This window comes from Anaerorudis cellulosivorans (assembly GCF_025943985.1).
GTDB classification, from domain to species: Bacteria; Bacteroidota; Bacteroidia; order Bacteroidales; family Dysgonomonadaceae; genus Anaerorudis; species Anaerorudis cellulosivorans.
In genome coordinates this window covers 57672-115342 of record NZ_JAPCWE010000009.1, presented here as the reverse complement: position 1 = coordinate 115342, position 57671 = coordinate 57672, and the positions used below count along the sequence as shown (strand labels likewise).

Annotated in this window: 43 protein-coding genes (2 of these 43 cut by a window edge); 12 read left to right on the top strand and 31 right to left on the bottom strand. The window is 40.4% G+C overall.

Annotation, left to right across the window (positions count from 1 at the left end; translation table 11 throughout):
• The 18 genes from corA to OLM34_RS06745 form a co-directional block, all read right to left on the bottom strand.
• Window positions 1-225: the 5' end (the start) of a magnesium/cobalt transporter CorA gene (gene corA, locus OLM34_RS06830; RefSeq protein ID WP_264406146.1), read on the bottom strand. The gene continues 840 nt to the left of window position 1, outside the view; only the first 225 of its 1065 coding nucleotides appear in the window; it begins with the start codon at window positions 223-225; its stop codon lies off the left edge, out of view.
• Between the two features lie 132 nt (window positions 226-357).
• The gene (gene scpA / locus OLM34_RS06825; protein ID WP_264406144.1) at window positions 358-2508 is read right to left on the bottom strand and encodes a methylmalonyl-CoA mutase; all 2151 of its coding nucleotides are present in this window, start codon (window positions 2506-2508) and stop codon (window positions 358-360) included.
• Between the two features lie 113 nt (window positions 2509-2621).
• Window positions 2622-3236 carry a CPBP family intramembrane glutamic endopeptidase gene (locus OLM34_RS06820; RefSeq protein ID WP_264406142.1) on the bottom strand — a complete coding sequence of 205 codons (615 nt, stop codon included), beginning with the start codon at window positions 3234-3236 and terminating at the stop codon, window positions 2622-2624.
• On the bottom strand, window positions 3233-4141 hold the full coding sequence (locus OLM34_RS06815) for a prenyltransferase (protein WP_264406139.1): 909 nt from the start codon (window positions 4139-4141) through the stop codon (window positions 3233-3235). The genes OLM34_RS06820 and OLM34_RS06815 overlap by 4 nt, the downstream gene beginning before the upstream one ends.
• Window positions 4142-4144: 3 nt before the next feature.
• Complete coding sequence (locus OLM34_RS06810; protein WP_264406138.1) at window positions 4145-6043, bottom strand: methylmalonyl-CoA mutase family protein; 1899 nt, start codon at window positions 6041-6043, stop codon at window positions 4145-4147.
• A gap of 269 nt (window positions 6044-6312) precedes the next feature.
• Window positions 6313-7086, bottom strand: a complete 774-nt coding sequence (locus OLM34_RS06805) for a creatininase family protein (RefSeq protein WP_264406137.1) — start codon at window positions 7084-7086, stop codon at window positions 6313-6315.
• A 5-nt stretch (window positions 7087-7091) separates the two neighbouring features.
• Complete coding sequence (locus tag OLM34_RS06800) at window positions 7092-7997, bottom strand: helix-turn-helix domain-containing protein (RefSeq protein WP_264406135.1); 906 nt, start codon at window positions 7995-7997, stop codon at window positions 7092-7094.
• A 38-nt stretch (window positions 7998-8035) separates the two neighbouring features.
• Entirely contained in the window at window positions 8036-11341 is a 3306-nt protein-coding gene (carB, locus tag OLM34_RS06795; RefSeq protein ID WP_264406133.1) for a carbamoyl-phosphate synthase (glutamine-hydrolyzing) large subunit, read from the bottom strand.
• 66 nt (window positions 11342-11407) lie between these two features.
• Window positions 11408-12478 carry a glutamine-hydrolyzing carbamoyl-phosphate synthase small subunit gene (gene carA, locus OLM34_RS06790; RefSeq protein WP_264406131.1) on the bottom strand — a complete coding sequence of 357 codons (1071 nt, stop codon included), beginning with the start codon at window positions 12476-12478 and terminating at the stop codon, window positions 11408-11410.
• A gap of 84 nt (window positions 12479-12562) precedes the next feature.
• Window positions 12563-13255, bottom strand: a complete 693-nt coding sequence (locus OLM34_RS06785; protein ID WP_264406161.1) for an NUDIX hydrolase — start codon at window positions 13253-13255, stop codon at window positions 12563-12565.
• Between the two features lie 86 nt (window positions 13256-13341).
• Window positions 13342-14490, bottom strand: a complete 1149-nt coding sequence (galK, locus tag OLM34_RS06780) for a galactokinase (protein WP_264406129.1) — start codon at window positions 14488-14490, stop codon at window positions 13342-13344.
• A 74-nt stretch (window positions 14491-14564) separates the two neighbouring features.
• Window positions 14565-15878: an MFS transporter gene (locus OLM34_RS06775; protein ID WP_264406127.1), complete on the bottom strand. Its 1314-nt coding sequence runs from the start codon at window positions 15876-15878 to the stop codon at window positions 14565-14567.
• A gap of 57 nt (window positions 15879-15935) precedes the next feature.
• A complete protein-coding gene (locus tag OLM34_RS06770; protein ID WP_264406125.1) occupies window positions 15936-17015 on the bottom strand; it encodes an aldose epimerase family protein in 1080 nt (359 codons plus the stop codon).
• A 204-nt stretch (window positions 17016-17219) separates the two neighbouring features.
• Window positions 17220-18512 carry a hemolysin family protein gene (locus OLM34_RS06765; RefSeq protein WP_264406123.1) on the bottom strand — a complete coding sequence of 431 codons (1293 nt, stop codon included), beginning with the start codon at window positions 18510-18512 and terminating at the stop codon, window positions 17220-17222.
• A gap of 52 nt (window positions 18513-18564) precedes the next feature.
• Window positions 18565-19467 (bottom strand): nucleotidyltransferase family protein, encoded by a 903-nt coding sequence (locus OLM34_RS06760; protein WP_264406122.1) that lies wholly within the window; start codon window positions 19465-19467, stop codon window positions 18565-18567.
• A 104-nt stretch (window positions 19468-19571) separates the two neighbouring features.
• Window positions 19572-20240 carry an RluA family pseudouridine synthase gene (locus OLM34_RS06755; RefSeq protein WP_264406120.1) on the bottom strand — a complete coding sequence of 223 codons (669 nt, stop codon included), beginning with the start codon at window positions 20238-20240 and terminating at the stop codon, window positions 19572-19574.
• Between the two features lie 74 nt (window positions 20241-20314).
• Window positions 20315-21061, bottom strand: a complete 747-nt coding sequence (gene fabG, locus OLM34_RS06750; RefSeq protein ID WP_264406118.1) for a 3-oxoacyl-[acyl-carrier-protein] reductase — start codon at window positions 21059-21061, stop codon at window positions 20315-20317.
• A gap of 32 nt (window positions 21062-21093) precedes the next feature.
• Window positions 21094-21678, bottom strand: a complete 585-nt coding sequence (locus tag OLM34_RS06745) for a TetR/AcrR family transcriptional regulator (protein ID WP_264406117.1) — start codon at window positions 21676-21678, stop codon at window positions 21094-21096.
• A 512-nt stretch (window positions 21679-22190) separates the two neighbouring features.
• Between OLM34_RS06745 and OLM34_RS06740 the strand changes: the two genes are divergently transcribed.
• The 6 genes from OLM34_RS06740 (at window position 22191) to OLM34_RS06715 (ending at window position 30745) form a co-directional block, all read left to right on the top strand.
• Window positions 22191-23546, top strand: coding sequence for a TrpB-like pyridoxal phosphate-dependent enzyme (locus tag OLM34_RS06740; protein ID WP_264406115.1), 1356 nt, complete (start codon window positions 22191-22193; stop codon window positions 23544-23546).
• A 374-nt stretch (window positions 23547-23920) separates the two neighbouring features.
• Complete coding sequence (locus OLM34_RS06735) at window positions 23921-24469, top strand: chromate transporter (RefSeq protein WP_264406114.1); 549 nt, start codon at window positions 23921-23923, stop codon at window positions 24467-24469.
• 2 nt (window positions 24470-24471) lie between these two features.
• The gene (locus tag OLM34_RS06730) at window positions 24472-25032 is read left to right on the top strand and encodes a chromate transporter (protein WP_264406113.1); all 561 of its coding nucleotides are present in this window, start codon (window positions 24472-24474) and stop codon (window positions 25030-25032) included.
• 192 nt (window positions 25033-25224) lie between these two features.
• Entirely contained in the window at window positions 25225-27507 is a 2283-nt protein-coding gene (locus tag OLM34_RS06725) for an NADP-dependent malic enzyme (protein ID WP_264406112.1), read from the top strand.
• A 101-nt stretch (window positions 27508-27608) separates the two neighbouring features.
• Entirely contained in the window at window positions 27609-28316 is a 708-nt protein-coding gene (locus tag OLM34_RS06720; RefSeq protein WP_264406110.1) for a protein-L-isoaspartate(D-aspartate) O-methyltransferase, read from the top strand.
• A 47-nt stretch (window positions 28317-28363) separates the two neighbouring features.
• Window positions 28364-30745 carry a spermidine synthase family protein gene (locus tag OLM34_RS06715; protein WP_264406108.1) on the top strand — a complete coding sequence of 794 codons (2382 nt, stop codon included), beginning with the start codon at window positions 28364-28366 and terminating at the stop codon, window positions 30743-30745.
• Between the two features lie 39 nt (window positions 30746-30784).
• On the opposite strand, the gene topA is transcribed toward OLM34_RS06715, so the two are convergent.
• The 6 genes from topA to OLM34_RS06685 form a co-directional block, all read right to left on the bottom strand.
• Window positions 30785-33127 carry a type I DNA topoisomerase gene (topA, locus tag OLM34_RS06710; protein WP_264406106.1) on the bottom strand — a complete coding sequence of 781 codons (2343 nt, stop codon included), beginning with the start codon at window positions 33125-33127 and terminating at the stop codon, window positions 30785-30787.
• Window positions 33128-33270: 143 nt separating this feature from the next.
• On the bottom strand, window positions 33271-34449 hold the full coding sequence (locus tag OLM34_RS06705) for a TolC family protein (RefSeq protein WP_264406104.1): 1179 nt from the start codon (window positions 34447-34449) through the stop codon (window positions 33271-33273).
• Window positions 34446-37559 (bottom strand): efflux RND transporter permease subunit, encoded by a 3114-nt coding sequence (locus OLM34_RS06700; protein WP_264406103.1) that lies wholly within the window; start codon window positions 37557-37559, stop codon window positions 34446-34448. Before OLM34_RS06700 ends, OLM34_RS06705 begins: the two co-directional genes overlap by 4 nt.
• Window positions 37560-37574: 15 nt before the next feature.
• Window positions 37575-38720, bottom strand: coding sequence for an efflux RND transporter periplasmic adaptor subunit (locus OLM34_RS06695; RefSeq protein WP_264406100.1), 1146 nt, complete (start codon window positions 38718-38720; stop codon window positions 37575-37577).
• A 155-nt stretch (window positions 38721-38875) separates the two neighbouring features.
• Entirely contained in the window at window positions 38876-39331 is a 456-nt protein-coding gene (locus OLM34_RS06690; RefSeq protein ID WP_264406099.1) for a hypothetical protein, read from the bottom strand.
• A gap of 58 nt (window positions 39332-39389) precedes the next feature.
• Complete coding sequence (locus OLM34_RS06685; protein WP_264406160.1) at window positions 39390-39992, bottom strand: IMPACT family protein; 603 nt, start codon at window positions 39990-39992, stop codon at window positions 39390-39392.
• 287 nt (window positions 39993-40279) lie between these two features.
• Here OLM34_RS06685 and OLM34_RS06680 point away from each other — a divergent pair, with 287 nt between their 5' ends.
• The 6 genes from OLM34_RS06680 to OLM34_RS06655 are packed head-to-tail and all read left to right on the top strand — an operon-like array spanning window position 40280 to window position 47802.
• Window positions 40280-41086 (top strand): 3-keto-disaccharide hydrolase, encoded by an 807-nt coding sequence (locus OLM34_RS06680; RefSeq protein ID WP_264406098.1) that lies wholly within the window; start codon window positions 40280-40282, stop codon window positions 41084-41086.
• Window positions 41083-42510 carry a tetratricopeptide repeat protein gene (locus OLM34_RS06675; RefSeq protein WP_264406096.1) on the top strand — a complete coding sequence of 476 codons (1428 nt, stop codon included), beginning with the start codon at window positions 41083-41085 and terminating at the stop codon, window positions 42508-42510. The genes OLM34_RS06680 and OLM34_RS06675 overlap by 4 nt, the downstream gene beginning before the upstream one ends.
• A 22-nt stretch (window positions 42511-42532) precedes the next feature.
• A complete protein-coding gene (locus tag OLM34_RS06670) occupies window positions 42533-43030 on the top strand; it encodes an NfeD family protein (protein ID WP_264406095.1) in 498 nt (165 codons plus the stop codon).
• A 36-nt stretch (window positions 43031-43066) separates the two neighbouring features.
• Window positions 43067-44056, top strand: coding sequence for a flotillin-like protein FloA (gene floA / locus OLM34_RS06665; RefSeq protein WP_264406094.1), 990 nt, complete (start codon window positions 43067-43069; stop codon window positions 44054-44056).
• Window positions 44057-44085: 29 nt separating this feature from the next.
• Entirely contained in the window at window positions 44086-44952 is an 867-nt protein-coding gene (locus OLM34_RS06660) for a nucleoside phosphorylase (protein WP_264406092.1), read from the top strand.
• A 51-nt stretch (window positions 44953-45003) separates the two neighbouring features.
• Window positions 45004-47802 carry a M16 family metallopeptidase gene (locus OLM34_RS06655; RefSeq protein WP_264406090.1) on the top strand — a complete coding sequence of 933 codons (2799 nt, stop codon included), beginning with the start codon at window positions 45004-45006 and terminating at the stop codon, window positions 47800-47802.
• A gap of 9 nt (window positions 47803-47811) precedes the next feature.
• Here OLM34_RS06655 and OLM34_RS06650 read toward each other — a convergent pair whose 3' ends face one another.
• From OLM34_RS06650 to OLM34_RS06620, 7 genes are all read right to left on the bottom strand, one after another.
• Window positions 47812-50280 carry a bifunctional UDP-N-acetylmuramoyl-tripeptide:D-alanyl-D-alanine ligase/alanine racemase gene (locus OLM34_RS06650; protein WP_264406089.1) on the bottom strand — a complete coding sequence of 823 codons (2469 nt, stop codon included), beginning with the start codon at window positions 50278-50280 and terminating at the stop codon, window positions 47812-47814.
• Between the two features lie 8 nt (window positions 50281-50288).
• A complete protein-coding gene (locus OLM34_RS06645) occupies window positions 50289-51281 on the bottom strand; it encodes a GSCFA domain-containing protein (protein ID WP_264406087.1) in 993 nt (330 codons plus the stop codon).
• A gap of 318 nt (window positions 51282-51599) precedes the next feature.
• Complete coding sequence (locus tag OLM34_RS06640; RefSeq protein ID WP_264406086.1) at window positions 51600-52793, bottom strand: class I SAM-dependent rRNA methyltransferase; 1194 nt, start codon at window positions 52791-52793, stop codon at window positions 51600-51602.
• Window positions 52783-53367, bottom strand: coding sequence for a 3'-5' exonuclease (locus OLM34_RS06635; RefSeq protein WP_264406085.1), 585 nt, complete (start codon window positions 53365-53367; stop codon window positions 52783-52785). Before OLM34_RS06635 ends, OLM34_RS06640 begins: the two co-directional genes overlap by 11 nt.
• Window positions 53358-53939, bottom strand: a complete 582-nt coding sequence (locus OLM34_RS06630; protein WP_264406084.1) for a DUF5063 domain-containing protein — start codon at window positions 53937-53939, stop codon at window positions 53358-53360. Before OLM34_RS06630 ends, OLM34_RS06635 begins: the two co-directional genes overlap by 10 nt.
• A 159-nt stretch (window positions 53940-54098) precedes the next feature.
• Window positions 54099-56663 carry an alpha-glucan family phosphorylase gene (gene glgP / locus OLM34_RS06625; RefSeq protein ID WP_264406083.1) on the bottom strand — a complete coding sequence of 855 codons (2565 nt, stop codon included), beginning with the start codon at window positions 56661-56663 and terminating at the stop codon, window positions 54099-54101.
• Window positions 56664-56747: 84 nt separating this feature from the next.
• Window positions 56748-57671: the 3' portion of a glycogen/starch synthase gene (locus OLM34_RS06620; protein ID WP_413777202.1), read on the bottom strand. The gene runs 759 nt beyond the window's last position; the window shows 924 of its 1683 coding nt (coding positions 760-1683); its start codon lies beyond the right edge, outside the window — the gene reads right to left on this strand; its stop codon occupies window positions 56748-56750.

Genomic DNA, 57671 nt, shown 5'->3' with positions numbered 1-57671 from the left:
CAATGCTGCATTATGCAATCCATCAATATTCAGCCATGTGATAGCTTCAGAATCGCTGTAAAAACGCAATTCTTCGGCTGACTTAATTTCCACCTCTTTCACATTATCCGCATCAAAACTGATGATATTCATAAAGATCTTATCGGTTTTTTTCTCACCGCGAAATTTCAATTCGTATGGCGACAAACCAATATCTTCTTTTCGTTTTACAGGGATGTAAGTCATAAAAATCAGATTTTATGGTGACAGAATACAAATATAAACAACGTAAAGATAATTCTCTTTTATGAAAGAAAAAACCGCCTTCGTTCAAATTACGAAGGCGGTTGTTCTGCACTAGGGATGAATAATTGTCCTTTAATTCTCATCCAACAAAAGATGCATAATATCGCAAGCAGACTTTGAAACCGGAGATCCGGGTCCAAAAATCGCCGCAACACCTGCTTTATACAAAAAATCGTAATCCTGAGGAGGAATAACTCCACCGGCAATTACAATAATATCGGGACGACCAAGTTTTTTCAATTCTTCGATTACCTGAGGAATTAACGTTTTATGTCCTCCGGCTAACGACGAAACACCCAAGACGTGAACATCATTTTCCACAGCCTGTCGTGCAGCCTCTTCCGGGGTTTGAAACAACGGTCCCATATCAACATCAAATCCACAATCGGCATAACCGGTTGCTACCACCTTAGCACCACGATCATGACCATCCTGCCCCATTTTTGCTATCATGATTCTTGGCCTGCGACCTTCTTTTTTCGCAAATTTATCTGTGAGCGCACGTGCCTTCTCAAGCCATGCATCTCCTTTTGCTTCTGATGAGTACACTCCTGAAATTGTTCTTATTACTGCGTTATAACGACCTACGACTTTTTCACAAGCATACGATATTTCGCCCAAGGTAGCGCGAACACGTGCTGCTTCAATCGATAATTCCAATAAATTTCCTTCTTTGGTTTCCACACATTTGGTAATAGCATCCAAGGCTTTCTTAACCGCTTCATTATCACGGGTAGCTCTCAGACGGTTCAATCGCTCAATCTGCTGCTTACGTACTTCGGTATTATCTACCTCCAAAATATCAATAGGTTCTTCATGTTCAAGACAATACACATTGACCCCAATGATTTTTTGAATACCTGAATCGATCCGAGCCTGCATCCGTGCAGCTGCTTCCTCTATGCGCATTTTGGGAATACCCGTTTCTATGGCTTTAGCCATACCTCCCAGTTTTTCAATCTCTTGAATAAGATCCCATGCTCTATGGGCCAATTCATCGGTAAGCGTCTCCACATAATAAGACCCTGCCCATGGATCGATTTCTTTTGTAATGTAAGTTTCATCTTGCAAATATATCTGCGTGTTACGTGCAATACGAGCCGAAAAATCCGTTGGCAATGCAATTGCTTCATCCAAGGCATTCGTGTGAAGCGACTGTGTATGACCCAACGCAGCAGCCATTGCCTCAATGCACGTACGTCCTACATTATTGTATGGATCCTGAGCCGTAAGCGACCAACCGGAAGTCTGACAGTGAGTTCTCAATGCCATAGATTTAGGATTCTTTGCACCAAAACTTTTTACAATTTTAGCCCACAGCATTCGTGCCGCACGCATTTTGGCAATTTCCATAAAATGATTCATCCCTATTCCCCAAAAAAAGGAAAGCCGCGGTGCAAATGCATCAATATTGATTCCGGCATTGATACCCGTACGTAAATATTCCATACCATCAGCCAACGTATAAGCCAACTCAATATCGGCTGTTGCTCCTGCCTCCTGCATATGATAACCCGATATCGATATGGAATTAAATTTAGGCATTTTTTGGGAAGTATAAGCAAAAATATCGGCAATAATCCTCATCGAAAAATCGGGGGGATAAATATATGTGTTGCGCACCATAAATTCTTTCAAAATATCATTTTGAATAGTTCCGCTCAACTCCTCGAGTTTCGCACCTTGTTCTTGTACTGCAACAATATAAAAGGCAAGTATTGGAAGAACTGCACCATTCATTGTCATCGAAACAGACATTTTGTTCAAAGGAATGCCTTCAAACAATATCTTCATATCTTCTACCGAGCAAATAGAAACACCTGCTTTACCAACATCTCCGACAACACGTTCATTATCGGCATCGTAGCCACGATGAGTAGGCAAATCAAAAGCTACAGACAATCCTTTTTGTCCTGCTGCCAAATTGCGACGATAAAAGGCGTTCGACTCCTCTGCTGTAGAAAAGCCTGCATATTGACGAATTGTCCAAGGACGCATCACATACATTGTGGAATACGGACCACGAAGAAAAGGAGGAATCCCTGCAGCATAATTTAAATGCTCCATTTCTTCAAGATCTTCTTTTGTATATACAGGTTTTACCGGAATTTGTTCCGGCGTAAGCCAATCGGCTTTAATTTCATTTTCCTCGGCCCACTTAGCTACATCAATAGTTGTGAACCCTGCCGACTTAATGTCGATGTTTTTGAAATTCGGTTTCATAAATTTATTATTCTATCTTCCTCTTAAAAAGAGCTTTCTGTTTATTATTCAATTATTTTAGAAATTAATCTTACTCTATTCGGCGACTCACATTTGTTGAAGTTCCGAACATTTCAGATAATCGGGAACAAAACGAACACCGATACATCCCAAAGAGCATGAGAAATTATCAGCGTCACCAAATTTTTATTATACTTATAAAGCAATCCCCAAAATGTACCACAAACCAAGGCAGACATAATGAGCATAAAATTAAATGACCAAATATGCACTAGAGCATACACCAATGCAGTAACAATCAAAGCTGTCCATCCTCCGTATTTTGGTTCCAGCATACGTTGCACATAGCCACGCCAGAAGATTTCCTCAGCCGGTCCGATCAAAAAAATGAGCAAAAGACCAAGATACCATTCGTTTTCACCTTCTTTCATCAGATAGATTTTCGACACTTGATCTTGAGCAAAATCGAAAAGCAACTTAGAAAAAATGTTACCTAAATAAAATACTCCGTACAATACCGCTGCCGAACTAATACCAATAAGAAGATCTTTTATTGTGAAAGAAAAATGTTTTTGTAAATCCTTCCCGAAAAAAGCACTCATCAAAATCAACGTAACTCCCGCAATACCCATGGTTATCCAAAAGTTTACGTACTCTTTCGTCCATGGAGAAAACATCATGAACCAAAAAGCGGCAGCAACGATAATAGCAAAAATTACTTTTTTCATAATCCGGCAGCAAAAAAATTCGCTACTGCAAACAGGAAACTAAAAATTAAAACTAATTGAGCCGAATTAGCATCCAAATTTTTAATGAACTCAGGATTCTCAACTTCGGCTTTTTTCATTTGTTTTAAATTTTTCAATTCAACAGGCAATGAAAGAAAAACGATCAACGTTAAAGGATGGACCATGCCAAAAACAACCATCAGTATTACACCAACATAAGCCCCTACAGCAAGGATAAGATATTGCACTTTGGCCCTCTCCATCCCTAGTACCATGGCTTGTGTTCTGATATGAGCTTTACCATCGTCACGAATATCGCGCATATTATTGGCATGCAGAATGTTGACCACTAAAAATGCTATCGGAATATTCAGCAAAACCACATTCCACATCAACTGATTTGTCATGACAAAAGCAGTACCTAAACCAATAAGCGGTCCGTAAACAATAAAAATTACCAAATCGCCAAAGGCCGCAAACTTCAGTTTATAATAAAAAAAAGTTGCAAGCACGCCGATACCACCTATCCAAAGCAAATCGGTTCCAGTGCGGACAAAAAGAAACAATCCCAATAAAATGCCAATTGCGAGCATAACGATACCGTAATTCAAGATGGTTTTGGGGGAGAAAATTCTATCCACCAGCATTCGACTTGATCCGAAAGACTCTTTTCGATCAACGCCATATTTAAAATCGAAATAATCGCCAATCAGATTTCCGCTCGCCTGAAAAATACAAGCGCCTATAAACGCCAACACACCATAAAACCAGTTAATATCACTTGCTATTTCATTTTTCAAAAAATACACATAGGAAATAGTTACCAGTGCCGGCATGGTTGAAGCCGGAAATGACCACGGTCGGGTAGCAATAATCCAATCCGATATTTTTCTTTCTTTGCCCATGATCTATGCTATTCCCAATAACGAATTGAATGTCTTTAATGTTTCCAATACGTTACTGCGGATATGGATAAAATGCTCGATACCTTTTGCTTTCAAGTCATCCATACATTCAGGAGCACCTGCAACAACAAAAATTTCTTTTCCATTTTTTACTTGATCAAAAGCCAGAGGTGCCAGTGTTGCATATTCATCGTCACTTGAACAAAGAACAATAATATCGGCATCCTTTTCACGAGCAGCCTTAACGCCTTCTTCTACCGTATCGAAACCAAGATTATCGATAATTTCATACCCTGCACACGCAAAGAAATTCCCTGAAAATTGCGAACGGGCAAGACGCATAGCCAAATTGCCGATTGTCAACATAAATACTTTCGGCCGTTTCCCGCTCTTTTCAGTTGCCAAGCGCAAGTCATTGAACGGTTCGGCAAGACGACTTTTATTTAGTTTTTTAAGAGGAGCCACTTCAACTTTGCTACCGATGCATTCGTCTAAAAGGTTCGCTTGAAGTTTATCAACCATCGTCTCATTGAAATTAGGATACTGATTGGTACCCACCAAAATCTCCTTTCTGTTAGAGAGCGCCTTAAAACGAGCTTCGGCCGATGTATTCACCGCATCTTGAATAATACCTGCCTTCAACGCTTCATAAAAACCTTTTTCATCAGTTTCAAGGAAAAGCTTCCAAGCCTGCTCGGCCAATGCACCTGTAAGATTTTCGATGTAGTATGAACCGGCCGACGGATCGGTTATTTTGTCGAAATGCGATTCTTCTTTCAACAACAATTGCTGATTTACAGCGATGCGGTAACCAAATTCGGTGGGTACTTCAAATGTTTCATCAAATGGACGAACGGAAAGTGAGTCCACCATACCTATAATAGCAGACATAGCCTCAGTCTGCGTACGCAACATGTTTACATAAGGATCATACAGCGTTTGGTTAAACTTCGAAGTAATAGCATGAATATTCATCTTCGCAGCGCATCGACAGGTATCATCTTCTGCTCTATTGGAACAATCATGTGTACACACTGGATGGTATGCATTTACGATTTCAGCCCATAACCATCTGGCAGTACGAAATTTGGCAATTTCCATAAAATAATTGGATCCTACACCAAAATCGAACTTAATCTTTTTTGCTGCCACATCCGGTTTAATACCCTTTTCGATAAGCTTGTTCAAAATCTCATTTCCTTGAGAAAGGCTAAAACCCATTTCCTGATACAGGTAAGCGCCGGCATCGGTAAATAAATTGCCGCCAATAGAAATAGCACGATATCGCGGAAGAGGAGCTGTTATCTTTATCATCTCTACTATCTTGTCTTCCCAATCCGGATTATCGTTACCTTCTTGAAGAATACCAGAAAAAGGATTATATTCGATTGAACCAAAACAGGCCATCGGATCTAAATTCAAACCCTGTACATAATCTACAACAATCCGGGCCAATTCAACTGCATTGCCTTTTTCTGTTGTAAAATTCAACTCTACCTTGTCTGGCGCAATGCCATTTAATAGATCAGCAATATTTTTCGACGTTATATTTTCCCGGTGTATGTGAAATCCTAAAGAATTCACCCCTCTATTCAGCAAAGACGTTGCTTCTTCGTTGGCAGCATGAAAATCATCCACCTCTATTTCTCGCCGAACATACCATACATTTTCCTTTTTTGTGCCTCGTACATACGGGAACTGACCGGGCAGATTGTCCGTCCATTTCAAATCTTTGATGTCTTCAGCACGATAAAAAGGATTTACATTAAAACCTTCATTTGTTCTCCATACCATTTTTTTCTGAAAATCAGCGCCTTTCAGGTCGGTGATGATTTTCTCCATCCATTCTTCGGTGGAAACGGGTGGAAAATCAGTAAAAAGTTTCTCTCTTTGTTTACTCATAATAATTTATTACTATTTATTATTTTGGAATTCCGAAATCAATCAGTTCACGTTCAAAAAGGAAAGAAAAAATTCATTACCTCCTCAAATTCAGTCTAAAATGACTTGACAAAATTACGATAAATTGTTTAGTTAAAAAAACGTTTTTTCTTCAAGGAAATTGCATTTGAGCTCGTATCACATGAGTCAGGCATTTTTCTCTTCTTTATATATATTTATATTGGAGAAGAATTTTTTTCTTAACTGTATTATAAACCCATTTCGACCTGTTAACGCGGGTGAAAATCTTTCAGTTCGATGAGCAAATCGGCAATGCGCGAGACCACTTCCTCGGCATATTTTTGCCCCTTCTCAGCAGTAGACTTTTGGGGATTTCCAATTCCGGTATCTTCCGTAATTTCCGACCAATTTCGAGGCATCCACCCTGTTTTTTTATTCAATGATTCAATTTTCATAGGTTTTGCATTCCCCTTCCCCGCTTCTACCATTTTTACCAAATGAGGAAAATAATGAAGCATAACCGATGTTTCCTGTTCTCCGGCATGTTCATCGGGGATTTCTTCAAAAAAATCATCTTTCGGAACGATATCATACCAATCCACAAGCACAATGACAAAATCAGGATAAATACGTGCCATATCGCGAATCAAAGCTTTAAACGAATTCCCTCCATGACCGTTGATAATAACCAACTTGCGAAAGTTTTGCAGATACAATGCATCTACAATATCCAACAAAATTGCTTTTTGGGTTTCGTAACGAGCGTGAATACAAAAGGGTAAATTCCATTGTCCGGGATTTTGAGAGCCCAAATATATCGGCGGCAAAACCATACAATTAACAGCCGCCTTTTCAAAAGCTGCATTTGCACTATCGAGAGCTATTTGATGAGAAAGATAACAATCGGTAAGATATGGTAAATGATAATTGTGCGGTTCAATGGATCCCCAAGGTAAAACAACCACATCATAGTCGTGTTTTCTCACCTCACTCCACGTAATTTGTGAAGCATCTAAAAAACCATTACTCAATTTTCCGTTCATTATGCTTATTTTAAATTATTGTTCCTATTTTGACCGCTCAAAAAATCCGAGGAAAGTAAACCGTTTGAAATACAATAAAAAGTTAGACCTGAAACTGTCTTGATTCCTGTTTTGGATATAATATGTTTTCGGTGTGTAAGTACCGTATTTAAACTAATGTTCAATTTATCGGCAATTTCTTTATTGATATAACCACGTACAATGAGTTTCAGTATTTCGATTTCCCGTCCTGTAAGTATAGAGGCATTGCTTTTTTCTTGTTTTTTTTCATGAGTAATCACTTGTTGCAAATCATAAATGTCTAGTCGATCCAATTTTTTGATCTTTGGCTTCAATATCTTATTTTTTAATCTATTGTGAATAATAAGATCATTTTCGAGCGTATCAATCCAAAAGATAACGGCATAACATAAATTCTGATTGTACCAGTCGGAAATATGTCTAATGAGAATATTTTTCAAATCGTTCAACAATTCATGCGGATAGTCCTCCAAATAGGTAAGTCCTTTTTCAACATGTTCCGTAAACTGGGATTTAAACTGAAAAAATAGGCTGCGAATCATGTTCAACTCCTCGGTTTTCAATCCGCTAAGAGCCATAAAAGCATTTAAATGTTTTTCTAGATTTGGTACAGCATTCTGAAGGTAATAGTTAATGGTTTGCATAAAATAATTGACGACAGGCTCAATATCAAATGACATCAATTTATTTTTCGGCAAATAAGCTTCGTCTATATACACATTAAAAACAGTGACTATCAGATCGGAACTCAGCCCATTTTGCGAACAAATTTCGTCAATGGTTTTGTTCCCGACTCCCAAAAAAATACCAAACCGATTTGCAATAGGGATCAATTCGCAATGTTGCTCAAGAACGTCAGCCAATACCGAATCTCTTGCGATAGCCGTCATAAAATAAATTTTAGAAAAAAGTTGGGAGAATTTATGACTTACATATATTCATCCCAACGTTTTATTTCGATATCATCAAGATCCAGTTTGCAAAAAGCATGAATAAAAGCACTTGCCAAACGGGTATTGGTAATGAGAGGAACATTAAAATCTATAGCAGCACGACGAATATAATAGCCGTTTTTCAATTCTCCGGGTGTCAAGTTTTTGGGAATATTTACTATCAAATCGATCTGTCTGTTTTGAATAAGTTCCACAGCACTCGGACTTTTATTATCACTTGGCCAATAGACCAATGTTGCCGGGATGCCATTTTCTTCCAAAAACTTTTGCGATCCGGCAGTTGCATACAAATTGAAGCCCTTTTCGTAAAGCAATCTTGCCGACTCGAGTAAATCGGCTTTTGATTTGGCCGGACCGGTAGAAAACAATACATTTTTTTTCGGAATCGTGTATCCAACAGACAACATTGCCGTAAGCAACGCCGTATGAAAATCGTCGCCAAGACACCCCACTTCCCCTGTAGAGGCCATATCCACCCCTAAAACAGGATCAGCTTTCTGAAGGCGCGAAAAAGAAAACTGCGAAGCTTTAATCCCGACATAATCCAAATCGAAAGCACTTTTGTTGGGTTTTTCCACATTCAACCCCAACATTATTCTTGTTGCAAGTTCTATAAAATTGATTTTCAGAACTTTCGACACAAAGGGAAATGACCGTGAAGCACGAAGATTACACTCGATAACCATGATATGGTTATCTTTCGCCAAATATTGAATATTAAACGGACCCGATATATTCAATGCTTTTGCAATTTGACGCGAAATCTTCTTGATTTTTCTGGCCGTTTCGACATACAATCGCTGAGGAGGAAACTGAATAGTAGCATCGCCGGAGTGCACGCCGGCATATTCCACGTGTTCAGAAATGGCATAAGTGATGATTTCGCCTTTATCGGCAACCGCATCAAACTCAATTTCTTTCGCATTCTGAATAAAAGAACTCACCACCACAGGATACTGTTTGGATACATCAGCTGCCAACTGAAGGAAGTTTTCCAATTCTTCATCATTTGAACACACATTCATGGCAGCCCCTGATAGCACATAAGATGGGCGAACCAATACAGGATAGCCGACTTCCTCCACAAACTGATGAATATCTTCCAATGAGGTCAATTCGCGCCAACGAGGCTGATCAATTCTAAGTTCATCCAACATACTGGAAAACTTATGACGATCTTCCGCATTATCGATGCTTTTTGCAGGCGTACCTAAAATGTTCACACCTGCTTTATCCAGCCTGACAGCCAGATTATTGGGTATTTGTCCGCCCACGGAAATGATTACTCCATACGGATTTTCAAGTTCAACAATATCCATAACCCGTTCAAATGTAAGCTCGTCAAAATAAAGACGGTCGCACATATCATAATCTGTGGATACTGTTTCTGGATTATAATTAATCATTACTGATCGATAACCCTCCTTACGAACCGTATTCAACGCATTCACCGAACACCAATCGAATTCTACCGAAGAACCAATGCGATAAGCACCCGAGCCCAATACGATTACGGAACGCCGATCACCCAAATATTGGATATCATTCTCCATTCCATTGTATGTCAAATACAGGTAGTTAGTTTGCGCAGGATATTCGGCAGCCAACGTATCAATCTGTTTCACAACCGGTACGATACCCCGTTTTTTACGATACTGACGAATAACTTCCTGACTTCCTTCATCCAACTTCTCTTTCCAGATGGCACGCGCAATCTGAAAATCGGAAAAACCCTGTTGTTTTGCCATTTTTAATAATTCATCGAAAGAAGGATTACTATCTTTTTTAAAATCGATTGAATCAGGAAACAATTTTTCTAATTCTTCAGCAGTTTCGATAATGTGATACAATTTATAAAGAAACCATTTGTCGATTTTTGTCAAATTGTGAATCTGATCGATGGTATAACCTTTACGAAAAGCTTTGCTAATAACAAAAATACGCTGATCGGTAGGTTCATGAAGGGCTTTATCGATATCGTCAATTTTCAGTTCTTTATTTTCAACAAACCCATGCATACCGAGTCCAATCATACGTAATCCTTTTTGAATGGCTTCCTCAAATGTACGCCCGATGGCCATAATTTCACCCACCGACTTCATGCTCGATCCAATCTCTTTTGAAACCCCATTGAATTTTCCCAAATCCCAACGAGGAATTTTTACAACGATATAATCTAAGGCTGGTTCAAAAAATGCACTCGTGGATTTGGTAACCGAATTTTTCAAATCAAAAAGTCCGTATCCCAAACCCAGTTTTGCTGCTACAAAAGCCAGCGGATATCCGGTTGCTTTGGAAGCTAAAGCCGATGACCGACTAAGACGTGCATTTACTTCTATTACCCGATAATCTTCCGATTCAGGATCAAGAGCAAATTGGACGTTACATTCGCCAATAATACCAATATGCCGGATAATGCGAATGGATAACTCACGCAATTTTTGAAATTCCGAATTAGTAAGCGTTTGAGAAGGTGCCACGACAATACTTTCACCGGTATGAATACCTAGAGGATCGAAATTCTCCATATTGCAAACCGTAATGCAATTATCGTATTTATCTCGTACAACTTCATATTCAATCTCTTTCCAACCCTTCAACGATTTTTCGATAAGCAATTGATTTGAATATGCAAATGCTTTCCCTGCAAGCGCTTTCAATTCCTCATCGCTGTTGCAAAAACCGGAACCTAATCCTCCCAACGCATAAGCCGCACGAACAATAATGGGATAGCCGAGCGAGTGTGCAGCCTTCAAAGCATCATCGACGGTACTCACAGCCATACTTTTTATGGTCTTTACCCCGATTTGATCCAGCTTTTTCACAAAAAGGTCTCGGTCTTCCGTTTCCATAATAGCCTGAACTGGCGTTCCTAAAACCTTAACATTATACTTATCAAGTATCCCTTTTTCATACAAGGCAACTCCACAATTTAACGCCGTCTGACCACCAAAGGAAAGTAAGATACCGTCGGGCCTTTCGCGGGCTATCACCTTTTCAACAAAATAAGGCGTAACTGGTAAGAAATAGATTTTGTCTGCAGAACCTTCCGATGTTTGTACTGTGGCTATATTGGGGTTGATCAATATAGTTTCGATCCCTTCTTCGCGCAATGCTTTTAAGGCTTGAGAACCCGAATAATCAAATTCACCTGCTTCTCCGATCTTCAAGGCACCTGAACCTAAAATAAGAACTCTCTGAATGCTTAAATCCCTTTTGGTCAGATTTGCAGACTCTAAAGTAGAAGCCTCATTAATAGAGGATTTGGTTATATCTGTCATAGTATATATTGTTTCTTTTCTTTGTGCACGTTTATTTAAAATCTTTCTTTAGTTTACCTTGAAAAATTACAGCATTTCTACAAAATCATGAAAAAAGAATTCAGTATCCGTTGGTCCTGCCGCTGCCTCAGGGTGGAACTGTACGGAACTAAATAGTTTTGTTTTATGCCGAATACCCTCATTCGTGCCATCGTTCATGTTAATAAAATAGGGTTCCCACTCCTCACCCAAAAAATCCTGATCAACTACATACCCGTGATTTTGAGAAGTTATATAACAAATGTTCGTACCTAATTTACGCACAGGTTGATTAAGGCTTCGGTGTCCATATTTCATTTTGTATATTTTAGCTCCTGCTGCTTTCGAGAGAAGATGATTTCCTAAGCAAATGCCAAAAATCGGTTTATCCAACTTCATTGCTTCGCGAATATGGTCAACGGTAATTTCACAATAATCGGGATTCCCCGGACCATTGGAAATGAGCAAGCCATCGTAATGTATTTGATTAAAATCATAATCCCATGGCACACGAATAAGGTCGACTTTCAGCTTAATAAGCTCTCTTATGATGCTTAATTTGACTCCGCAATCAACCAATACCACTTTTTTCGTTCCATAGTTATATTCAATAACTTCTTTACAGCTTACCTTCGCTACAAGATTTTCTCCGGCAGGGTCATAATAATCTACTTCCTCTGCATCATCATAAACAATTTTCCCTAACATCGATCCTTTTTCGCGAAGTATTTTCGTCAACATGCGCGTGTCAATCCCATAAATTCCGGGAATGTTTTCTTCTTTCATCCAATCTCCCAAACTTTTTACCGCATTCCAATGAGAATATTCGTGAGAATAATCCTGCACGATAAGGCCCCTGACATGAATACGGTCAGATTCAAAAAAATCGGAAATTCCGTTGGTCTTGCTGTTTGCAGGGACGCCGTAATTTCCGATTATTGGATAGGTAAGGGTAAGAATTTGTCCTTCGTATGATGGGTCTGTTAAACTTTCGGGATAACCGACCATTGCGGTATTGAAAACTACTTCTCCCGATGTTGCTTTTTCTGCACCAAAAGATTTTCCCTGAAAGACCATTCCGTTTTCAAGGATCAATCGCACAGGTTTGCCTCGATACATAGTGCGTATTTTATTTTTAATTTGATTATTGTCTGATATTAGGGTACAAAGGTAGAAAAAAATTTTCAAAAAGCAATTTCTCAATCATAAAGAAAATCGCTTGCCTTCTCTTAAAAAAGCCTCATATTTTTTTTTGTTAAAAACATAATAATACGCTCCCCGTTTGGAAGAAGACTTGTCTTTTTCTTCCTGCTTATCGAGGATATTCATGGAAACAATCTTTTTGCGAAAATTCCGTTTATCTATAGGCATCTGATAAATAGCTTCATAAAGATCCTGTAAAGCAGGTAATGTGAATTTTTTATCAAAAAAATGAAAGATAATAGGTTGCATGGAAACTTTGTATCGAAGCAGTGTCAATGCATCATTTACCATTTGATTATGATCGAAAACAAGAGGTGGAAGTTCGCGAATATTTACCCACCGCGCATCATATTTTGCAGCCAAGCTTGTATCGAACTCTTCTAATCGAACCAATGCATAGAAAGCCACTGAAATCACGCGACCACCGATATCGCGATTTATTTCCCCATAAGCTTTCACCTGTTCCATATAAACTCCTTTTTGCTGTGTATACCGAAAAAGAACTTTTTCTGCCGCTTCATTCAGGCTTTCATTATCTTCCACAAATCCCCCCATCAAAGACCATTCTCCCTTAAGAGGTTCCATCGGACGTCGCGTGAGCAAAATATGAAGCTCTTTATCTTTAAAACCAAAAATAATGCAATCGACTGCAACCAAAAAAGTTGGGTTTTCCAAATAATAATCTGCATTCATCATAGGTATAGGTATAAGAATTGGAAAAAGGAGAAGTCGAAAATTACTTTACAAACTTTCAACTCCTCCGGTAACTTGTTTACTAATTATAATTTTCGTGCCCCATCGCTAATAACAACATCATACACTTTCGGCTCATAACCAAATTTATTTTTGAATTGAGTGTTGGCTTCTTCAATAAATTTATCGTGCAATTCATCTTTTACCAAATTAATGGTACATCCCCCAAAACCGCCTCCCATCACACGTGAACCCGTTACTCCGCTTTTTTTGGCAATATCGTTAAGAAAATCGAGCTCTTCGCAACTAACCTCATATAATTTACTCATCCCTTCGTGAGTTTCATACATCTTTTTGCCAACAGTTTCATAATCGCCTTTTTTTAATGCATCCGATACATCCAGAACACGTTGTGTTTCTTCGATTACATATTTTGCTCGCATATAATCTTCCTCAGTGATCACATTTTTGACTTCATCGAGCATATTCATATCAGCATCACGAAGAAATTGCACTTCAGGATGATTCTTACGAATGGCCGCAGCAGCACGTTCGCATGATTCACGACGTTTATTGTATGCCGACGAAGCCAATTCATGTTTCACCTGCGTATCCAACAATACCAACTTATATCCTTGTGGATCAAACGGGAAATATTCATATTCCATGGTTTTGCAATCCAGTCGAACCAAATGGCCCTTTTTCCCAAAAAGCGAAATGAATTGATCCATGATGCCACATTTCACTCCCACATAATGATGTTCGGTTGCCTGCCCAATTTTAGCCAATTCGAATTTATCGATACCCAGATTCAACATATCGTTCAACGCATAAGCATAGGTGCTTTCCAAAGCAGCCGATGAAGACATTCCTGCTCCAAGGGGAACATTACCTGAAAAAACAGTATCAAATCCTTCAACTTTCCCACCTCGTTTAATAATTTCCCGGCAAACTCCAAAAATATATTTTGCCCACCCTTCATTCGGAATATCCTCCTCATTTAATCCAAATTCCGAATATTCGGAAAGATCGAGCGCATAAGCTCTAACTTTGTCTGTTCCGTTTAAATGGATGGCAGCTGTAATCCCTTTATCTACAGCACCCGGAAAAACAAAACTGCCATTATAATCGGTATGTTCTCCGATAAGGTTTATACGGCCGGGAGCCGTATAAACCTCAGGTGTTTCTTTCCCAAATTTTTCCTGATATAAAATAATGATTTCTTCTTTTGTCATCTTCAACCTTCTTATTAATTTATTGTTAGCATTTATTTTCCTTGTTCATCAGCGGAAATATTACCTGATGCTGCTCATACAGAGAGCTTTTCGTCTTCGGTTTGGATAGTTGCATTTATATTTTTCGATCCGATTAATGCATAATATAATAAATAAGCCAAACCGATAAAAATCACCCAATAGCTCGGAATATAACCTGCTATATCGGCTACTCTTCCCTGAAGAACAGGCAGAATACCACCACCGCAAACTAAAGCCATAAAAATACCCGATGCAGCAGCCGTATATTTACCCAATCCCTCTACCGCGAGATTAAAAATACTTCCCCACATAATAGAAGTGCAAAGGCCGACCAATACAATAAACATGGCATTAATAGGCACTTCAGCTAATCCGAAAGAGAGAGCCCCTGTACTCGATCGTAAAAGAACCGGCAGTGAAACCACTGAAGTTTGTGGAGAAAAAATTGCTAAAGCGATCAAAATCAATCCAACAAAGGAAGCAAAGCCCAGCATTTTCCTACTGGATATTTTGCTTCCAAATGAAGCACCCAACAACCGGCCAATCAACATAAGAAACCAATAGGTACCTGCAACAAAACCGGCAGTAGTCTTCCCAACAGGAGTATCTGACAACCAAAGAATCAAAAGTCCGGGTGTGCCCACTTCAACTCCAACATAAATAAAAATAGCTACAGCGCCTAATATAAAATGCCGAAATTGTAAGGCACCAGACATTAATTGCTTAAGAGATTCCGATGTTTTTTGTGCATGTGGCTCAGGAATATCTACAAACAGAAGAACAAAAAATATAACGGCAAAAACGCCCATTGCAATATACATAACCGGAAAAACATCGGAGATATTTGCTTTTGCGGCATCACCAATTAAGACACCTACAAATGCCGGAGTAAAGGTAGCCATCACCGAATTAAATGAACCTCCGATTTGGATCAGCTGATTCCCTTTATTTCCACCTCCACCAAGCGTATTCAACATGGGGTTTACCACAATATTCAATAAACACATTGAAAAACCGGCTACGAAAGCGCCAAGAAGATAAACGCCAAAAGCCGATGTTTGAGGAGCATGACCGGAAAGGAATTGAATAAATACGCCTACAAAACCAACAGCGATAGCTATTAAAGCTGTCTTTTTGTATCCCAATTTCTGTAAAAGAATTCCTCCGGGTATCCCCATAACTGCATAAGCAATAAAGTTGGCTGCATTTCCCAACAATCCCTGGAAATTGGAAGCACCAAATTGTTCTTTTAGTACCTGCCCCATCGGTGCCGCTAAATTGGTGACAAACGATATCATTCCAAAAAGAATGATCATCATGATTATCGGCACAAGATTACTCTTTCTCTCATTAGTTGTAGTATTCATACTTTTTACTTATTATTTAAATTGTTTGCTATAAAAAATAATTCCTTTTCACGAGTTTTATACCAAGAATTTGTATGTCGTTCTCGATCTGAAAATTGTCCCGGGACGCAAGACAACAGACGGATATTCCGGATGATGAATACTGTCGGGGTAATGTTGTGTTTCAAAACAAACCGCAGAACGTTTGGGATAGCGTTGACCGTTTTTCCCAACAAAATTTCCCGTCATCCAATTTCCTGTATATAACTGAATTCCCGGCTGAGAAGTGAAGATTTCCATTTTTATACCGGTTTTTGGCGATTCGCATACACCTGCAAAAACGTAATCATCTTCATTTTCTTTATTAATTATATAATTATGATCATAACCATTTCCGAAAATCAATTGTTGAAAATCATCATCAATTCTTTCACCTATAGCATGAGCTACCGTAAAATCCATAGGCGTTCCAACAACCGGTTCGGGCTTTCCATATGGAATAGCTGTTTCGTCTGTGGGAAGATACTCATCGGCAATTAATTTTAAAATATGATCTCCGATATATGGATCTCCTGCTCCCGAAAGATTAAAGTAAGAATGATTGGTAAGATTTAAAATAGTCGGTTTATCGGTTTCCGCTTCATAATAAATATCCAATGCATTATCGTCCGTTAAAACATACGTTACTGTCACACTTAAATTTCCCGGATATCCTTCTTCACCATCTACCGACAAATAAAAAAGTTTGATCGAGCTATCGGAAATCTCTTTGACGTCCCACACAACCGCATTGAAACCTTTTATACCTCCATGCAAGTGATTGGGACCGTTGTTAATGGCCAGCGTATATTCTTTCCCATCGAGTGTAAATTTACCTTTGGCAATACGATTAGCCACTCTACCACAAACAGCTCCAAAATAGGGCTCTTCTGAAGTCAAATAATCATCAATGGTTTGATGACCTGTTACTACATCGGTTAATGTACCGTTTTTATCGGGTACCATCAACGAAACAATCTTTGCACCGTAATTGGTCACGGCAACTTCGCATCCATTCTTGTTGGTAAGAATGTATAATCCGGTTTGCTTTCCGTCTACATTTTTTTCAAAAGCATCTAAAAGCAAACCGGATTTACTCCTTGTTTTCTCTACATTCATATTTTTCCGGTGTATAAATAAAAGATGATGAAGATTGGATTTTTTTATAAAATTCGTGTAAAAATAACACATCCTTTTCTCCCAGCCTAATAAAAAGATATGTTATAAAACATAATCTCTTTCCTCTTTCCTTCATCCTTTACATGTTTTGTTTGATTAATTGATAATTCATATATTGACAATTTCCTTATCTGCTAAAAAACTTTATTCTTTATCTTTTATATTTTTGGTTATCAACACTTTATTGACTTTATTGCCATCCACTTCCATAATTTCGAATTCCGTATCGTTATAGATAAATTTATCTCCCACCTGAGGTATCTTGTTTATATTGGCTAAAACAAAACCCGCAACGGTTGAATAATCGATCGATTCGAAATCGATAACGAAATCATCAATAAATAAGGTAAGCAATTCAAGGGGCGCTTCACCATTGATTAAAGCAGAATTTTCGCTTTGCATATAGATATCGGGTTCTTCGTTTTCATCCTCGTCGGCAATAGGTCCTACCAAAGTTTCCATTATGTCATGTAAGGTGATAATGCCATCTACACTTCCATATTCATCAATTACAACACCGATAGATTTATGACTATTTCTAAACATTTCAAGTACTTTTTGAGCACGCAAGGTTGACGGAAAAATTAAAGGCTCCTGAATCAACTCATGAATGGAAAAATCGCTATTCTTGTGCAATGCATACAAGAACTCCTTAATAGAAATAATACCGACAAAATCGTCCAATTTTTTGTTACAAGCCAGTACCCGGCTATGTTTACAATTTAAAAGATCCCGAACAACTTCATCTTTGGATTTCGATATATCTACCCATTCTATATCGGTACGATGTGTCATTAAGTGTTTGGCTCGTTTATCGGAAAAATAAAAAACCTGTTCATGTATAATATTTTCTTCTTTTTCGATAATCCCTTCTTTTGAAGCTGTTTTCAACATAGCCCTGAGTTCCATTTCCGACACCGTATCTTTTTTGGGTTTCAAACCGATTACTTTATTGAAAAATCCGGTTGAAGCAGCCAAAAATTGCACAAACGGATAAAAAATGATGCTTATGACGTAAATGGGTCTCGAAACCACAATGGATACCTTTTCAGGATTATTCAGAGCGATGGTTTTCGGCACTAATTCACCAATAACAATAGACACATACGTAATCAAAAAAACAACAACCCCAACAGCTATGGTTTCGGCGTAGGGAGCACTCCATGCAAATTTTTGAAAAAAAGGCACAACATCAGCTGCCAGTGTAGTTCCACCATATGCTCCGTTCACAATACCGATAAGTGTGATCCCCACTTGTACAGCCGAAAGAAAATTGTCAGGATTTGCTCGGAGTTTGAGGGCCGTTTCAGCACCTTTACTCCCTTTTTTTCTTTCTGCTTCAAGTTTTGTTTTTTTGCTCGATACTACCGCTATCTCCGACAAAGCAAAAAAACCATTTAAAATAATGAGAAGCAGAATAATAAATACCTCAACCATTACCTCTTCACTTGAATTGGGTTAAATTTGCGCTCTGCGCCTTACCTCTACTCTACCAAAGTGGCGAAGGATAAACACCTTCATCTACCAGTTTCTGAAGCTTGGCAACCACGCCGGGGCGATCTTCGGGATAAGTTACTCCAAACCATTTTGAAGGAGTATCCAATACTTTTACAGTTGCCATTTTATTAGTAACCAAATGATTGATAAGCAAAGGTATAAAGTATTCAGCCGTGATATTTCCGGCATTCTTTTTAAGAAAATCCACAAAATAATCTTCGGAATAAGCAAAATAATCGGGCGTGAATCCCCACATATTCATGGAAACAGGAGTATTGTCATCGATAGCCACCCAATTATTGTTCTCGTCCTTATATTTAACAACCCCGTCGATACGCATCACCTGAGTACGTTCCACAATTCCAAGAAGATTATGATTTTCATCTATTTCACAAATGCCGCGGGCAACTGCTCCACTTTCCGACAGGGTGTTTCCCACTCTGTACCCTACCATACAGTACAGGTTTTTGCTGTTAGCTAGTTGAGACAAAAAATCCCCCAAAACCCGATAACTTTCCCTTCCATAAAAATCGTCCGCATTGATCACGGCAAAAGGTTCATTAATCACATCTTTTCCCATCATAACGGCATGATTGGTTCCCCATGGTTTTACACGATTTGCCGGCACTGTAAAGCCTTCGGGTAATTTATCCAATTCTTGAAAAACCAATTCCACAGGAATTTTTTGTTCATATTTTTTTACGATCTTTTCCCTGAAATCATCTTCAAATGACTTACGGATAACAAAAACAAGCTTGCCAAAACCGGCGTTGATCGCATCGTAAATTGAATAATCCATAATAGTTTCGCCGGAAGGGCCAACCCCATCCAATTGTTTAAGACCTCCATAACGGCTGCCCATCCCTGCAGCTAATACAAACAAAGTTGGTTTCATATTTCTTTATTTAGATAAAAATTTTACTATATCCGCAAATTTACAGATATACTTTTTATATTGCATGGTTTTGGCGTTATTTCTTTAAACTTTTTGTGAAAAATCTAAATTTCGAATGCTTTCCACAAAGGATCATCAGGCACCGGAGCCGTTATGTCGATGATCTGTTTAGAAACCGGGTGAACAAAAGATATATTTCTAGCATGCAAAGAAATGCTGCCGTCGGGATTGGAGCGCTGAGCACCATATTTTAAATCGCCTTTGATCGGCAAACCGATTTTTGCCAGCTGACATCGAATCTGATGATGACGTCCCGTTTCAATTTTTACTTCAAGAAGATAATATTTTTGTGATCGTCCGATAAGCTTATAGTGAAGTACTGCTTTTTGAGTGTGCGGTTTTTCTGTATCATACGCAGTAGATTTATTATTTTTTTCGTTCTTAATCACATAGTGAACCAGTACTCCCTCATTCTGCGGTGGAACATCTTTCACGATAGCCCAATAGGTTTTATCGATCTCTCCCTTTTTAAACATTTCGTTCAGTCGGGTAAGCGCTTTACTTGTTTTAGCAAAAACGACTATTCCACTAGTAGGTCTGTCGAGCCTATGAACGACTCCGCAAAAAACATTCCCCGGCTTATTGTATTTTTTCTTTAAATAATCTTTTACCATATCCGACAACGGCTTATCGCCTGTCTTGTCACCTTGTACAATCTCTTTCGGAGATTTATTTATGATGATAATATGGTTGTCTTCGTATAATACTTCCATTTTAAAAAACAGATGAAGAGACACAAAAAATTGTGTCTCTTATATAAAATCTAAATAGAAAAAGAAATTACGAATCATGTATTCATGCCGCCACAAACATTGATCACCTGACCACTTACATAGGAAGAAAGTTCCGAGCCAAGGAAAAGAGCAACATTCGCTACATCTTCCGGTGTGCCACCACGCCGCAACGGGATTTGCTCTGCCCATTGTTTGCGTACTTCTTCCGAAAGAGCGCCGGTCATATCGGTAATAATAAATCCCGGAGCGATAGCATTAACCCGAATGTTTCGAGATCCGATTTCTTTAGCCATCGATTTTGTCAACCCTATCAGCCCGGCTTTAGAAGCAGAGTAGTTGGACTGACCGGCATTACCCGAAACACCGACAACGGAACTCATATTGATAATACTACCCGATTTCTGTCGCATCATTTGAGGTGTCACGGCATGAATAAAGTTGAATGCCGATTTTAGATTTACTTTGATCACGATATCCCATTGCTGTTCTGTCATACGAACCATCAATCCGTCGCGCGTGATCCCTGCATTATTCACCAAAATGTCAATTCGTCCGAAATCCCTGATGATTTCATCTACTACTTTATGCGCCTCCTCAAAATTGGACGCATCCGACGCATAACCCTTTACTTTCGTACCCAAAGCAGCAATTTCGTTTTCGGTTGCTTTTGCATTTTCATCGATAACCAAATCCGTAAAAGCAATATTTGCTCCTTCAGAAGCATACTTAAGTGCAATAGCTTTACCTATTCCTCGAGCTGCGCCGGTAATTAAAGCTGTTTTACCTTCTAACAATTTCATTTTTTATTGGTTTAAATTAAACACTATCGTTTTTACTTTCTATATAAGCCCTTAAATATCAGATTAACAATCGTATTTCTATCCGCTTTATTATTGATATTTAAGCCCAATACTCCCCGAATAACGGGCACTTCAAGCCCTTTTAGGGCATAATGAAGAATTTGCGCTGTTTGGGGAATATCTGAGATTTCAAAAATTTTTGTCCTGACACCTTCTTCCAAAATATGTTGCAGATAAGCGATTTCTTTGCGGTCGAACTCCTTTCGCACATACTCCACACGCCAAATATCTCTAAAAAAATCTGCCCGTAAAGTACCATTACGTCTTACCACCTCTTTAATTGCTTCCAAACGTGTGAAAAAGAAAAGCATCAGTTTATCGTCAGCCTGCAAATTTCTTCCGATTACATCCTCCAACTGAAGATAAATACTCTCGAGTTCCGATTGAATTACCGCATTATAAATATCCTGCTTACTTTTGAAATAGGTATATAATGTTCTACGACCTTTATTTGAAGCTTCAGCAATATCGTTCATCGTCGTATTTTCAATCCCCTTTTGGGCAAAAAGCCGACGTGCTACCTCAATCAATGTTTGTCTTGTTTTCGACATTGCCATAATTTCAAATGCACACATTCACTATATGTGTGCAAAAGTAAGATAAAGTTTTAAAAATTAAAAGCAAATCCCTGCAAAAAACAACTGCAAATCTACAGACAGGTTAATTTTGAGAGTTCGTTGATTTTAGAGTTTATTCGCTTATTCAACCGGTAAGAGCTCCTTCAAGCTCGCATTAAGGCAAGGACGAAAAAGTTGGATCCGGTCGATTTGGGGTAAAACCCTCCTGAATATTTGCAACGAAAAAACCAAAATTTTGGAGCGGACTTGGAGCGAGGATGGTGCAGCCTTGGTACGGACTTGGTGCGGACTTGGTATGATGTCAAAAAAGCCCATATTTAAATCTACGATTCACCAAAAAAATGAGTTTTACAAACATTTAGTGTAAATTCGGATTTACCTGTTGACTCTGCAATTCGCCATTTTTTTCTTTTCGTTTGTTTTTTTTGGAATTATATTTTAATTTTGCGCTGTCTTAATCGAAAAAACAGGACAAATAGTTAAAAAATTTTATGGAGAGGACAAAAAAATTCATGTTGCCGGAAACAGCAATACCTACACAATGGTATAATATTGTTGCCGAAATGCAAAACAAACCTTTGCCGATGATAAATCCGCAAACCAATGAACCACTCAAAGCAGAAGATCTCTTTCCGCTATTTGCAGAAGAATTGGCAAGGCAAGAACTGAATGACAACGATGTGTGGATCGATATTCCCGATGAAATTCGCGAAAAATATAAAATCTACCGACCCACGCCACTCGTAAGGGCCTATGAACTGGAAAAAGCCCTTGATACACCGGCTCATATCTATTTCAAAAACGAAAGCGTAAGTCCTGTTGGCTCACATAAACTCAATTCGGCGCTAGCACAAGCCTATTACAACAAAATAGAAGGGGTGACCAATTTGACTACAGAAACCGGTGCCGGTCAATGGGGAACAGCACTGGCTTTTGCATCAAAAACTTTCGGCCTTGAACTTGCCGTTTATATGGTAAAGATCAGTTACGAACAAAAACCTTACCGTCGCTCCCTCATGCAATCATGGGGCGCACAAGTCATCGCTTCACCAAGCATGTCCACAAAAGCCGGAAGAAAAATCATCACTGAAAATCCCACCTATCAGGGGAGTTTAGGTACAGCCATTTCCGAAGCGATAGAACTCGCCATGCAAACACCCAACTGTAAATATGCATTGGGAAGCGTGTTGAATCACGTAGCTTTACATCAGACCGTAATCGGACTTGAAGCAGAGAAACAGATGGAAATGGCAGATGAATATCCCGATATTGTAATCGGCTGTTTTGGTGGGGGATCAAATTTTTCGGGGATATCGTTTCCTTTCTTACGTCACAATCTGAAAGGCGAAACCCACACACGGTTTATAGCAGCAGAACCATCTTCTTGTCCAAAACTCACGCGAGGTCGTTTTCAATATGACTATGGCGATGAAATCGGATACACGCCATTAATCCCAATGTATACACTGCACCATAATTTTGCTCCTGCCAATATTCATGCCGGCGGGTTACGCTATCATGGTGCAGGAAGCATTGTAAGCCAACTGCATAAAGATAATCTAGTCGAAGCCGTCGATGTAAACCAGCTCGATACATTCAAAGCCGGGATTTTGTTTGCCCGTACAGAAGGCATCATTCCTGCTCCCGAATCGAATCACGCCATTGCAGTAGCCATTGATGAAGCACTGAAAGCCAAAGAAGAAGGAGTAAAAAAGACCATCCTTTTCAATTTGTCGGGTCATGGTTTGCTCGACATGAGTGCTTATGACCAGTATCTTGCCGGTGATCTCAGTAATCATGAATTGAAGGACGAAGAACTTAATAAATATTTCGAAAGGGAATCTTAATAAATTTAAAAAAAGATGTTTTTAAACATAAATCGAACATATTTCTCTAAAAAAGGTAGAAAATTATTTGGTAATTAATAGAGGAATTACTATCTTTGAAATGCAAAACAAGAGAGTTATTGCCGCATTGGTCGATTGGGAAACTCATCAATAACATTTTAGAAACCGAGATCGTTTTTGTTGTCAATGGCGGGCCGCATCCTTCGGGACAAGCCTTCGGGCTCGGCGGATTACAAAGACAACAAAACGCTCAAATCCTGTCATAAGGAGTTTCGTCTTAATTCCACCGATGCGGCTTCTTATAAAAAGCAGATCGCAAAAAGATGAACTTTTGCCGATCTGCTTTTCTTTTTATGATAAAAACTTATACCAAAATGAAACGGTATCTGGAACTGTTTCTCGTTTTTTTTAAAATCGGAGCATTTACTTTTGGAGGTGGTTATGCAATGATACCGCTCATCCGTAACGAAGTAGTAAAAAAGAAAAATTGGCTGGAAGACGATGAATTTATGGATATGCTGGCCATAGCTCAATCCATGCCCGGCCCCATGGCACTAAACACTGCTTTATTTGTCGGCAACAAACGGTTTGGATTTAAGGGAAGTTTGTTTTCCGGTTTAGGCATCATCCTTCCTTCTTTCATCACTATTCTTTTCATTGCCATTATTTTCACGCAATTCAAAAATAATCCTATTGTCGAACGTATCTTCAAAGGTATCCGTCCGGCTGTTGTAGCCTTAATTGCTGCTCCATTAACAGGATTAAGCAAATCAGCAGGAATCTCCCGAAAAAATGCATGGATCCCTTTTCTAGTTGTCATAGCCGTGTGGTTGTTGAAAATTTCGCCTGCATACATCATTGCCGCCGCCATACTTTCAGGCATTCTTTATCCGATTTACCTCAAAAAAAGAATAAAGCGATAACAATGAAATTAATCGAACTGTATGTTGCATTGTTCCTATCCTTTTTCAAGATCGGACTATTTGGTTTTGGGGGCGGATATGCCATGCTCCCCCTTATCCGGCACGAAGTTGTAGATGCTCACCCTTGGATTTCGATTAACGATTTTACCGATATTGTAGCCATATCTCAAACCACTCCGGGACCCATCGCATTCAATTCTGCCACATATGTGGGATACGCTGCCGTTTCGAATATGGGTTTTTCCACCTTTCAAGGAATACTGGGCTCCGCCATTTGTACACTGGCAGTGAGCCTTCCTTCATTTGTCATAATGACCCTCATCTGTGCCTTTTTCTTTAAAGTAAAAAATAATCCGCCGGTACGTTCCACCCTTTCGGTACTTAAACCCACCATTATCGGTTTAATTGCTTCAGCTGCACTCATGCTGATTAACAAAGCCAACTTCATCGATTACAAAAGTTGGATTATTTTCGGAACTGTATTCCTTGCCTCGCTACAAAAGATAGACCCTATTTTGTTAATTGCTCTTTCCGGGGTAGCAGGCATACTCCTGTATCATTAGCAGCTATTTTTGCCTGAATAGATCATTTGATGTTAAGAATATGTATTTTTCCATAAAAAGACGGTTTCTCAAAAAAATGAAGGCATGGATCCATAAAATAATTATGAATTGAGATGAAAAAATGGTACTTTTGCGACAATTTTTTAATATAATCATGGCTATTCTTTCACTCTATTATATAAAATCCAGTTTATGACTAAAATAAGCAAAGAAGACGCTCTTCTTTATCATTCAGAAGGAAAACCGGGAAAAATTGAAGTCGTTCCTACCAAACCTTATAGTTCGCAACGCGATCTATCGTTGGCATATTCGCCAGGAGTTGCCGAACCCTGTTTAGAAATTAAAGAAAATGAAGAAGCCGTTTACGATTATACCAATAAAGGAAATTTGGTAGCCGTTATTTCAAACGGAACAGCAGTTTTAGGCTTGGGCGACATAGGGCCATTGGCAGGAAAACCCGTAATGGAAGGAAAGGCGTTGCTATTTAAAATTTTTGCCGGGATTGATGTTTTCGATATTGAAATCAATGAAAAAGATCCAAAAAAATTCATTGAAACCGTAAAAGCCATTTCTCCAACCTTTGGTGGTATCAATTTAGAAGATATTAAAGCTCCTGAATGTTTTGAGATTGAAGAAAGATTGAAAGACGAGTTGGATATTCCTGTCATGCATGACGACCAGCACGGTACGGCCATCATTTCTGCAGCAGGATTACTAAATGCATTGGAAATCGTCGGGAAAAAGATAGAAAATGTAAGAATTGTTGTCAATGGTGCAGGTGCTGCAGCCATTTCCTGCACAAAATTATATATACGTTTAGGAGCAAAACCCGAAAATATAATTATGCTCGATTCAAAAGGAGTTATCAACACCCGGCGTACCGACCTAAACAAAATTAAAAAACCTTTTGCCACCAACACTCATATCCAAACATTAGAAGAAGCAATCAGAGGAGCTGATGTATTTTTGGGATTATCCGTAAGTGGAATACTAACCCCGGCAATGGTTCGCTCAATGAATGAAAACCCTATTATTTTTGCCTTAGCCAATCCTGATCCCGAAATTTCATATGAAGATGCCATGAATGCTCGAGAAGATATTATTTTTGCTACAGGACGCTCCGATTATCCCAATCAAATCAATAATGTATTAGGATTTCCCTATATTTTCAGAGGAGCATTGGATGTTCGGGCAACAAGCATCAACGAAGAAATGAAACTGGCTGCCGTTTATGCATTGGCCGAATTGGCCAAAAAACCGGTCCCCGATGTAGTCAATGCTGCATATAATTTAAAACGTTTAAGTTTTGGTAAAGATTACATTATTCCCAAGCCGCTTGATCCCCGTTTATTAACGGTTGTTGCACCTGCAGTTGCCCGTGCTGCTATGGAATCGGGTGTAGCCCGTCACAAAATTACCGACTGGGAAGCCTATACAATCAAATTGCGCGAAATGATGGGGGGTTACGGAGATAAAATATTGCGCCGTTTTTATGACACAGCCCGCCAAAATCCAAAGAAAGTTGTATTTTCAGAAGCCAATCACATCAATATGCTGAAGGCAGCAGAAATGGCATACAACGAAGGTATCTGCCATCCAATCTTGTTGGGGAACGAAGAAAAAATCGGTAAAATCGCCCAGGAATATAATATCGATCTAAGTGGGATGAAAATTATCAATCTCCGTCACGACAGGGAAGAGCAACGAAGAATTGCTTATGCTAAACGTCTTTCCGACAAACTTCAGCGAAACGGGATGACTTTTGACGAAGCCTATGAAAAAATGCACGAGCGCAACTATTTCGGGATGATGATGGTCGAAACCGGCGAAGCCGACGCCTTAATTACCGGTGTTTATACCAAATATGCCGATTCCATTCAGGCAGCACAAGATGTGATTGGCATTCGCGAAGGTTCAAAACACATTGCGGCTCTTCACATCATGAATACGAGAAAAGGTATTTTCTTCTTGGCCGACACACTTTTCAATCGCCATCCTTCTACAGAAACCCTGCTCGATATTGCCAAATTAACCTATAAAACGGTAAAACTCTTTGCCCATGAACCTGTAATGGCCATGTTGTCTTATTCCAATTTCGGATCAGATAAACAAGGTAGTCCCGCAAGCGTACACGAAGTGGTTGCCACATTACATAACGAATATCCCGAAATGATTGTTGACGGCGAAATGCAGGTTAATTTTGCTTTAAACAAAGAGTTACGCGATAAGAAATATCCCTTTTCAAAACTAGCAGGTAAAGATGTAAACACATTGATATTCCCGAACTTAAGTTCTGCAAACAGTGCTTATAAATTGTTACTCGAAATGGGCTTGGCAGAATCGATAGGACCTATCCAAATGGGTTTGAATAAACCGGTTCACATCTTGGATGTGGAAAGTTCGGTACGCGATATTGTAAACATGACAACAATTGCAGTGATTGATGCCATATTAGAAGAACAAAAACAACATTAAAATTTATCCTCATTCTGTATGCACGAATGGTGATTATTCATTATTTTTACGGAATATTGAGCGCTATTTTATGCTAACCGACCAAATCAACAAAGAGAAACATGAAAAAGTTATCCGTCTTACTAATTATTCTGCTGGATGTCGGATTTTTTTCTTCCCTTTCAGGACAAGACAAATTCGAAACAAATAGAAAAGAGATGATAAAAAAACAAATTCAAGCTCGCGGCATTACAGACAAAAACACACTGAAAGCCATGGAAGAAGTTCCCCGACATCTATTTGTTTCTGAGGAATATCGAGACAGGGCTTATGACGACGGCCCCCTTCCCATCGGTTACGGACAAACCATATCGCAACCCTATATTGTAGCTTATATGACCGAATTGCTCCATGTGGTGCCCGATGATGTAGTATTGGAAATAGGAACGGGTTCGGGTTACCAGGCAGCCGTTTTATCCCGAATCGTGAAAAAAGTGTATACCATTGAAATTATCGAAGAATTGGGTCTTGCAGCAAAAGAAAAATTAGCCGCTCTGAATTACGATAATGTGGAAGTTAAGATCGGCGACGGTTACTACGGTTGGGAAGAACACGCACCTTATGACGGCATCATCGTTACCGCGGCATCAGAATATATTCCTCCGCCATTAATCCAACAACTCAAAGACAAAGGGCGCATGATTATTCCTGTGGGCTCTTCCTTCAGCGTTCAAAACCTGATGCTCGTGGAAAAAACGGGAGACAAAATAAGGACAAAAAGTCTGATTCCCGTAAGGTTTGTGCCTTTAACCCGAAACATCAAACCCTAACAACCGTTTCCGATCGAGATACACCACGAAAAACAAGCAAATAAGCGATGGAACACGTCAACCCAACATCCTCAATTCGCAACCATGTGGCAATCGGCTTAATTTCGGCATGCATTATTGCTTTTCAATTAATATTGATGCAGATTTTGTCGTATGTACAATGGTATCACTTTGCCTATATGATTATATCCATCGCTCTGCTCGGATTCGGCGCAGCAGGAACTTTTCTGACAATTTTCCAAAAGAAACTCAAGCAAAACTACGTTACCCTTTTCCCTTTTCTATTAATTGTTACAGCAATTCTCATTCCTATGGTGGTTGGAATTGCCAATTCAAAGGCTGTTCGTTTTGATTCATTGCTTATTTTTCAGGATTCACGTCACATTGGCAAGTTAATTCTCACCTATTTTATTTTTTTTCTGCCTTTCTTCACCGGGGCTTTATCCATCGGAATGAGTTTTTCAAAGTTTGCCGATCAAATCGGGAAAATTTATTTTTCCAATCTCATCGGATCAGGAATAGGAGGAATTGTTGCCTTATTATTCATGCAATCGATAATTCCGGAACAACAGCCATTTGCCGTTGCTATACTAGCCTTTTTAGGTGGAATCATTTCATTACCGGGAAATAAAAAAACACTCTTTCGAATTACCCTTTCCCTTTCGACTCTTATTTTAGTCGTCTTTTATTTCTATCCACCGCAATTAACCCCATCCGAATATAAAGATATCACGAGAACCATGCTGTTGCCCGAAGCGAAAGTCGAATATGCGAAAAGCACTCCCAATGGTTTTGTGCAAATCGTTTCATCCCCTGTTCTCCGCTATGCACCCGGTGTAAGCCTTGCTTATCAAGGCCCCTACCCGATACGAAAAGTTGTTTTTAATAACGGAAACTGGATGGGGAGTCTTCTTCAACAACCCATAAAGCAGAATGAAACAAGTATTCTTGACTATACACCCCAAGCCTTACCCTATCACATCGAGAAAATTGAAAATGCCCTGATTATCGATGCAGGAACAGGAGAAAACGTTCTGCTGGCATTGTCACATCAGGTGCCTCACATTATTACCAATGAATCCCATCCTGAAATCTTCAACATACTCAACCGATCTTTCGCCGGTTTTCCACAAGTTCAGCCTCATCAAACCCTGTCGCGAACATTGCTCACTCTCAACACACACCACCTTGATCTGATAGAACTTCCCGTTATCGGTTCGTTTTTTGGCAATTCGGGGTTAAATGCCGTTGAACCACGATACGAATTAACCATAGAAGCTATGCAAGAAATGTGGAACAAGCTTTCGGAAAAAGGAATGATCTCGTTGAGCTGTTGGATGGATTATCCCGTACGAAATGCGTACCGACTTTTATCCACTATCTGCCTTCTTCTCGATGAAAACAACATAACACGTCCCCGGGAACACGTTGTTGCCATACGAAGTTGGGGCGCAGTTACCTTTCTGGTAAAAAAATCTCCTTTTAACCTTGATGAAATCGATAAGGTTCATCAATTTTGTGACAACCGGATGTTCGATCCACTTGTTCTTCCAGAAGAGCAGAAAATTGACCGAAACAAGTTTAATATGCTTCAGGACACTGTTTTTTTTATTCATATAGACCAACTCTTATCTCCCGACAAAAAAGTATTGATACACCAGTATCCTTACCGGATACACCCTACGACCGACAACCGGCCTTTTTTCTTCCAATTCATCCGCTTTAAGCAGATTCCCCAATTGATATCTTCCATTAGTGAAAAAAACTTTCCCTTTTTGGATATCGGTTATTTGCTCATCATCCTCACTTTCATTCAAATTATTCTTATTGCAGCAATTATTATTCTTTTGCCGTTATCTTTCAAACCATGGAAGAGTAAACATAAGAAATGGGTAATCGTATATTTCAGCGGGTTGGGGCTAGCTTATATGTTTTTGGAAATGGTATTCATTCAACAATTCACCTTTTATTTTGGAGAACCCACCTATGCTACATCAGCAACCCTCAGTATTTTGCTTTTTACTTCAGGATTAGGAAGTTACTATTCATCTACATGTCGAAAGAATAAAATCCGTTTGGTATTACCGCTCATTATTGCCGCCATCCTTATAGTATACGCTTTCATTCTCTCCCCAATTCTGTCAGCTACAATAGGCGTTGCTTTACCTTTCAAAATAGTGATTGCTATCGTTTTATTAGGAACACCTGGGTTCTTTTTAGGAATGCCTTTCCCAATCGGAATCGACTATCTTGCCGAAAAAAAGAGCGACGACATCCCATGGGCATGGGCTTTAAATGGTTATTTTTCGGTAATCAGTACCGTTTTGGCAATCATTATATCCGTTGAAGCCGGCTACTTTGTACTATTGCTCATGGCTGCATTAACTTATGCTTTGGTAAGTATATCTAATGCATGGATAAAGGCATGATCCGATTTCAGCAATACATGAATACCCTGCAAACCATACTCATTTCTTTGCAGAAGTTCTTCTCCCCTTTTTTTCGCTTTTGGTTTTGTTTTTATCGGCTTCGGCGATAATTTTTCGGCAATCTTCAAGTGATAGTTCTGTAGGATTCAATTCTTTAGGAATTTTGTAGTTCTCCTTTTCAAAAGCAATATAGGGTCCGTAACGCCCCTTTAAAATCTGAAGCCCGGGTTCTTCTGAAAATGTTTTTATTATTTTTTCTTTCTCTTCTTTTTCTTTGGCTTCAATAAGGGCAACAGCTTCTTCAGCCGTAATTTCGAGCGGATCCGCATCTTTGGGTAACGAAACAAATTTGTTGTCATAACGAACATAAGGGCCAAAACGACCTATTCCTACCACCATTTCTTTTCCGCGGAATTCGCCCAAATTGCGTGGTAATTCAAACAATTTCAATGCTTCTTCAAGGGTAATGGTTTCAATGGATTGTGACTTTTGCAATGGTGCAAACAAGGGTTTATCCTCCTCATCGGCTGTTCCGATTTGTGCCAACGCCCCATAGCGTCCGATTTTAACCGATACCCGACGGCCGGTTTTGGGGTCAACTCCCAATATCCTTTCTCCTGTTTTGTGTTCGGTTCGCATGTTTACTGTCTTCTCCACCGTAGGATGGAAAGTTTTGTAAAAATTGGCTATTGATTTATTCCACTGCATTTTGCCTTCAGCAATTTTATCAAAGTCTTTTTCCACCTCGGCAGTAAAATTATAATCCACTATATCGGGAAAATAATCCACAAGAAAATCGTTCACCACCATACCAATATCGGTAGGAACAAGTTTATTCTTGTCGGCTCCGGCCATTTCCTTTTTCAAGGCATCCTTTATTTTTCCGTTTTTCAACGTAATGACTGCATAAGTACGTTCTTCACCCTCCACATTTCGTTTTTCCACATAACCTCGTTGCTGAATGGTAGATATAGTAGGAGCATAGGTAGAAGGGCGGCCGATGCCCAATTCTTCCATTTTACGCACCAAGGAAGCTTCCGTATATCGTGGCGGACGCTGGGTATAACGCTCCGTAGCCGTTGTTTCCGTCATAAGAAGCCTCTCGCCTTGTTTCACAGGCGGAAGAATAGCACTTTCATTTTCTGCCTCTTCATCATCGGTCCCTTCGCGATACACGCGCAAAAAACCATCGAACTTAATCACTTCTCCGGTAGCCACAAACTTGCCTTCCACATTGGAAACACCAATCGTAGCGGTAGTTTTTTCCAGCTCGGCATCGGTCATTTGCGATGCTATGGTACGCTTCCAAATCAAGTCGTATAGTCGTTTTTCCTGCGAAGTTCCATTGATTTCGCGTTCATTGAGATAAGTAGGGCGAATAGCTTCGTGTGCTTCCTGAGCTCCTTTTGATTTTGTGGAATATTGTCGGGTTTTCGAATATTCATCACCATAAAGGTCTACGATCTCGTTTTTCGCTCCCTGTATGGCCAATGACGACAAATTTACCGAATCGGTACGCATATAGGTGATTTTCCCCGATTCATACAAGCGTTGTGCTATCATCATGGTTTGCGCAACCGAATAGCCCAACTTACGCGACGCTTCCTGCTGTAAAGTAGAAGTAGTGAACGGAGGAGCCGGCGATTTCTTAACCGGCTTAACCGTGATATCCTCCACGGTGAAATCGGCAGATTTAAGCTTATCCAACAAGGACAACGCCTCTTCTTTGGTTTTAAGGCGTTTATTGTATTCTGCTTTTATCTCGTATACTTTACCATTCTCTTCCTTCGAAAAGAGTGCTACAATACGATACGATGCTTCCGGCTTGAATTGTTGAATCTCTCGCTCACGTTCAACAATAAGCCTCACGGCTACCGACTGAACCCTTCCGGCTGAAAGAGCCGGTTTGATTTTTCTCCATAAGACCGGTGAAAGCTCGAAACCAACAATCCGATCCAATACACGACGGGCCTGCTGAGCATCTACCAAATTCTTATCGATGTCGCGTGGATTTTTGATTGCCTCCTGAATAGCCGATTTTGTGATTTCGTGAAAAACGATACGCTTCGTATCTTTCTTTTCCAGTCCCAACACATCGTAGAGATGCCACGCAATGGCCTCTCCCTCCCGGTCTTCATCAGATGCCAGCCAAACCGTATCGGCCTCTTTTGCTGCTGCTTTAAGTTCGGATACCACTTTCTTTTTATCGGATGGTATCTCGTATATAGGTTTAAAATCATTTTCGATATCGATGCTGAAATCTTTTCTTTTCAGATCGCGGATATGTCCGTAACTCGACAACACCCGATACTCTTTACCCAGAAATTTTTCAATAGTTTTTGCTTTTGCCGGCGACTCTACAATAACCAAATTCTTCCCCATTCCGTGCTTTTTCTCCTTTATATTTCGTATTTTAAATTATATTTTGTGTGCAAAAGTAGTAATTTTGTATCATCAATAAGTAATATTTTAAAAATTAGTTGCTTTCTTACACAGGAAAGGCATAATTTATTCAACAAAAGATTTTACAGTTCGACATACGTAAGTTCGGCATACAAGAGCTCATAGTCTCGCTCTGCCTCCAATACTTTTGTGATTCTTTCATAATAAAGCCTTTTTTCCGAAATATAATCCATAATCGAAATATTGCCCAAATCCAAGGCTTTTTCCAGGAGTTCGGCATTATCATATAATCTCATGGAAGCATGATAATCAAGTATCAACTGCTGCAAACCTTGGGCCTGCTGATATATTGCACGAAAAGCATCATAAAACTCTTGACGCATAGTAGCTGCATGCATTTCGGAAGCCTTTGCCTCACTTTTTGCCTGTTGCAGTCGCTGCGAATTTCTCCACAGCGGAACCGATATTCCCAACGTTACACCCTGATACCGCTCACCAACCACATTTTCCATCAGATAACCCACCGAAAAGCGGGGTAAATTTGCCTTTTTAGCTACCTTTATCCGATATGTGTTCAATTCCGATTCCTTATAGGCATACTTAAGCATCGGATTTTTCTGCTCCATCTGTCCAAACCATTGCTCAAAATCGGCGGGAAGAGGATGAAGATCGTATTGCGTACCGGTCAGTTCGACGGCAATTCCGCCATTTAGTCGTTTCAACTCCGAAAGAATCCGCTTCTGCTCGATGCCCATACGCGAAACTTCATGTTTTATTTCGGTAAGGTAGAGTTGCACATTGTTGTACGCCAGCGTACCGATATTGCCTTTTTCATACTGTTTACGGTATGCATCGGCCACATGCTCCACCCATTGCAGCTGCTTGTCTTGTTGATCTCGAAGAGCATTATTGTAAATCAGCTCGATACATAATTTTTTTGCCTCCAGCAATAAATGTGTTCGTTCCGACTGATGATTCAGTTCCACCAGTTCGTTTTCGCGTGAAACCACTTTTTTTTTCATTCCCGTTATCAAGGGGATATCGAAACCTTGTGAAACGTTCACGTCTTGTCGCTTGCCTATTTCATGCGGGCTTCCCCATAAATAGGCAAACTCCGCTTCCGGATCGTCAGGCATCATCTCTTCACGGTTGCCTTCGATCCGTGCATCGGCCTCTATGCGCAATGCTTTCAAGTTGCCATTATTTTGTTCAATGGAAGCCAGAATCCGATTGATTTCGTCATTATTGGCACTGATTGATATATTCAGGATCATCGTGCACAAAAACAGTATCTTTCTCATTGCTCATCATTTAATTTTTCCTGTTTCTTTTTGTCTTTGCCGGCAACAAAACCATACATCATCGGGATAATGAATCCGTTAAGAGCTGTAGAAGTAATTAACCCGCCCAGTATGACTTTAGCCATAGGACTTTGAATTTCGTTGCCGGGAAGATGTCCGCTTAAAGCCATTGGCACCAAAGCTAAAGCCGAAGACAACGCTGTCATCAGAATCGGGTTTAATCGATCGAGCGAACCTTGAACAACAGTATCGTGAACTGAAAGTCCTGCTGCATGCAGATCGTTATACCGATTCAGAAGTAACACGCCGTTTCGGGTAGCAATGCCGAATAACGATATAAACCCGATAATGGACGGAATGTTCAATACGCCTCCGGTAAAAAAAACAATAAACACTCCACCGATAAGCGACAAAGGTAGGTTTACCATTGCAATCGCGGCTTGCGGCCAACTTTTGAATTCTGCATAAAGCAATAGAAAAATCGTAAGGACAGACAACACCGAAGCCAAGGTTAGGGTGCGCGATGCCGATTGGGCGCTTTCGAATTGCCCGCCATACTCCACATGATAACCCTCCGGAAGCCGGATTTCGTTCTCGATGGTGTTGCGAATTTCGTCAACGGCCCCCTGCAGGTCACGCCCGGTGATATTTGCAGAAACGACCATCTTGCGCGAAACATTCTCCCGATTAATGGTATGAGGTCCTGCCGATGAAACAATATCGGCTACCTGGTACAAAGGCACTTTTTGTCCATCGGCATCCATTGCCAGATTACCGATAGCTTCTATGCTCTCCCTTTCCCCGTCCTTAACCCTCAGCATAAGATCAACCGAGCGATCTCCTTCATAAACCCGTGAAACCGGTTTCCCTTCCAACAACACACCAATTGCTTCTTTGAATTCGGGAAGCGTAATACCATATTTGGCAAGCATTTCCCGCTTGGGGACAATCTTTAATTGCGGACGTTCCACTTGTTGCGCAACATTAAGATCCACTACCCCATCGATTTTCGAAACGGCTGTTTTTATTTGATTGCCGATGCGGTACATCTTGTTAAGATCAGGGCCAAACAGCTTCACGGCAATATTTGCCTGAGTTCCGGAAAGCATGGCGTCGATTCGGTGCGAAACCGGCGAACCAATTTCGATATTCACACCGGGAATAACCTTCATTTTCTCCCGAATTTCGGCAATGACTTCCTCTTTCGTCCGTCCTTTCAATTCATAAGGAGCTTCTATTTCTGAAACATTTACACCCAACGCATGTTCGTCCAACTCGGCGCGCCCTGTTTTTCGGCCAACAACCTGAATCTCGGGAATACTCAACAAAATATCTTCAGCCATTTTCCCGATTTTGTCCGACTCGTCCAATGATACCCCCGGTAATGTACTCACATTGATCGTAAACGAGCCTTCATTAAACGGCGGCAAAAAACTCTGTCCGAAAGACAACAGCATGATAACAAAAACCACTAATGCCGCACCCACGCCAAAAAGTAATCCTTTTCTGTGTAGCAACACGCTTTCCAACAGGCTGCGGTAGATCGTTTTTAATTTACGCACCAAAAACGGATCCTTTTTCCGTGGATCACTTCTCTCGCTGCCCAGTAAATAACTGCATAAGACCGGCGTCAGTGTGAGCGAGACCACCGTAGAGGCAAACAATGCAATAACGAACGTCAAACCAAGCGGAATCAACATACGCCCTTCCATTCCTTGCAGAAAGAAAAGGGGAATAAAACTGACCACCACAATCAATGTCGAACTCCAAATCGGTCTGCGCACTTCGCGTGAAGCATTAAAAACAACTTGAAGCGCACTTTTTTTCTCTTTTTGCGGTTTTAATCGATTCTCGCGCAAACGTTTAAACACATTCTCCACATCGACAATCGAATCGTCGACCAATGACCCAATGGCAATGGCAAGACCACCCAAGCTCATGGTATTGATGGTCAATCCCATTAATTTCACCACCACAAAGGTGGTCAATACAGCAATCGGTATGGTAACAAGCGATATCAGCGTGGTGCGGGCATTCATCAGAAAAACAACCAGCACAATCACCACAAAAAGTCCACCCATCAACAGTGCCTCCACCACATTGTGAATGGCATTATCGATAAAACGCGACTGACGGTAAATATCGGTTGAAATATGTACATCGGGAGGCAAATTATTGCGAATATCGCTCAGCGAAGCATCGATTTTTTCCGTCAGTTTTTTCGTATCAACGTTGGGTTGCTTAGTGACGGTCAACATAACAGCCGGTTTACCGTTAAGCGATGCCACGCCCATGCGGGGTAGTTTCGCACCATTGCCAATTTCCGCAATATCTTCCAACACAACAGGGACGCCGTCAATTTTTTTAACCAGCGCCTTCCCCATCTCACCAATTCGATTTGTGGAAAGCATTCCACGAATGATATATTCGTTGCCGTATTCGTAAAGAACACCGCCGGAAGAATTAAGATTCATTCCAGCCACAGCAGCCATCACCTCATTCAATCCCACACCGTAGTGTTTCATCTTGTTCGGATCGAGAGCAATCCGGTATTCTTTCACATCTCCACCAAGAACCGATACCTGCGCTACTCCGCCCGTCGACAACAACCTCGGACGAATGATCCAATCTGCCAACGTACGCAGCTCTTCCATCGACGTAACGGAATCGGCAGTGAGCCCGATAATCATGATTTCTCCCAAGATAGACGACTGTGGACCTAACGTGGGATTTCCCACCTCGGTCGGTAATTGTTCGTTTATGGCCGACAGCTTTTCCGAAACAATCTGACGTGCTGTAAAGATATTCGTACCCCAATCAAACTCCACCCAAACTACGGAGAAGCCGGTAGTTGAAGAAGAGCGTACCCTCCTCACATCGGTAGCTCCGTTAACAGCTGTCTCTACAGGAAACGTCACCAAACGCTCCACCTCTTCCGGCGCCATACCCGGCGCTTCGGTCATAACAACCACTGTAGGCGCATTCAGATCGGGAAACACATCCACTTCCATTTTAGAAACCACAAAAGAACCCACAATCAGCAACAAAACCGCTATTGCCAATACCGTCACCCGATTATCGAGTGAAAAGCGAATCAATTTATCCAACATGACTTTCCCGCAATTTTAATGTGCATGCGAATGACCTTCGGGAATAACCGAAGCGGTTGCTGCCAATTTTACCTGATAAGTACCTTTCGTGACCACTCTGTCTCCTTCCTTGAGTCCGGATAAAATCCGTACCCGCTCTCCGTCACTCAATCCGATACGCACTTCCTGCTTTTTGAAAATCTCCTTCTCCAATTGCACGTAAACAAAATGAAGTCCCTCCTCTTCGGTTAATGCCGAAACAGGCACAGCAATGACATCCATCAGTGGCAACGACAACAGAAAAACCTCCACATACGAGCCGGGAATGATATCTCCCCGATTGTCGAAATCGAAGATAACCGGGATATAGAACGAATTATCATCCACTGACCGACCATAAGAAATCAGCCGTCCATTCAAGTCGGACAATTTATATAAGGTATCGCCGTAAGAGGGTTTAAAGTTTGCTCCCATAAGGGTGGGAAGTCGATCGGCATACTTTTCGGAAACCTCGGCACGAAGTTGCAACCGCTTATCGCGAGAAACCACAACAACGGGTTGCCCCACATCCACATAATCCCCTTTTTTAATGTACACCTTTTTTATATAACCTTCGATTGGCGACGAAACCGTCACCCCCGACGAGGTTACGGCCGAAGGACGGGCATTTTTTGCCTTTTCGTAACGCAGCCGAATTTGTTCGAACTCTTCTTGCGAAATCAACCGATCGGCTACAAGGCTTTTCGCCCTTTCGTATTCGCGCAAAGCCGACTCGTATTCAACTTCTGCCGCTACCGAAGGATCTCCGTTTACCATATTTTTGGCCGAAACCGTTACAAGAGGAGTTCCCGATTTTACGCTCATCCCCTCTGTTAGATATTTCCCTGCAAAATCAACCACCCCGGCCGACGCGGAAACCACCGTCGCTTCGTTGTCGGGAGTGGATTGTATTTGTCCGCTTACGTGAATTACTTCGGTAAACGACGACGGACTTACCGTTATTACCTCAAGACCTGCAGCCCGCGCTTGCTCTTCATGAAAAACAATTTCGCCGGCATGCAAATCATGTTCCTCCATACCTTCGTGTTCATGTTCGTGAACGTGGCGTTCTTCTTTCATTGAATGGCATCCCATCATAGCAAGGCATAATGCCGAAAAAAGAAAGCAGTTATATTTTCTCATTGATTTATTTTTTGACCGTAATATTTTATAAAGACAACATTTATCGTTTTCCCCGTTGAAGGGTACGAATTTCGCGAAGGTTCTACCCACCGATTAGCGGTAAAACCCTTATTTCAACTTGAATCGAATGAAATTAAGCGATAATCCCTTTGTTTTTAGGAAAGGAAAAGAGAATGAGAAACGGGAGGTGAACGCAGCGATCCAAATCGCCCCTTAAAGGCAGATCGATAAAGGTTAATGTAATCGGGATAAGAGATGGTTTTCCAACTAGAAAAAAGAGGCCCTTGTTTTTGCCCAAAAAACGAAAGCAATCCTTCGAAAAACGGAAAACGATCTATCGTAACGGACGTAAACAGCCACGATTTTGTTTCACTGTCGGATGTCGCCATATAAACACTTTCGGCCGGACAAGTATCATGAGATGAAGAGGGGGGAAGATGTCGATGTGTATGCTCGGCATGAACGTGGGCAGGGCTGAAAATAAAACAAATTCCCCCGTGCTCCGGATGATGATGCGGAATAAAACCGGCAATCAACAAAACAACCATTGCCGGGAAAAGAGGTAATATTGAGGGTTTCTTTCTCAGAACGACCAAAAAATTATACGGCAAATGTAAAAAATCATTTCTTGAAATCCATATTTAAATCCCTATTTTCGAAAAGTTGCCTTTACAAATAGGTTACTTCTACGCCATAAATTTGGGAAAGAGTCTCAACTAATCGGTCCGATTGCGATTTCCGAACGTACACAGTCATAGTGCAATCTTCTGCAAAATCTTGCTTCCACCTTACCCCTTCAATCTGTTTGAGCACACGCATCACATCGTTCAACAACGGATATGTAAAACGAATGGACAGGGTGTCGTCCACCGTCTTTTCGAAAATTTTTGCATCGGCAATAGCCTCTGCCGCTGCTTCCTTATAGGCTTTGATAAGACCGGAAGTACCCAACAATATCCCACCAAAATAACGCACCACAATAACCAATACATCAGTCAAGCCGGCAGCATGAATTTGTCCGAGAATCGGACGCCCTGCCGTACCTGAAGGTTCTCCATCGTCACTAAATCGGAAATCGGTACGCTCCCATCCCAACACGTATGCCCAACAAACATGCCGTGCATCGGCATATTTTTTTCGATATTCATCCACAATGGCTTTCGCTTCTTCTGCCGTTTCCACATGCAGGGCAAAAGAAACGAATTTACTCATTTTTTCCTTGACGCAACCTGAGCCTTCTTCTTTTATTGTTTTAAAAACGTCATCCTCCATAGCGCAAAAATACAACGATCCTTCCAATATACATAAATTAAAATCAACTGATTCCGTCTACATGAAAAAGAAGTTTAGAAAAGCCGATCCACGATAATTTTTACCCTCATCTTTATAACACGATTCAGGATATACATCAAAATTAATACAAACACACGTAAAGAATAACGTAAAAAAATCATCCACTCATAATTTTTTAGTATGTTTGTGGTGAACTTGATTCATTTGTTTTTGTTAAAACAAAATTCAAATGAATACATTTCGTTACGTTACTAAATTAAACAACAATGAAGCACACCAAACTTTTTGTCGTGTTACTATCCACCATCTTCATTTTCACAATGGGATGTCATCAGAAAAAAGACAATCAGTCACAAGAAAATGAAAGCGAATGGATTCAGTTGTTCAACGGAAACGACTTGAACGACTGGACAGTTAAAATAAAAGGATACGATGCCGGTGAAAATTTCGGCAACACTTTTCGCGTAGAGGACGGAATGATAAAAGTACGTTACGACCAATATGAGGCGTTTGACGATCGATTCGGACACCTCTTCTATAAAGAACCCTTTTCGCATTACATCATTCGTGTGGAATATCGTTTTGTAGGCGAGCAGTGCCCGGGAGCACCCGAATGGGCTTACAAAAATTCGGGAATCATGATTCATGGCCAATCACCACTGTCAATGGATAAAGATCAAGATTTTCCCGTTTCCATCGAAGTTCAGCTATTGGGAAGCGATTCCCTCGTGCAACGCCCCACACTGAATGTCTGCACACCGGGTACAAATATTGTCATGAATAATCGGTTGATCCTTGACCATTGCATCAATTCAAACGCACCTCCCGTCTTTGGAGAAGATTGGGTAACGGCTGAAGTAGAAGTGCGTGGAAATGAGGTCATCAAACACATCCTCAACGGTGATACTGTTTTGGTGTACAATCAACCTCAACTCGACGATAGAGATCCCAATTTCGAAAAATTGGAGGCATTAAACGGTGGAAAAATGTTGAATAAAGGTACTATTTCGTTGCAAAGTGAAGGACATCCATGCGATTTCAGAAAAGTTGAATTAAAAATAGTAAAAGAATGAAATTACGCCACCTTGTCACGCTGTTTGTTTGTGTGCTCGGTTGTTGTATTCTCCGGGGACAAACGCTTGAAGAAGCAAAAAAACTGTATTTGGAAGGACGTTATGCCGAAGCATTGCCAATCTTTCAAACGGAGTATCTTATAAATCCGACTGATGCTTCTCTCAATCAATGGTTGGGCGTATGTCTCTATGAAACAGGTAACGAGTCGGCTGCTGAAAAACACCTCGTTTATGCTTCACAAAAAAAGATTCCCGAAGCATACCTCTATTTAGGTGAGCTTTACACGAAAATGTATCGTTTTGTCGAGGCTGAAAAAGAGTTTGAAAAATATCGAAAAACAAAACGCCGCGATAAGGAAGCGTTGGCACGCTTGGAAGAAAAAGAAGCTTATGCAAACCAATTGAAACGTCTCATTAAACGAACAGAAGACGTTCAGATCATAGACAGCCTTATTGTCCCGAAAAGTAAATTTCTTTCCGCTTACCATTTGAGTGCTTCCTCCGGATCACTTGTACCGATGAACGAATTTTTCCACACTTATCCAAACTATACCCTACCCCTATTTGTCAACGAAAAGAAAGATAAAATCTATTTCTCGCAATATGATTCGCTTCAGGGACTCGATATCTGCACAATGGAGAAACTTCTAGACAATTTCGGAAATCAAAAAGTACTGCCCTCTCCTGTGAATGATGAGAAAGATCAGGCGTATCCTTTTGTAATGACAGACGGTATAACACTCTATTTTGCATCCACCGGACACAGTTCACTGGGAGGGTGCGACCTGTATGTAACCCGATATAACTTGTCATCCGATTCATATCTGAATCCCAATCAATTGAACATGCCGTTCAACTCGCCGTTCAACGATTACATGATGGTTGTAGACGAGGAAAAAAATGTCGGCTGGTTTGCAACCGATCGCTTTCTGCCTAAAGATTCGGTTTGTGTGTATACCTTCATCCCCAATATACAGGTGAACTTGATTGAGAGTAACGACGAAAAATACCTGATTAATCGGGCGCGCATTTCATCCATCAAAGATTCCTGGAAACCCGGGGTCGATTATTCGCCACTTATCGCTCTGGCGAAAGAAGAACAAGCGTTGAGCAAAAAAGAAGTAAAAGGTGATTTCGAATTTATTGTGGACGACGGACATACGTACTATAAACTATCCGATTTCAAAAGCCCGACAGCCAGAGAACTTTATTCAAAGGCATTGAGGTTGCAGGCTACGCTCGATCGCTATCAGAAAGAATTGTCAGTCAAACGAGACCAGTATGCGGAGAGCAATGCGGCAGAGAAAAACAACTTGGCCACCTCCATTCTGTCTCTCGAAAAAGATGCAGAAGCATTGTTTAAGGAGATTCAACAATTGATCTTGCAAGCCCGAGTTGAAGAAATAAGAAATATATCGCATTAAAATCTCACAATTAATACTAATCATGACATTTAATATCATCATTGTTGCGACTGTCATTTTACTTGGAATTCTATTCCTGCTTATCGAGATTTTTCTTCTCCCGGGCATCAGTATTGCAGGCATTGCCGGACTGGTATTTATCATTGGCGGCATCGCTTATGCCTATGTTTTTATGGGAACAGCTGCGGGAAATATTACCTTGCTGATTTCTGCAGCAATACTTGCAGGCGGATTTATAGGACTTTTGCGATCAAAAACCATGAAAAAAATCGCCTTGACCAAAGAAATCGACAGTACGATTGACACCGGCGACCTGAAAAAAATTCAAATAGGAGACCAAGGGATCACACTCTCGCGCTTAAATCCCATGGGGAAAGTCGGCATCAAAGGATTGGCAGTTGAAGGCAAATCGGCAGATGGAGAACTGATTGACGAGGGTACCCGTATCGAAGTCGTTAAGGTGAATCCATCGAATATCATAGTAAAAAGAAAAGAAACAACAATTGATACATCATTTTAATATCAGCACTATTAACACTCATAATACTCATCATTTATGCAATTCAGTTTAATCATCATTATCGCGGTAATCGTAGTTTTTATCCTCATTTTTTTTCACTATGTGCCGTTCTTCCTATGGATCAATTCCTTGTCGGCCGGAGTAAATATCCCCTTGATACAACTTTTTCTCATGCGGTTGCGCCGTGTTCCGCCACATATCATTGTATATGCCATGATTGAAGCACACAAAGCCGGCTTAAAAAACATTACACGGGACAATCTCGAAGCCCATTATCTGGCAGGCGGTCATGTCGAGAAAGTAGTTCATGCCTTGGTTTCGGCATCGAAAGCGAACATTGATCTTACCTTTCAAATGGCTACAGCCATCGATCTTGCGGGTCGCGATGTATTGGAAGCCGTACAAATGTCTGTAAATCCTAAAGTGATCGATACCCCTCCGGTTACCGCTGTAGCTATCGACGGAATCCAACTGATAGCAAAAGCACGCGTAACCGTACGCGCCAATATCAAACAACTGGTGGGAGGAGCCGGAGAAGAAACCATTCTTGCACGCGTGGGCGAAGGCATTGTTTCGTCGATTGGTTCTGCCGTATCCCATAAATCGGTCCTCGAAAATCCCGATTCAATATCCAAGCTTGTTTTGAAAAAAGGACTGGATGCCGGTACGGCTTTTGAAATTCTTTCTATCGACATTGCTGATATCGATATCGGAAAAAATATCGGAGCCGTTCTACAAATGGATCAGGCTCAAGCCGATAAAAACATTGCACAGGCTCGCGCCGAGGAACGCCGAGCCATGGCTATTGCTCTTGAACAGGAAATGAAAGCCAAAGCTCAGGAAGCGCGTGCCAAAGTAATTGAAGCAGAAGCCGAAATCCCTATCGCCATAGCAGAAGCTTTCAGAAGCGGGAATCTGGGGATAATGGATTATTACCGCATTCAGAATATCAAGGCAGATACCGATATGCGCGACGCTATTGCCAAACCTCAGGAAAGCGACGACAGGAAACAGCAACCCAAATAAACAAGCATTTTTTAAATGTTTTCCGACATATGAGAATTATACCGGAATCGGAATTGATTATTAATGCTGATGGGAGCGCGTTTCATCTTCACCTGAAACCGGAACAAATTTCGGATAAAATCGTGATGATGGGAGATCCGGATCGCGTAACGATCACCGCTTCTTTTTTCGACAGCGTTGAGCAGGAAGTACATAATCGTGAATTTCACACCATTACTGGCATGTACAAAGGAAAACGAATTACCGCTCTTTCGCATGGCATCGGAACAGATAACATCGACATTGTGCTCACCGAATTAGATGCCTTGGCAAATATCGACTTCGAAACACGAAGCGTTAAAGACGAATTCAAACCACTAACATTGGTACGGATAGGTACTTCGGGCGGGATGCAGCCACACTGCCCCGTGGGCTCGTACGTGATTTCGGAAAAATCCATTGGATTCGACGGCTTAATCCATTACTATGCCGACTCGAAAACGGTTCGCGAAGAAGATTTCGAAGAGGCATTCCGCAAACATGTCAATCCGTCGCCATACCTCTGTACTCCCTATGTGGTAAGTGCCGATGAAGAACTGGTCAATCGAATCGGATTCGATATGATAAAGGGAGTAACTATTTCGGCCGTAGGGTTCTATGGACCACAAGGTCGTTATGTACGCCTTCCGTTGGCCGATCCCGATATGAACACAAAAATCCAATCGTTCCACTACGGTAAGTATGTTATTACCAACTACGAGATGGAAAGTTCTGCGGTTGCAGGTTTAAGCAAACTTATGGGACACAAAGCCATGACCGTTTGCCTCATTATTGCAAACCGAGTTACACTCAACTCAAAAGTCGATTATAAAGGTTCGATGGAGGAGTTGATAAAAACTGTTCTCGACAGGGTATAAAAAGTATAAAGAAAATAAACAGTCGAATCAAAAATAAAATCTAAACACGAGATGAAAAAAGCTTTACTATTTTTATTCCTGGCCATAAATTTAGCTTCATGGTCACAACAAATCGAGCCACTGCCCATCGATCCGGACGTACGTAAAGGAACGCTTGAAAACGGTCTGACATACTACATCCGCCACAACAACTTACCCGAAAACAGAGCCGATTTTTACATTGCACAAAAAGTAGGCTCTATGCAGGAAGAAGATCATCAGGCCGGATTGGCTCACTTTCTGGAACACATGGCATTCAACGGCACAAAAAATTTCCCGGGAAAAAGCATGCTCGATTACCTGGAAAAAAACGGAGTAAAATTCGGAGCAAATGTAAATGCATATACCTCTTTTGATGAAACCGTATATTATCTTACCAACGTCCCCATGGTTCGGGAAGGCTTGTTGGACTCCTGCCTGCTGATCCTTCATGACTGGTCGAATGCGATTTCGCTTGAAACCGAAGAAATAGAAAAAGAGCGAGGCGTAATCCGTGAAGAATGGCGCACACGTGGAGGTGCACAATCGCGCATATTGGAAAAACTTCTTCCCGAAATGTACAAAGGGAGCAAATATGCCGACAGATTGCCCATAGGAAAAATTGAGGTGATCAACAATTTCAAACCCGAAGAGCTGCGCGCTTATTATAAAAAATGGTATCGTCCCGACCTCCAAGGAATCATCGTTGTGGGGAACGTAGACGTGGATCAGGTTGAAGCAAAAATCAAAAACCTTTTCTCTCCGATAGAGCTTGATCCAAACCGCCCAAAACGTGAATATTATCCTGTTCCCGACAACGAAGACCCCATTGTGGCTATGGCTACCGATCCTGAAGCGACGCGCATCAACTTGATGGTATTTTATAAACACGACCCTGTACCCGACGAGGTCAAACTATCGCAAGCCGGTTTAATGGTAAATTATATCAACAACGTAGTTTCTCAAATGATAAATGAACGGCTTCAGGAAATTGTCCAAAAGCCTGATGCACCGTTTACTTCGGCCTATGCCTATGACGACAATTACTTTATTGCGAAGACCAAAGATGCATGGACGGTGGTAGGAAATTCATCGGAAAACAAAATCAAAGATGCCTTGGCTGCCATGATTCGCGAAACAGAACGCATGAAGCGTTTCGGATTCACCGTTTCGGAATATGATCGAGCACGTGAAAATATGCTCAAAAGTTATGAGAATGCCTACAATAATCGCGACAAGCAACGCAATGCAAGCTACACGGGTGAATATCTCGGAAATTTCCTTAACAGTGAACCCATTCCGGGAATCGAATATGAATACGAAATGATACAAACCATTGCGTCGCAAATTTCTGTGGAAATCATCAACCAAACTGTTGCACAATTGATTGGCGATAAGAATGTGGTCATCTCTGTTTCCGGTCCGGAGAAGGAGGGAATAGCCTATCCAACAAAAGACGAATTGGTTGCCCTCTTTAACGAAGTAAACGCAGAAAAAATCGGACCTTATCAGGAAGAAATTTCTAATGAACCGCTTGTTCCTAATCGACCTGAACCGGGGAAAATTCGGAAAACGGAAAAAAACGAAATATTGGGCACTACCCTATGGACGTTGGGAAACGGCATGAAAGTAGTGTTGAAATCAACCGATTTCAAAAACGATGAAATACTAATGACTTCAACCAGTGAAGGGGGAACCTCTATTTATGCCGAGGAAGATCCCCTCAACAGCAAGGTAATGAATCAAGTAATGACATTGGGGGGAGTCGGCAACTTCAGCGTAACAAACCTTCGTAAAGTTTTGGCCGGTAAAAGAGCAGCGGCTTCTCCATCCATCAGCCTCACCACGCAAAGCATGAATGGCTCTTCATCCATAAAAGACTTCGAGACGATGTTACAACTGGTTTACCTGTACTTTACTGCTCCACGCAGCGATAAAGATGCTTTTGCTTCTTATATCCAACGTATGGAAACGCAGCTGAAAAACCAGGAAGCAGACCCAATGGTGGCTTTCAGCGATTCGGTAACCTATGCGCTCTATGGCAACAATCCGATGACAAAAAGATTAAAAGTGGATGATTTGCCAAAGATCGATTACGAGAAAATAATGAAAATGTACAAACAAAGTTTCAGTAATCCGGGAAGTTTCACCTTTACCTTTGTGGGAAATATCGATGAAGAAAAAGTGAAGCCGATAATTGAGCAATACCTTGCTTCGCTTCCGGGAACGCCAACGAAAACCGAATTTAAAAAGATTCCCATGAATTACCGCAAAGGATTGGTAAACAACTTATTTGAACGCGAAATGCAACTTCCTAAAGCGTCGGTATTTAATGGAATCACGGGCACTATCGATTTCACGCAAAAAAACCGAATGTTGATGAGTATGCTCGGACAAATTCTCGATATTGTTTACACCGAAAAAATCCGAGAGGATGAAGGAGGAACATATGGTGTTTATGCCGGTGGCGGAATTTCAAGGTATCCTAAAAATCAATCCCTCCTGCAAATCATGTATGATACAGACCCGGTGAAAATGGAAAAGCTAAATGCTATTGTTCTCGACGAATTGAAATTGATAGCAGCCAATGGCCCTCGGGAAACAGATTTCTCGAAGGTGAAAGAATTCATGAGAAAAAAATACTTCGAAAATATAAAAGAAAACAACTATTGGCTAAACATCCTGGACAACTATTATTTCTACGGTGAAGATGATCATAGCAATTATTTGAAAATATTGGAAAGTATCACGCCAAGCGATGTGAAAATCTTTGTAAAAGAATTTCTATCGCAAAACAACCGAGCTACAGTTATCATGATGCCGAAAGAATAAAAAGCGGTTTCATTCTTTTATATAAATACGTTTGACGCGAGGAGATACGGAAGTGAGAATCTCATAAGGTATTGTGCCGATGCTTTCTGCCAGATCAATAACCGATGGAGTTTCACCAAACACAACAACCGTATCTCCTTCGTTTGCTTCAATCTCGGTGACATCGATCATACAAAGATCCATACAAACGTTACCCACAATGGGGGCAAACTTGCCGTTAATAAGTACTTTGCCATTTCTGTTGCCGAATTTCCGATCGAGGCCGTCAGCATATCCGATGCGGATAGTCGCAATGCGGGCATCGCAATTGAGCTCTTCTTTTCTGCCGTATCCTACGGTTTCATGCCCCGGAATGTTTTTAATCTGCAAAATAGTGGTTTTCAACGTACATACGTTTCTCAACCCCTTCAATCCGCTTGCACTCACCCCGTAAAGTCCAATGCCCAACCTTACCATATCCCACTGAGCATCGGGAAAACGTTCTATTCCGGCCGAATTCAAAATATGTTTATAAACGGAATATCCCAACCCTTTTTCAATTTCTTCGGAGGCTAGCTTTAACGTCTCCACTTGACTATTCGTGAACTCATCAAAAATCCAACTTTCACTCGCAGCCAAATGAGAGAATACCGACTTCACATGCAAACCCTTTTGCGATTGCAATACTCCGAGCAATTGCGGAATCTCTTCCGGCAAGAAGCCCAATCGATGCATTCCGGTATCAATCTTAATATGGATGGGGTAATGGGTAATTCCCCGACTTTCTGCCTCTTTGATAAAAGCTTCAAGTATTCTAAAATTGTAAACTTCCGGTTCCAAATCATTCGAGAATAATTCTTCAAAACCGTTTACTTCAGGATTTAAAATAATAATGGGTAACGAAATGCCTGAAGAACGTAGCGCTAATCCTTCTTCGGTAACAGCAACTGCCAGATAATCGCAACGATGATACTGAAGCGTTTTTGCTATCTCCACAGCCCCTGCCCCATAGCCGTTGGCCTTAACCATACATATCATTTTCACACCGGGAGACAGCTTCGATTTATAAAAGTTGAAATTGTGTACTACTGCATCCAAATCTACTTCCATTACCGTTTCATGAATACGTTCTTCAATCAAAGCCGTAATTTGCTCAAAATGATATTCACGAGCACCTTTTACCAAAATAAGTTCGTTGTCGAAGTTTCTCCAAATTCCCGATTTAATAAATGCTTCTGTCGAAGGGAAAAATTGTTTTTCCATTTTGAAAGCGCTCGCATTGTCCGAAATATCGTGTCCGATACCGATCAATTTATCGACACCGCTCTGTTCTACCATTTCGGCAACCCTTTTGTACAGCGACTTCGGCATGATTCCTGTTTGAAGAATATCAGACAAAATCACCGTCTTTTTCATGGGACGATCCATCTTGCGCTGATTTTGAAAGTCGAGTGCAATTTTGATCGAATTAACATCCGAATTATAGGTATCATTGATAATGATACAATTGTTTTTTCCTTGACGCACATCCAAACGCATAGCCACAGGTTCCAACATCATCATTCGTTTGGAAATTTCTTCCGGATGAATACCCAAAAAAAGCAATACCGCAAGGCAGTGTATGGCATTTTCGATGGAAGCGTCATCGATAAAAGGAATATCCACCGAATGCTCAAAACGAAGAAAAGAATAATGAATGGTCGTCTTTTTTTCGTGTATCTCAATTTTTGAGATATACAATGGTGCATCGCTACGTTTTCGCGACCATGAAAAAGCTTTTTGCGAAAGCAACATCATATCGGCACACCGACTGATTAAATCGTTATCTTCATCATAGATAACCACGTTGCAATTAACAAACAATGTCATTTTCTCCATACATTTCTGCTGCAGAGAGGTAAAATTCTCCTGATGGGCTTCCCCTATTTTTGTCAGGATGCCGATTGTGGGACGAATAATCGGTTCTAAATATCCCATCTCGTCGGGCATGGAAATACCCGCTTCAAAAATACCGAGCTCAGTGGTATCATCGAGCTCCCAAACCGATAAAGGAACACCGACTTGCGAATTGTAACTCCGAGGAGAACGAACAATATTGAAATTGTCTTGCAAAAGTCGGTAAAGCCATTCTTTTACAATAGTTTTCCCGTTACTCCCTGTAATTCCGATGACCGGAATATCGAATCGGCTTCGGTGATAAGCGGCTAATTTTTGCAAAGCGCGCAACGTATTTTTTACATGCAAAAAATTGCTTCCGGGAAGATTCTCCCATTCCGGTAAACGCTTACTTACAACAAAATTGCGTACCCCTGCAGAATAAAGCTCCTTAATAAACGCATGCCCGTCGTTGTTTTTTGTTTCCAATGCAAAAAATAACGTATGAGACGGCGAACCGGAAAGCCTTCTGCTATCGATCAATAAGGTAGAGATTTCCGATTCGATTAAATTTACATTTTTCACACCCAAAATGGATGCAATTTTCGAAATTTTATAAGTCATAGCACCAATTATACGAGATTGAGTAAAGTTGAAAGTGATTCTGTCTCTTTTTCACAAGATATAAACGGATATTTTTCCTTGAACTGCACAAGTTTTGCTAATGTCTGCATAAGGAAATTGCGATATTCTTCGGTTTCGGGATTCAACGATTTATGGTTGAGTGCCCGATGGATGGGTTGCCATTCGGATATGATTTTTTCGGTTACAGGCGAAAAAAACGTTTCTCTAAAGCGCTCCCACAAATAACGAATAGTTATTTCGGAAGGATGAAACATATCATCGGAATAAAACCGATAATCGCGAAGCTCATCCATCACAATTTCGTAAGCAGGAAAATAATGCAGATTATCCCCACACAGCTCCATTAATTTGTCGATTGCCACATGCAAAATAGATTTGCTTACTTGATTTTCATGCGCCCCATCATTCCAATGACGTATGGGGCTAACCGTAAATAAGATTCTCACCGAGGAATTGATTTTGCATAAATAAGAAATAAGTTCAGACCATTCGCCAACGATATCGTCAACCGTTAAACGAAACCGATCAAACCTCTCCGCCGGATATTTGTGACAATTTCCTACGATCTCTCCCGTTTCACGCAATCGATAAACATATGCTGTGCCAAAAGTAATCAAAAAAACATCGGTTTGTCTTATACGGGATGCAGCGGCTGAAAAACGACTGCGAATACTTTCCAGACAACGATCCTTATCCGGATGAGAAAATGACCCGTGATGCAGGAAGCTGTGATACAATCCATCGCGAAAAACAAGATCAGTTTCAGAAAAAGTGCGGTTTTGCAACAATCGTTGCATCGCTGAAGAAATAGATAAAGGATTGTATAAAATGCCAAATGGATTTACATCTACATCGAATTTATTTTCGGACAACATCCTTCCCATATTTTCAGAAAAGCACGAACCGAAAAGCATCATTTTTGTAGAATGATGAATATCGATATCCGATTTTGAAATGGGAATGTATGTCCGAAATTCCATCGCATTTATTTTTTATACAAAAATAGCACAAATCGGATGAGAATGTAGCACAAATAATGATAATTTGCAAAAATGATCGGTCTGCAAATATCGGGAAAAGGGAGTGATACTATAAAGGGAGAGGATATAAAAAAGAAAAGGTTGTCTCACGACAACCAATCTTCATTGTTAACCTTAAATCTAATACCATGAAAAACACGATGCAAATATAGCCCTTTTTATGTTATAGAACATCATTCCTCGCCATAAAAGCCCAACATTTAATTTTGTTTAACACCAAAGAAGTCTTTAAAAGCATATTTCTAACGATTTTAACAATCAAACCACATACAATACCAATCCTTTTAAATATTCTCCTTCGGGATGATACATATTAACAGGGTGATCGGCCGGTTGGTCAAGTTGATGCAAAATACGAACACTTCTGCGTGATAGTGCTGCTGCACTAAAGACGGCAAGTCGAAATTGTTCCCTGCTAATGGCTTGAGAACAGGAAAAAGTAAAAATTATACCTCCCGGAGCAATTTTTTCGAATGCCGCAAGGTTTAGCTTTCGGTATCCCTGTAATGCATTTTTTATTGCTCCACGATGTTTGGCAAATGCAGGGGGATCGAGAATGATAAGATCATAGGCATCCTTCTCTATTTTTTTCAAGAACTTAAAAGCATCTTCCGAATACGAAGCATGCCGAGTATCATCGGCAAAATTCAATTTGATATTTTCATTTGTCAACATTACAGCTTTAGCCGAACTGTCAACCGAATCCACTTGTTGTGCACCGCCACGCAAAGCATATGCCGAAAAACCACCCGTATAACAAAACATGTTGAGAACACGGCGGTCTCTTGCATAGTTTTCCAACAATCTTCGGTTTTCTCGTTGATCGATGAAAAAACCTGTTTTTTGGCCTCGCAACCAATCGATATGAAATTTTAATCCATTCTCAACGGCAATCGGATTTACATTTTCTCCTCCCACAAGATATTCATTCTGAAATTCGGGATCGCCGGTGTATGATAACGTGGCTTCAGATTTATAAAAAATATGCACTACGGTTTGCGAAGAAACAACTTCCTGCAACGCTTCCACAATCAGAAGACGATCTTTATGCATACCAACCGAATGTGCTTGTATAACAGCCGTTTTGTCATAAATATCGATAATAAGACCGGGCAAATTGTCGCCCTCGCCATGCACCAAACGATAAATGGTATTATCGGGACGAATCAACCCTGCTTTTTGCCGTAAATGGTAAGCATCGGAAAGACGTTTGATATAAAAATTCCGATCGATGGGTTCATCCTCAAACGATAAAATACGTATTGAAATACTTCCCTCCTGATAATGACCTATACCGAGAAAAGTTCGGTCAGCAGCTAAAACTTTCACCACCTCACCTTCTTGCAACCCTTCGGATGTAGAAGCTATGGCTCCCGAAAATATCCAAGGATGAAAGCGGTACAGTGATTCATCTTTTTTGGGCTTCAGTATAATTTCCCCCCTATTTTTCATTATGACCTTCCTGTATTAAATGATTGTAAATGCGAAGACATGCCCATGCATCGAGTGCTGCATACGATTTTTGAGCCTCGCTAAGCTCGTTGGCTTCCCAATTGGATACACGCTGACTTTTGGCTATTCTCTTTCCAAAAAGAATGGCATATATCTTTTGTAGACTATTCTCTTCGATACCGTAATCATCAACAAAAGATTGCAGTTCAACAAAATTTTGTGGTTTTTTATCGGAGCGACGACGAATTGCAGCAAAATCGTCTTTGAGCGAAAGACCAATTTTTTTTATGTCGGGATTGCAAATAATTTCATCCAACAAATCGGGATAACCGATACGATTCAGTCGAAACAAAAAACACGTGTCTTCGCTCGAAAGTTGCAAAAGAGCGACTTTATGCAACCGCCCACGTTTGAATGAAGGTTTGGTTTCGGTATCGAAGCCGAGTATTTGTTTTGAGAGGAGATAATTTACCGCATCAGGTACTTTATTGATATCGTCAATCACTTCGATTTTCCCGTTAAACGTTTCCTTGGGAAGTTTTGCTATTTCTTCTTTTGTTATTGTTAATCCCACAAGCCATCCAAATTTAAATCTTCATCTCCGCTTTCTTTTTCAAACAAATGATCATCGAAATAATACAACGCATGAAGAGAGCGCATGACGTTTACCAACTTTTGTCCCCAATATGTTCTAAAATTTTCCACACAGCGACTGAGCGCATCATTCATCTGAGCCGTAAGATGATATTGATACACAGAAACAAAGTTTCGTATATCCTGATAAATATCGGCGATATCTTCTGAAATAGAGGCAGACACAGGCATATCACTGTATTTCATGTCTTCTACAAAAACATCCAAATAAATATCGTCTTCACCCATAATGGAAACCACTTTTGTTTCAATTCGCGCATAATCTTCTTCATTTACAAAAGTTTCCAATGGCTCATCATTGAGTTGAACCGTTTCCGGAAGAAGTGTCGCTTTCAGATACAGTAAAGGCAAAATTCGTATTATCTTACCTAACCATTCGTTACGACTTTTTACCTCATCTTTTTCGAGGAATGCACAAAACTCCACACAAACCGTTACAAATTCAATAACTGCGGGAGAATAAATGATTTTTTCGTTTTCGTTTTCAGCCATTTTTCGATTTTCAATTTCTACCTATATAAAGATAATTGGTTATGCAAAAGTACACAATTTAAAAAATATACACTCCGAAAATCGACTGATTTACGGAGTGTATATTACATTACTTCGACTATTCGCTAAACTAATGAAGGTTCCAAATAGAGGTATCGCTTAAATCCAACGGACATAAGCAAAATCCATACGATGAGGCAAGTCGGGATTTTTTGGAAATATGCGTAACGCATATTGATGTGTACCGGGATTATTCAATGCTTCCTTTGTCTGAAAATACAGAAGAGAACCTTCGGTTTTAACTAATTCGAATTCATATTTTTCGATAAACTCAGCTTTATTCCGAATAGGATCAAAATCAACCATTACACATTCTACTCCCAAATCGCCAATCATATTCTTCTTGTCGATCACCACTTCTCCATAGACAATATTTTTGTTATCCCTGATATCCAAATATTGATTTGGATTAAAATCAAGTTTTACTACCTCTATTTCATCCCAATTGGATGCCATATTTTCCTTCCATGCAACAATTTCTTTTGCTTTCGCATAGTCGTTGACACGTAATTCTTTAGAACGATTAGCCAACTTGAAATAAAACTTGTCGTAATATTCATCCAACATACGTTTGGTGGTGAAACGCGGAGCAATTTGGGCAATGGATTTTTTAATATATTGAACCCACTCGTGAGAATACCCATTGCTGTTATAGGAATAATACAAGGGGATAATCTCATTTTCGAGCATGGAATAAATGGTGAAAGCATCCAATTCGTCTTGGAATGTTTGATTTTCGTAAACTTTTTCTGCCGGAACAGCCCATCCTGCACCTTCTCTATAACCCTCGTACCACCAACCATCCATTACCGATAAGTTGAGTACACCATTTATGGTGGCTTTCTGTCCCGAAGTACCCGAAGCTTCCTGCAAACGAATAGGGGTATTCAACCACAAATCCACACCTGCGATGAGTCGTTTTGCCAATCGCATATCATAATTTTCGAGAAAAATAATCTTCCCCAAAAATTCGGGTCGACGCGATATTTCAACAATATGCTTGATCAGCGCTTGTCCCGCACCATCGGCCGGATGAGCTTTCCCTGCAAAAATAAATTGAACGGGACGCTTCGGATCGTTCACAATCTTCGACAACCTGTCCAAATCGGTAAAAAGCAGATAAGCTCGTTTATAAGTGGCAAAGCGCCTTGCGAATCCTATCAATAATGCATTGGGATTAAGTTGTTCGAGAATAGATACGATACGGGATGGAGTTGCCTGATTTTTCAACCAGCCGTGTTGAAACTCTGTACGAATATGCTCGATGAGTTTTCTTTTCAGATGCATGCGTAATTCCCAAAGTTCATCGTCGCTTACATCATATATTTTTTCCCAAATATTCAGATTCGATTCATCGTCATAAAAAGTCGGATCAAAATGTTTCTCATAAAATGCTTTCATTGAAGCGGTGGACCATGTGGGCAAATGCACGCCGTTGGTAACATGTCCTACATGCAATTCTTCGGGAAAATATCCTTTCCATACCGGCTGAAACATTTCACGGGAAACTTTTTCGTGCAATTCGCTCACGCCGTTTGACTCTTGAGTAGTGTTTAATGCGAATACGCTCATGGAGAATTTTTCGTGACTCCCGGGGTTTTCACGACCCAAATCCATAAATTGTTGCCATGGAATGCCAATTTCCTCTACCAGCTTACCCATATATTTAGCAATAAGCGGTTCATCAAAATAATCGTGTCCGGCAGGCACAGGAGTATGAACGGTATACAGCGATGAAGCACGAACCATTTCCAATGCCTCATTGAACGAAAGTTTTTCGTCTTTTACAAAATCGCACAACCGTTGTGCATTAATAAGAGCCGCATGACCTTCATTTAAATGATACACCTCTTTTTTTATCCCTAATCTCTTCAGCAACAATATACCGCCAACACCCAACAGATATTCCTGTTTCATCCGGTTTTCCCAATCCCCACCATAAAGCTGATACGTAATTGACCGATAGAATTCGTCATTTAAGTCGATATCGGTATCCATAAGATAGAGATTGATGCGCCCTATGGCTACTTTCCAAACATTACAATACACAATCTTATCGTGGAATGGTACTTCAAGAATCAATGGATTGTTTGTTTCGTCCATGACCTGAGAAATGGGAAGATTTCCGAAATTTTGGGCTTCGAAATTAGCAATCTGTTGTCCATCTATCGATAGGCTTTGCGAAAAATAACCGAATCGGTAAAGAAATCCCACTCCCGTAATATCCACGCTGCTGTCGCTGGCTTCTTTCAGATAATCGCCTGCCAATATTCCCAAACCTCCGGAATAGGTTTTAAGTACATTTGTCAAGCCATATTCCATACTGAAATAGGCAACACTCGGGCGGGTAGTATCGTATGGCTTACTCATGTAATCCTTAAATACGCGATAAGCCTCGTTTGCTTCCTGAAGAAAATCCGGATCATTTAGAATCTCCCCTATTCTTTCCGTCGTTAGATTCTGTAAAAGAACAACCGGATTTTGTTGACTTTTATCCCATCCTTCAGGATCTATTTTTTTGAAAATATTTTTTGCTTTTCCATTCCATACCCACCATAAATTATGAGCCATTTCATTCAAGAACTGCAACTGCATAGGCAAAATGGCACGTACCTGGATATCTCGCCAAACAGGCGCATTTGAATAACTTGATCTGATAATCATTTTTTAATATTTTAATTTATTTAAAAAGAACGATTAAAATACCATTTTAATTCTTTTTTATAGCCAAACAAAGATAATAAAATTTTATTCATTCTGTAATTTATGAGGTTTTGATAATCGAACAAAAGAGTTATGCAAAGCATTGAAATATGCTTCCTGATAATACACAATAAAATGGTTCCAGTCGCTGATATCGGCAACAGCTAAAGCACACTTTTGCAAAATGGCAATTTGCTCCGGACTTTTCAATGAAAAATCAAAAACAACATCTGCAATTTCTTTCGAAACTTCATTAGTGTTGTAATCATCGCGGTGTATGACTTGGACTCCATCATTAATCCCCTCTTTATCTCCCATTTTTTTTGCCCATGAACCAAAACCGGATAAGGTTGTAGTAATGGTTGGAACCGAAAAAGCAACGCTCTCATGTGGCGTATAACCCCACGGTTCGTAATAGGAGGGAAAGACAGTAAGATCCATTCCGACAAGTAAATCATAATAAGAAACGTTGAATACACCATCGTTCCCGTTAAGATAAGAAGGAACAAAAATTACTTTAAGCCGATCATTTTCTGAATTGCAAAATCCCAAATGTCGCAATTGATTCATAATTAAATCATGATCAGGCTCAACCAATTCATGAGTAACAAAAGGGCACATTGAAGATGTAGATGGGGAAAGAACACGATCATTTAGCCTTTCCACCAAATCTGCACGCGGCCCTTTAATCCAGGCCGGCACCATAATAAAAGCAATTACATCTTTAGCAAGCTGAGGCGTTTTACGCAAAATATTCATTGCATCGATAAATACATCAATCCCTTTATTTCGATATTCATAACGTCCGCTTATTGCTATCAACAACGCATCCCTTTGAACCTCATGTACTAATACTTTTTCGGCGACATTCAATAAAATCTGACGGGCTTTTTTTCGTGAGCGCTTATATGCAATCCCTTTGGGAATAAAATCTTTTTCAAATCCATTGGGAGTAACCACATCGGGCTG

Excerpts from the sequence above, each read along its gene's own strand:
- scpA (WP_264406144.1), bottom strand. The coding sequence starts at position 2,508 with ATGAAACCGAATTTCAAAAACATCGACATTAAGTCGGCAGGGTTCACA.
- OLM34_RS06820 (WP_264406142.1), bottom strand. The coding sequence starts at position 3,236 with ATGAAAAAAGTAATTTTTGCTATTATCGTTGCTGCCGCTTTTTGGTTC.
- OLM34_RS06815 (WP_264406139.1), bottom strand. The coding sequence starts at position 4,141 with ATGGGCAAAGAAAGAAAAATATCGGATTGGATTATTGCTACCCGACCG.
- OLM34_RS06810 (WP_264406138.1), bottom strand. The coding sequence starts at position 6,043 with ATGAGTAAACAAAGAGAGAAACTTTTTACTGATTTTCCACCCGTTTCC.
- OLM34_RS06805 (WP_264406137.1), bottom strand. The coding sequence starts at position 7,086 with ATGAACGGAAAATTGAGTAATGGTTTTTTAGATGCTTCACAAATTACG.
- OLM34_RS06800 (WP_264406135.1), bottom strand. The coding sequence starts at position 7,997 with ATGACGGCTATCGCAAGAGATTCGGTATTGGCTGACGTTCTTGAGCAA.
- carB (WP_264406133.1), bottom strand. The coding sequence starts at position 11,341 with ATGACAGATATAACCAAATCCTCTATTAATGAGGCTTCTACTTTAGAG.
- carA (WP_264406131.1), bottom strand. The coding sequence starts at position 12,478 with ATGTATCGAGGCAAACCTGTGCGATTGATCCTTGAAAACGGAATGGTC.
- OLM34_RS06785 (WP_264406161.1), bottom strand. The coding sequence starts at position 13,255 with ATGAATGCAGATTATTATTTGGAAAACCCAACTTTTTTGGTTGCAGTC.
- galK (WP_264406129.1), bottom strand. The coding sequence starts at position 14,490 with ATGACAAAAGAAGAAATCATTATTTTATATCAGGAAAAATTTGGGAAA.
- OLM34_RS06775 (WP_264406127.1), bottom strand. The coding sequence starts at position 15,878 with ATGAATACTACAACTAATGAGAGAAAGAGTAATCTTGTGCCGATAATC.
- OLM34_RS06770 (WP_264406125.1), bottom strand. The coding sequence starts at position 17,015 with ATGAATGTAGAGAAAACAAGGAGTAAATCCGGTTTGCTTTTAGATGCT.
- OLM34_RS06765 (WP_264406123.1), bottom strand. The coding sequence starts at position 18,512 with ATGGTTGAGGTATTTATTATTCTGCTTCTCATTATTTTAAATGGTTTT.
- OLM34_RS06760 (WP_264406122.1), bottom strand. The coding sequence starts at position 19,467 with ATGAAACCAACTTTGTTTGTATTAGCTGCAGGGATGGGCAGCCGTTAT.
- OLM34_RS06755 (WP_264406120.1), bottom strand. The coding sequence starts at position 20,240 with ATGGAAGTATTATACGAAGACAACCATATTATCATCATAAATAAATCT.
- fabG (WP_264406118.1), bottom strand. The coding sequence starts at position 21,061 with ATGAAATTGTTAGAAGGTAAAACAGCTTTAATTACCGGCGCAGCTCGA.
- OLM34_RS06745 (WP_264406117.1), bottom strand. The coding sequence starts at position 21,678 with ATGGCAATGTCGAAAACAAGACAAACATTGATTGAGGTAGCACGTCGG.
- OLM34_RS06740 (WP_264406115.1), top strand. The coding sequence starts at position 22,191 with ATGGAGAGGACAAAAAAATTCATGTTGCCGGAAACAGCAATACCTACA.
- OLM34_RS06735 (WP_264406114.1), top strand. The coding sequence starts at position 23,921 with ATGAAACGGTATCTGGAACTGTTTCTCGTTTTTTTTAAAATCGGAGCA.
- OLM34_RS06730 (WP_264406113.1), top strand. The coding sequence starts at position 24,472 with ATGAAATTAATCGAACTGTATGTTGCATTGTTCCTATCCTTTTTCAAG.
- OLM34_RS06725 (WP_264406112.1), top strand. The coding sequence starts at position 25,225 with ATGACTAAAATAAGCAAAGAAGACGCTCTTCTTTATCATTCAGAAGGA.
- OLM34_RS06720 (WP_264406110.1), top strand. The coding sequence starts at position 27,609 with ATGAAAAAGTTATCCGTCTTACTAATTATTCTGCTGGATGTCGGATTT.
- OLM34_RS06715 (WP_264406108.1), top strand. The coding sequence starts at position 28,364 with ATGGAACACGTCAACCCAACATCCTCAATTCGCAACCATGTGGCAATC.
- topA (WP_264406106.1), bottom strand. The coding sequence starts at position 33,127 with ATGGGGAAGAATTTGGTTATTGTAGAGTCGCCGGCAAAAGCAAAAACT.
- OLM34_RS06705 (WP_264406104.1), bottom strand. The coding sequence starts at position 34,449 with ATGAGAAAGATACTGTTTTTGTGCACGATGATCCTGAATATATCAATC.
- OLM34_RS06700 (WP_264406103.1), bottom strand. The coding sequence starts at position 37,559 with ATGTTGGATAAATTGATTCGCTTTTCACTCGATAATCGGGTGACGGTA.
- OLM34_RS06695 (WP_264406100.1), bottom strand. The coding sequence starts at position 38,720 with ATGAGAAAATATAACTGCTTTCTTTTTTCGGCATTATGCCTTGCTATG.
- OLM34_RS06685 (WP_264406160.1), bottom strand. The coding sequence starts at position 39,992 with ATGGAGGATGACGTTTTTAAAACAATAAAAGAAGAAGGCTCAGGTTGC.
- OLM34_RS06680 (WP_264406098.1), top strand. The coding sequence starts at position 40,280 with ATGAAGCACACCAAACTTTTTGTCGTGTTACTATCCACCATCTTCATT.
- OLM34_RS06675 (WP_264406096.1), top strand. The coding sequence starts at position 41,083 with ATGAAATTACGCCACCTTGTCACGCTGTTTGTTTGTGTGCTCGGTTGT.
- OLM34_RS06670 (WP_264406095.1), top strand. The coding sequence starts at position 42,533 with ATGACATTTAATATCATCATTGTTGCGACTGTCATTTTACTTGGAATT.
- floA (WP_264406094.1), top strand. The coding sequence starts at position 43,067 with ATGCAATTCAGTTTAATCATCATTATCGCGGTAATCGTAGTTTTTATC.
- OLM34_RS06660 (WP_264406092.1), top strand. The coding sequence starts at position 44,086 with ATGAGAATTATACCGGAATCGGAATTGATTATTAATGCTGATGGGAGC.
- OLM34_RS06655 (WP_264406090.1), top strand. The coding sequence starts at position 45,004 with ATGAAAAAAGCTTTACTATTTTTATTCCTGGCCATAAATTTAGCTTCA.
- OLM34_RS06650 (WP_264406089.1), bottom strand. The coding sequence starts at position 50,280 with ATGACTTATAAAATTTCGAAAATTGCATCCATTTTGGGTGTGAAAAAT.
- OLM34_RS06645 (WP_264406087.1), bottom strand. The coding sequence starts at position 51,281 with ATGGAATTTCGGACATACATTCCCATTTCAAAATCGGATATCGATATT.
- OLM34_RS06640 (WP_264406086.1), bottom strand. The coding sequence starts at position 52,793 with ATGAAAAATAGGGGGGAAATTATACTGAAGCCCAAAAAAGATGAATCA.
- OLM34_RS06630 (WP_264406084.1), bottom strand. The coding sequence starts at position 53,939 with ATGGCTGAAAACGAAAACGAAAAAATCATTTATTCTCCCGCAGTTATT.
- glgP (WP_264406083.1), bottom strand. The coding sequence starts at position 56,663 with ATGATTATCAGATCAAGTTATTCAAATGCGCCTGTTTGGCGAGATATC.